Source organism: Mesorhizobium sp. M1409 (genome assembly GCF_040317535.1).
Taxonomy (GTDB): Bacteria; Pseudomonadota; Alphaproteobacteria; order Rhizobiales; family Rhizobiaceae; genus Mesorhizobium.
The window spans coordinates 1-55,087 of sequence record NZ_JAMYKV010000048.1 but is presented as its reverse complement, the minus strand read 5'-3'; the positions used below and the strand labels follow the sequence as shown (position 1 = coordinate 55,087).

The window sequence follows — 55,087 nt, the reverse complement described above, 5'->3', positions numbered from 1 at the left end:
TGGGCAAGCCTTATTCGATGGATCTTCGCGAACGGGTTGTTGCGTCAGTTGAGCAGGGTGGCCTGTCGCGGCGGCAGGCGGCAGTGCGCTTTGAGGTTGGGATCAGCACCGTCATCAGATGGGTGAGCCGGTTGCGCGAAACGAACAGTCTTGCGCCCGGCAAGATGGGTGGGCACAGGCCGAAGAAGATTGCCGGAGAGCATCGGGAGTGGCTGCTGCTGCGCTGCCGGGCCGCCGATTTTACGCTACGCGGACTTGTGGCCGAACTGGCCGAGCGCGGCCTTGCGGTCGATTACCGCTCGGTGTGGGAGTTCGTCCACGCCGAGAAGCTCAGTCACAAAAAAAGACGCTGATCGCGGCTGAGCAGGATCGCCCGGATGTGGCGCGCCGGCGGGCACAGTGGGCAAAGTATCAGGACCGCATCGATGCTTCCCGTCTGGTGTTCATCGACGAGACATGGACCAAAACCAACATGGCCCCGCTCAGGGGATGGGCGCCGCGCGGCGAGAGGATCAAAGCCAAGGTGCCACACGGCCATTGGAAGACAATGACCTTCCTGGCGGCGTTGCGCCATGACCGTGTCGATGCACCATGGCTCATCGACGGACCGATCAACGGCGAGCGTTTCCAGCTCTATGTCGACAAGGTTCTCGTCCCCACCCTCAAGCCAGGCGACATCGTCGTCATGGACAATCTCGGCTCACACAAGGGCAAGGCCGTGCGCCGCGCCATTCGCTCAGCCGGCGCCAGGCTGTTCTTGCTGCCGAAATACTCGCCCGACCTCAATCCTATCGAGAAGCTCTTCGCCAAGCTCAAGCACTGGCTGCGCAAGGCTGCCAAGCGAACAGTCGAAACCGTCTGTGACGCCATCGGCCAAATCCTCGGCACCGTCACGTCAACCGAATGCCGAAATTACTTCACAGAGGCAGGCTATGCCCAACCTAAATTCATCCCGCTCTAGGGGCCGGATTGTTCACGGTCGACGGTTGAAGATGCAGGCTCCTCAGCCGGCATGCGGCTCAGGAAGATGCCGGTGCATCGCAGAGCCATGCCGAAGACAAGCAAGCGCCCCACCCTGTAGAGAGAACCAAACGGTTAGAGCAGATGTAACTGGGCTTCCCGAGCGGGCTTAGAGCGGACGCAGTAGAATTCCTCAAGGCGGCCTATAAACTCACTCTGCCCCCCATAGCTAGGGTGACGAACCGCAGTTGCCTCAAGGCCGAGGTCCGCCAAAGCTGCTTGGGCATCGCGTCCAATGGCAACAAGATGTTTCGGCCGTAAGGTGTCGATCAGCGCTTCCAAAATGGGCTTGCACGCCAGTCGCTCGCTACGGGTATGACACCGATTTGTCATCGGCTCATTGGGGCCATGCGGATGAAACGGAAAGACGTTCCAGAGAAAGATCGGTTGTTCGATTGAACGCAGCATCTGCCACACAACGGTAGCGGTGCGCTCGGCCACGGGGGGGCCTTTGGTCGCTCTCATAAGTGGTTCGGTACCGAGAAGTTCTGCGTGCCAATCAAGATGCGCTTCGTCAGTTAATGCCAGGCCTGTTCGGCGGCCACCCCGATAGCCAAGATCTCGAGCAATCCAGAAGGACTGAACCCCCCTCTCGATTGCTGCATTTAAGACGGCTTGCAGGTTCCGACGGCGGACGGCTGGCGCATCTTTGGCGTCACACTCTGGGCACGCGTCGGCGTAGGGATTGAACGCGTTGGCAAAATGGTAGGACGCGAGTTCTTCGACAAAGTCAGCTGGTTTCATGGCGCAAGCTCCTCCACCATCATATCACGTTTGTCTAGATCAAGGATGAGGCGCCCACGTCGATACTGGCGCAAAAAGCGATAGGCGGCGTTTCCTTTCAGGATCGCTTCTTCCCAAAGCCACAGCGGGCACTGCTCCGCTTCAAAACCTTGGACGAAACTCCTCACGGTCTTCAGGAGGTTGAAATCAACCTCATCGCGTCCCTCGAAGAACTGATGTTCCTTGGCTCTCGCGAAAACGTAGGCCGCAACACCTTCTTCGAGAATAATCGCGCGGGCACCGTCCTCACCGTCATCGACTTTGGTCTTGCTCTTTCGTTTGAGCTTCAATAGAGCCCGAGTTACCGGCGACCAACCGAGGACGGCTGCATAGGCATAGTGAAAAGCGTCGTGAAAGCGATAGAAGTCTTCCACGACACTATTATCAGTTAGGCGGTCCCCGATATTGACGCCGTTGCAACGCTGATAGACGTATTGTTTGGAGCCAGAATTGCGCTCGAAAATCTCAATCGCGAGCTTTCGAGGCAGCTGCTCCTCAGAGGGGAATTCCAGATCAAACAGCGGAGGCGGAATGCGGTCCGTTGGCCAGCGATCCTGCGCCTTCCGCAGATTGTGAACCGCCGCGTCTCCCAAGGTCACGCCTGCCTCGTTGGCCGCGTGCACCAAATTGCGGAAAATGATCTTGAGCTTTTGTGCAAAAGCGGTTGGGTCAACGTATGATAGGGCTTCACCGTCGCTATTGGTAAGATTGCCTACCGAATTAGCCAGTTTCAGAAGCGTTCGTGCGAATTCCGTCGTGGGCGCTGCAAGGTTAAGCGTCTGTTGCGGTTGCAGATTGACGAAGCGAAGCGCCTCGGCGGAGCCGGATTCGAATTCCTCCGCAATATCAGCTAGCCGGATATTGGCATGGGCTGCAATAACCGCGAGGTACCAAAGCGCATCACCGAACTCCTCGATGACACCGCTTTCGTACGAGTCGTAGGCCTTGGAGTCTCGCTGCTTCTTTTTCACCTCGCTAAGGAGACTGCCGGTTTCACCAAACAGTCCGAGGATTGGCAGGCTCAAATTTCTGGATTTCAGGCCTGTTCGATCCGTCTTGACCGCTAAATCTTGATATTCGTTTAGTGATAGAGTTGATCCATCCATCGCGAATCCCCCGCCAGACCAGATTGCCAGATGATCGCAGCGTAAGGAATCACAGAGGCGGAACTTCGGCGGGCTGTTGCTTGTCGGTAACAGGCAGTTCGGGGCGGTACGCTCGGTTGATCAGAGAACCGCAGTTGCGCTGAAGCGCCAAACGCTTCAGCGTCACCAATGCCCAGGCTCATCGACATACCCGCGCTCGGGCAACGTCTCCAGCCAACCCCCTATAGCGGCTCGCTGTCCGTCGGAAAATTGGCATTTGTGGTATGGCCCTTTTTTGATCAGAAAACGCACGTGCTCCGGGATAATTGGAGCCGATTTCCCGAAATAAGCGAAGTCGGTCGCAAGCATGACCTTTTCCGTCTTACCGGTATCGCGTTCCCTGTTTCCGACACTCAGACTGCCATCGTCTTCGCTATGGAAAGAGTCGATCTGCTGGAATGTGCCGTCGTTCCCGGTGTGGTAGATGTTGTCGCCATAGCGATGCATCATGTTGCCGTTCATGTTTGGCTTTTTGCGCGCGAAGCGCGGATCTGACCAATAGCCGTCGAAGGAGGTGATTTCCGATATTCGCATCCAGTAGACGAGGCGGTCAGTAGCCTGCAGGTCCGTCGAGCCTGTTCCGATTATGAGGTCGCCTGCGCTCGCAAATTTTCGAATCATCGGCTTGCAATTTGCTAGCGTACATACGCCCCAGAAGGGGTTCGGCGCAAAGCCAAGGTCATGTTCGACGACGTAGGAGTAGATTCGGGTCACGGCTCAGCACTTATTGCGTTTGATGCGAGGTTTTGACCTTTGCTCCCCGCCCGGCTGTTCCCAGACATCCGTCTCGCCCTTAAGCGTCGGGGTCAAGACTTTGGAATCGCTGTCAACTGTGGCGGCGTATTTTCCGATCGATTCGGGGACACGGCCTGGACCATCCTCGTCCGCGCGCAACCAAATTGCCACGACCCGAATGCCGGCGCCGGCAAAGGCCATCGTCCGAGCATCAATGGTACCGCCGTCTTCTGGCGCGGCCGGAAGCCCGATGACGCCGATGTCAGTGTGCGGGTCGATCGAGGAAACAGCGTACGGAACATCGTATCGTGGATTGTATCCTGCCGCTTGCAGGATCGCCTCGATTTTTGCGCGGTCGTCGTTATTGAGGTGTTCGTTGAAAACGTAAGCGTCTGCCATTCACGATCCTCCTAAGGCTTTAAAGCCATGCTCGCAATGACGCCGGATATCGCAGCAACCGCGACGCCGCCAGCAAGTGTCAGTATACCGAGTGCGTAGGAAATGCGTCGCTCGATTTGATCCATCCTTTTGTTGATCGAGTTGAGCGATGCGGTCTCGGTCGGGAGTAACCCCATCAGAGTCGTGTCGATCCCGCGAAATCCGGGTTTTTTCCGGGCATATTGTTCCGTCGCGCCATCGAGACGCGCAAACCAGATCAGGAAAGCGTCTTGGTCGCACCGCACCGTCACTGTCTGCGGCCCCGCGTTAAAAATAGCGAACAGAAGCTTTCCCTTGTAGCCCGGATCGACATGAAATCCGCTTACATTCACAAGACCGCTATTTTTTAGCGTACTCTTCATGTTGATGAAGCCGAGGATATCATGCGGGAGTGTTACGAACTCTCGCGTGGTCAAATAGGCGAACTGCCCGGGCGGTATCACGATAGGCGCCTTGTGCTCTAAGCGTTCAACCAGGCCCGGCTTGCGGGTGTCTCGACCTTCGGGGCTGATGAAAGCCTCGTCACCGATCCGCAGAGTATAGGCCGCGCAATCGACCCGCTGCGGGTCGAATGGCGCAATCCAGCCGCCGCCATGTTCAGCGATGAGGTCACCCGATAGAAACATCTACGTCTCCTGTGCGTAAACCTGCCTGCGCGCAAGCTGTCGTCGACGATCGTCTACGAGAGCGTCGAGATCAAAGCCAGCCGCTTTCGCGCTGCACACGATCCACTCTGAAAGCGCGGCGTTTGCGGCAAGGGCGATCGCACGGAATTCCTCGAGATGATCAATCTTCTCGCATGCGTCGGCGAAACGTCCAGCGTGGTCGGTAAAGTCGAGGTCGGAGATCGCATCCCCGATCAATCCTCCTGTTCCTACGTCCGGCAACGCTTGGTTCAGCGCATTTGCAGCGCTCAGCGCAACTAGAAACGCGTCGACAAGTGTTTCCCTTCTGGTTTTGACTTCGGCATCACCCCGAGCAAACCGCCCTGCGTATTTCGCGAAATGCAAACCGTAATGCTTCAGCCGATCCAGGCGCGACATCGACAATATGTCGAAATGATTGTGCAAATCGTGCTCATGCTGTGCTCGCTGTCGCGTCCGCATCGAAATGCGGGGTTCCTTCGGGCTTGCTTGTCGATTCTTATCTGTGATCGGCGCCATCGTTGAAGCCCGCCTCCGCCTGCTCAAGTTGCTCATATGCCAGGATGCCAGCCATCAGCATGGCCTGGATCGGCTCGATTTCCGCGGAGACCGCTTTAGTCACTTCGCCAGCGTCATTTTCAAAGCGCTTGGCAAGCCGACGAGCCTTTTCCTCTTCTCCCTCGATACATCCGATAACGATGCGTTGGCCGAGAAAGTCGACTTCGATCTGTCCGATACCCTCAAAGGCCGGGAGCTTTGCGTCGTTCATAGAATCAATCCTTTTTTTATTGCAGCGCTCGCAGATTTCGTCCAGGGGCGCAGATTTATCGAGCGCCAACCAGATGTTGCACACTGCTGCGGCTCGACGAGGCAGTCAGGGCAGTTGGATCGTCGCAAGCTGTTATCAGATCGAAAACCTCGCCACGTTGCAGGTCTGGATCGAGGCACGCATGCGTGGACTGGATTGTCAGCGTCCCAATGTCAAAACCCGTTTCATTGGCGATGAACTGCAGCAGGCGGCCGAGGCCAATGAGATTACCAAGCGTGCGCTGGACGTAGTAGTGGTTGCGATAGACGGCCATCATGCTGAGCCGCCACATATGTCCCTCGCGCTCGGGCTTCAGCTCGATGAAGCTCAAGCATTGCCGGTTCATTTTCTTGCGCAGATCGCGAGCCGGATCGAAGAGTGCGATCTCTGTCACGTTGCCGAAGAACTTCGCTTCTCCGCTTCTCATCGCCCGGAGCGTATCGATATTCGCGGAAAGCTGATTGACGGTTCCCGCACCCTTGCCACTACCGGTCGGCCAGGCGACCATACGCTGAAAATAGCGACCCCACTCGCCCTGACGATGCATGCGGCGCTCGTAGATCTGCATGTAGCGCTTCGTCAGCGCATCGATGCCGTCGCCTCTATCAAGGGCGGCGGGGAAGATCGTATTTGCGACCGTGCTGACGCCGCATTTGTCATGATCGCGCAGGAACGCGTCGACCTGACACACAATCTCGTCCTCCCCCGGCGAAAATCCGGTCGGATCTTCGATATGGAGCATAAGCCCGTGTTGATCACCGTCGGCCTTAAGCCGGAGGGCAGCTCTAACCCATGCGGAGACGGGAGTGGGTGCGGGCGTCATGGGATTATACATCGTCGGATGCTCCATCTTGGATGACGAAGGCGCCGGCAAAGCGGCGGGTGAGGTAGGTTTCGGATAACCAGGCGTAGCCTGCCCATCCCCATCCCAGTCCCCAGGAGTTGCGGACCAGAAAATGCGATACGCCATTAACGTAGCCGTGTCCGGCTAGGACGACCGCATGCGCCAGTGCAGGATCGATCGGAATATGATCCTCCGCCATCAGCGCCTCCGGTCCGATGAACCGTGCCGCCCGGTAAAACGCGGGCGAAATGAACAATGCGATGACGACAGGTGAGCCCGAATCGATCTCAGAGCGCCAGCGATCAGCATCGCTGCTGCGTTGGCCGGTATCGCAGCGGACGACGACTGGCCGTTGGCCGGGCGGCTGATAGGGATTGGGGCAAACGTCGCGACCTTGGTAAGGCCAGAACACCTCATCCGGTTGACCGTCATTCAAGATCGCCACACAGGTCGCTTCAATCGTCGAACCTTGGTCCGGCTGCAACCCGTCACGTCGCGTTGCGTGGTAATAGAGCCATTCAGGAGACAACTGGCTTGGGTGCTTATGCGCCGCACGGTGGGTCGCACTCGCCGCGAAAGACAGGCAGGTTGGGCGCCGGCCTTGATCGCGGGCCGGCTCAAGCCTATTTCTCAGATCAGCGACGACATTCAACATCAGCGCGCACCGCCCGCGTGTTTGAACGAGGGGCGAAACAGTCCTGCATCGTGCGAATAGACAGGCCTGTAGTCGAACGACCAGCGTTTGGGATCGTCCTCCGGAGCCCACTGTCGGCGCTCCCACAAAGTATAGACACCGTGCACGGTCGCGTCGGACGCACGCGCGAGCACATGTCGGATCGTCGGAGCCCCAACGACCCCTTCGGCAACCTGTTCGCGACCATCTTTGAGTATCGCGAAACCAGCCATTTCCAGTTCGTCGAAATTCCAGACGCACCCGGCGTTACTGTCTTCTCGCAGCTTGACCACGAACAAGTCGTCCCGACCGGCTTCGATCACCGTACCCTCGTCTCGCTCCGTCAGGTGCCACACATCGATGTTTTGCGTGGACCCAATTGGATAGTCGGGCACGAGTGCACGCTTGATCGTCGCTGGTTGCGCTATAACAAGCTGCTTCCGGATTCCGGTTGCAATGACCCTGTTGCGCACTAGCGCGTAGAGTGTCGCGCGATAGCTTGCGCCAACGCGCAATGCCATTTGGTAGACGATGTTAGCATTCTGAAGATGCTGCGGCGTCCAATGGTGACGCTGCATGAGTGCCGTAATCAGCCAGTCAGGCACGAGGAAGTATGACGCGAAAGCATCGGCTTCTTGCTCGGCGGGTGGAAGGTTGATGTAGTCCCGAGCATGATCCGGCGACCGGCGCAGAATACTATCATCGTCCGCATGGGGATCATGGTTCAGCACATGGTGTCCAAGCTCGTGGGCCGCGGTGAAGCGCTGTTGGCCAAGCGGACGACGCGTCGTCAGAATGATCCCTGGATTGCCCCCCTCGCGCAGATAAGCCCCCAAGAGCGGTTCAAGCTTCCGGAAAAGCAAGGGGACATTCTGTCTGTAAATCGAGCCGAATACGTCCACGCGATGCCCTCGCGCGGCGCCTTGATCCAGGCCGAGGTCGCGCTGAAGGCGCAGCGCTGCCCGCATGCCCTTCAGGACTGCGTCGCGCGTGGGCGCCCTAGCCATTCTTGGTCACCTTCGAACGGGAGCGCAGGAATTCCGCAAAGCTTGCCAGCTCACCTCTGTCGTTCTCTGACAGATCGCTCACGGTGCGTGCCAGGAATGCGACGTCTTCGGGCACGTGCTGCTCGGATTCGCCGGTAAACCAGGACGTGGGCCGCTCGTAGAGAGCGGCTAGGCTTTTCATTTCAAGGGCGCCGACACCCCTCTTGCCTGCCTCCATTTCCGAAATTGCCGAGCGCCGGACGTTCAGATGGTTCGCCGCTTCTTCTTGTGTGATGCCCACATATTCACGCGCGTCCTTGAGGCGCTTGCCGAGCTGAACGGCCTCGGGGTTTGGACCGGCAAATCCAACAGGGGTCCGTGCCATATTACACCTCCTCGCTTTCATGCTGGCTCACTCTCCACGCCTCACGACATGTCTCCATGACGGTCACTACGCAGTGTTCGACACTACGGAAGCCACCAGCTGGCATTACGTCGTCCGGAAGATTGAGTGCGAACTCTTCCTCGATACGCAAAACAACCCGGACCATCACCAGCGAGTCAACCGCAGGCTCCCATGCCGCGCGTGGAGCAGGACGGTCATTGATAGCCGTACTGATTTCATTTCGGATTGCGTCTTCAAACGCTCTAGCAGGGAACATGATGATACCTCGCATGTCCATTTATCCGACTCCAATCTAGCACATGTCTGAAAAACAGACAACATGGCGGTGCACAACGCGGCTGATTTAAGTTTCCTCCGACCCTACAGCCCCGCGGCGATGGCAGCTTTTCTAGTTTGGGAAATTCAAAGCAGATTGACCGCTTGCGGCCCAGCCTGCGAACCTGGGTGTTGGAGCTGAAAGATCGGCTCGGCTTCAAGCGAGCGGCCGTAGCTGCGCGGCGACAATCAAGGTGAGGTGCGCCAGGCCAAGCTGGCGAGTTCCAGCCGGTGCGAGTCGGGCCCGGGTAAGGAATAGCGCCCGCCCGGTAGGTGAGTGTTGCGGCGTGGGAGGTGACGACCACGGCGAAGCGTCCACAGCAATTATGCGGGGTGTGGGAGTGAGCCACGATAGTGATAAGATTGCAGGGGCCGAGACGTTCTCATCCGTCGAAGGCAATATGTGCGGAGCCGATAAGCGGGGCACCGCGGCCCTGCCGGGGTCTAGGGCCACATCACGTATGAAAGGAACGCGTCGGAACCTGGGAGATCTCCTGCCCGGCAGGGCGGCGTCAAGCCGCACCGGTCCGCATCGGGAAGGCGAGGAGCCGTAGCCGACGATGAACGGACAGGAGAAGTCTGACTCCGGCATAGTAGCCGTGAAGCCGACGAACAAAGCCGGACAACCGGCAGCGGAGTTGGTGGAGCCAAGGCCGGGGACGAAGGGGAACGCGGAACAGCAACGCATGCACCGGACACAGAGTCGGGCTCGCATGTCCCAGTCGTTGGACCGCGTACGGAAAGCCGCAAGGCTGAGGAAGAAGGAACGGTTCACCGCGCTCTTCCACCATATCAATGTCGACACGCTTCGGACGGCGTTCTACGCTCAGGCGCAAGGATAGAGAAACTGTTGCGTGTGGCCCTGCACTGGTCGAGGAAGAAGAAGTCGTCGTCACCGATCAGGTTGAGCTTACGGCAGAGGTCGAGCAGCTCGGCGTCCTTGAGGTCGAGGAGCGTGTCCTCTCGAAGGACTTGTCGTCGAGAATCTGAGGGACGACGTTGATGCCGAACCGTCGCACCTTGTCACGCAGTTCCACCACGGCCGCGTTCCAAACGTAGTTGATGGCTGCGTCGAACAGACCGCTGACGACGGCGACACACATTTTGACGATCCGCTCATCGCGCAGGTGCGGAGGGATCTTCTTGATCAGGCGTGGGAGCTGGGACCAAGCATGGGCGATCTGGTCGTCCTCGGCGAGCACATTGCGGGGGACTCCCAACGCGGCGGTAAGTTGGGCTAGCATGGGCCAGGAGAGAGGGGTCACGTCGGGCAGTGTGACGGCGGGCAGGTCGGTCTTTGGCTTAACTAGGACGTTGCTCATACCTACTCCTTGCATCGACGAGACCATCTCGCCCCATCGGTAGTCTTTAGCCGAAACAGAGTGAGGTCAGCCGGCGCGTGCGGCTTTTGTGCGATTACGTCCACCTGCCGCTCTTTTAACGCTACGCACGGAGACGGCTTTGGGAGCCACGACGTCGCCGAGCCGCTCTATATGGAGGGGCGCGCGTGAGGGAAGGCGAACGACGAGTTCGAGTTGCCCCCCGATCGCCTCGACGTAGCTTTTAAGAGTAGACAAGTACATGTCGGCTTGTTTCTCGATCTTCGAGACCGAAGGCTGCTTGATCTTGAGGACCGAAGCGATTTCGGCCTGGGCCTTTCCAGCGGCACGCCGCAAATCGCCGAGACTCTCGACTTCTCCCCTCAACTCTTCGAAACGCGCGTCGACCCGCTCCCGACGATCCTCGGGGAGCGCAGCGATTAGGTCGTCAAGCTTGCGTCCCATCACTTCTTCTCCTTCTTCGCCGCCGCCAAACGGTCGAGATGCCCTTGATAGCGCTTGTCCGCCTTGGCGATCAGACTTTTGTAGAAGCGCTTCTCACTCACGCCCGACTTATCGCCGGCGACGAGCAGGATCGCCTTCCGCTTCCGGTCGAATGCGAACGCAACCCGCCAGACACCATCATCAGCGTCGAAGCGAAGTTCTTTCATGTTCGCGAACGACGAGCCATTCAAGGTATCCGCATGCGGTCGCCCCAGCTGGGGCCCGAACACACCGAGCAGCTTAGCCGAGGCCAATAGCTCATCTTGGACTGTCTGGTGCAACGCCTCGAACTCCCCGTCGAACTCATCGCCAAAAACGACTTCCCAAGTCATATATAGCTCCTAGGCTATGTGGTCAACATCATCAAGCTGCCGAACGATAGTCTGCGGCTGAAACAAGGTACGCGCGGTCGACGGTAATCCGGCCGCCGTTGATACAACTGGCAATTCGCGACCTGTCTGCGCTATCGAGCGGCATCGTCACCGGCGTTCCGAAGGGCATGGCCGGCGCGTAGCTGTCGCTTGCTCAGAATTGCCGGCTTGTCGTGAAGGACATGACCGCCAGCAAGCGTTCCATCGCGCCGGCAGCGCTCACCGTCGCCAAATGGAAACCGGTGCCGGCCAGGTCCACGTGTCTGGCGGGGAAAGTTGCCATGGCTTGGAGGTGAAGCCGGCGAGGCGCTTCCGCTGGTCCATGCAAGCGGAGGATCGCGCCGCGCCGTGCATCGCATCTCTCGTCCCGCTGCGCTGCTGAGATCTCTCCTGTCAGGCGGTCTAGGTTTCGCGCTTCGGGCCGAGCAGGAGCACTATGAGGGCAGCGACGAACGTGGCAACAGCACTGTAGGCAATGGCGCTGGTAATCCCCGCATTCTCCACCAATAGTCCGCCGAAAATCGCGCCGGCTGCGATTGCCACTTGGAATACTGTGACCAGCAGCACACCGGCGCTTTGGGCCTGCTCGGGAGCGGCCCTCCGTACCATCCACGTCTGCAATCCCACTGGCACCGCGCCGAAGGCAAACCCCCACGCGGCAACAGCAATCGCCGAGGCCAAGGCCGATGCTCCCGCCGTCAGCAGCGAAACAGCGGCTATTGCTATGAGCAGCGGTGCAAGGGCCGCGACTGCCTTGAGACTGTACTCGGCCAGAAGCCCGCCGGCCAAATTGCCGAAGAATCCGCCGATGCCAAAAGCCAGCAACACAAGCGAGATCGTCTCGACATCCAGCGCGGGAATCTTCTCAAGGAAGGCGCGGATATAGGTGATTCCGGCGAAGTGGCCGGAAGCGACCAGCAGGACAACCAAGAGCGCAACCTTGACCATCGGAATCTTGGCCACATCCAGCAGGCTGCGGAAGCTAGCCACTCCAATCGGAGGCAGTCTCGGAATGGTTATGAGTTGCACGAGCAGTGTAGCGGCGCCGCCGGCTGCGGCGAGCATGAAGGCGCTTCGCCATCCCCAGATATCGCCGACATAAGCGCCGATTGGAGCTGCGCAGACGGTAGCCACGGAAACGCCGGTGAGGATGATCGACATAGCGCGCGGCAGGAGGTGGCTTGGAACGAGCCGCATCGCCAGTGCTGCCGACATCGACCAGAAGCCTCCGAGCGCTATGCCGAGCACGACGCGTGCAGTCAGGAGAACCGCCAGCGACCACGCGCCGGCCGCCAGAACGTCCGACAGGATCAGCAGCAGCGTCATCGCCCACATGACGATCCTGCGGTCCAGGCGCTTTGTGATGATGGCCACCGTCGGCGCCGAGATCGCCCCGACGATAGCGGTCGCCGTCATCGCCTGTCCAGCCGCTCCCTCGGTGATACCGAGATCATGCGCGAGCGGCGTGAGCAGGCTGACAGGCAGAAACTCTGCCGTCACCAGCCCGAACGTGCCCAAGGAAAGCGAAATGACCGCACCCCATGCGGGACCAGACGGTTGGACGGGCTTTTCTGGGTCGTGCAGAACAGCGTCCATGACGCCTGCCGCGGATTGGGTCATGAACGAAGTCTCCACTCTGGACGCAATGCAACATGATGTTGGCTGCCTTGACCCAATTTAAAAACACAAGCGCATTTCCCGGCGGCGTTGCACGGAGGAGGGGATGTTCATTGCTTCGCGATATTTTGTGACTGTGCGGCGCGCAACATCGACGCCGGTTTCCTTCAGCCGGACAGCGATGTCCTCATCGGAAAGCACGTCGCCGTGAGATTCTGCGGCAATCATCGCCTTGATCCGATGGCGGACAGCTTCGGCCGAGTGCGCATCGCCGCCTTGGCAGGACGCGATGGCGACGGTGAAAAAATACCTCAGTTCAAAGACACCGCGCGGGGTAAGCATGTATTTGTTCGAGGTCACCCGGCTTACCGTCGACTCGTGCACGCCGATCGCATCAGCGACGGTTCTGAGATTGAGAGGCCGCAGGTGGGCGACGCCATGTTCCAAAAAGGCACCCTGCTGGCGCACGATTTCAGCCGCAACCTTAACAATGGTCTTGGCGCGCTGATCGAGGCTGCGGATTAGCCAGTTCGCGTTTTGCAAGCACTCGTCGAGAAATGCTTGATCCTTCGAATTTTGGACAGTTTGACGCGAGACTTCGGCATAGTAGGTTTGGTTGATCAGCAGCTTGGGCAGTGTGGCCGGATCAAGTTCGATCTGCCACCCGCCTTCCGGCGAGGGCGTGACCCAGACGTCGGGTATGATTGATTCAGACGCACCGGATTGGAATCGATTTCCAGGCTTGGGATCGAGCGCCCGAATCTCATGCATCATGTCGAGAAGGTCTTCTTCATCGACGCCGCAATGCTGCTTCAGTGCCTGAAAATCGCGTCGCGCAAGCATTTCAAGATGGGCAACCAAAGCTGCCATTGCCGGGTCGAGCCGGTCTCGCTGGCGCAACTGGATCTCGAGGCATTCTCTGAGAGTTCGCGCAAAAATTCCCGGTGGATCAAATTGCTGCAAGGTTCCGAGAACCCGTTCCACATCAGCCTCACGGACATTCAGGCTCCCGGCCAGCTCCAAAAGGTTTGCCCGAAGATAGCCAGTGTCTTCCAGATCGGCGGCAAGCTGGCCAGCGATCAGCCGCTCCTGTGGTGTGAACGCAGTGAGGGCGATCTGACGAGCGACATGGTCGTGCAATGTTTCGGCGAGGGTGGCAAACTCGTCGAGGGAAGGGCCATTGCCGGACGGGTTGTTGGTCGTGTTGCGAAGTGATTTCCATTGCCCGAGCCGTTCAGGCGAACCTGCCCCGGTCGGTCCGTCAACGGCGTTTGCCCCAGGGCCGACAGGCTGATCCGCTCCCGAAATCGAAACGTCGTCAAAAGGCCCGCCATCGCTTGATGCAGATTCCAAGAGCGGGTTCTTCTCAATTTCCCGCTCCACGAACTGATGCAGTTCAGTATGCGCCAGTTGCAGCAAGCGAATCGACTCAATGAGTTGAGGCGATGCCACCATGGATTGCTTCTGGCGTTGAAGCAGGCTTGCTGAGGATTGCATGGTGAGCGCGATAATCCTGTCGAGGAGCCTCTTGGGGCCGGCACTGGCACCAGTGAGACGTTTTCTAGGTCAAGCGGCGGCTTTCAGCGTTTCGAGAACGTTTTGCGGGGATGAGACGCCATACGGGTCGGCCTCGCAGTTGTCGGAGAAACCTTCCTCCTCGAACCAGTGCTCCACCACGCCTTTGTTGATCAGGGCGGCGTAGCGCCAAGAGCGCATCCCGAAGCCGAGATTGTCCTTGGCGACCAGCATGCCCATTTTGCGTGTGAACTCGCCTGAGCCATCGGGGATGAGCTCGACCTGCTTCAGGCCCAAGGACTTCCCCCACGCATTCATGACGAAGGCGTCGTTGACAGAGAGGCAGTAAATCGCGTCAATTCCCTCCTTCTCAAACTCATCATAGAGCTCTTCGAACTGGGGCAATTGGTAGGTCGAGCAGGTTGGTGTGAAGGCGCCAGGCAGCGAGAACAAGATGACCCGCTTGCCGGCAAAGTAGTCGTCAGATGTCTTTTCTTCCCAGCGATATGGATTTGGCCCCTGGACTGACTCATCGCGAACACGCGTGAGAAAGGTGACGAAGGGAACCTTCTTTTGAACGGTCATCAACTTGCTCCTCAGGAAAAAACTGGCGCGCTGGATTCTGGCAGAGGCTGGCGCAATTCCGAGCAAAGGCTCGTATGCTCGGGCACGGAATGAGGGCCTCGGCGACTCGCAACTTCCTTTTCCATCCCGACGTATGGGAACGTCTTGGCGGCTGGTCTTGGCCACGCGAACGCAATCGATCTGAGCGAGCTGGAGGCCGTCGAGCCGCTTGGGCGATCTTCCCACGGCTATGGCGTCGGAAGCGGCATCGATCACTCGCGCTCGTGCCCGGGAAAAAGTGATAGCGGCCGGAAGTAGCCAATATCGGAAGCATGTCGAGGCCTCAAATGTGACTTCACGCAAGAGACCCGCGTCACTGAACTGGTTCAGGGTATTGTCGATATTTGGCAGCGACCCGCCGACCTTGGCTTGGGTGACCATTTGATGGGGCTCTTGGGCACTCACACGCTGAACAGAACCGGTAGACGGCATTTGCGCGAGCGGCCCATGTTGGCGTGCCGGCATCGGACCAGCCATGCGCAAAGCGGCCACCGAGAACGGCCTTCCGGAGGAGACGATGTCCCGATGTTCAGCGGGAACGGGCACCGTCTCCTCAGGCCACTGTCTAGAGCTTCGCGCGTCGGGCATGGTGCAAGTCGCTTTCATCGTAATTTGATGGTGCTCTAACCAGGAGCAGCAAGCGGCGTGCCATTTCAAATAGAGGTGCTGTTGGACCGCCCCCTTCTTCTCGGAGGCCGTGTCTTAGAAGACCGGGAGCGCGCTATGCCGCCTCGTCACATAGGCAACAACGATGCTGTATGGTGTGGATATTCGGCGCTTCAGCCCCGGCTGGGCAAAGAAGAACCGGAAGCCGAGCCGATGCACCACCTGAGGCTGGCGGGCACTCCAGTCGTAGCGTGTGCCGCTAGCGTTCATGGGTGCGCAGCACGGCTATCGCGAACACGCGCCTCTCGCAGCAACATGAGCGCGCGCTCTTGGGCAAGCGCCTTGGCGCCGTGAGGATCGAATTCCCCAATCGTGTCTGTTTGCCGCCCTCTTATGTTCGAAACTGGACCAGAATGTCGCAGGCCCGACCTAAAGGTCGCCCGAGGCGTTCTGTCCGACACTGTTCCGTCGCCTTTGTTGGCCCGCGACACCGGCTTATTTCGCCTAGTTCTTCTCTGGCCTCAGGCTAAGCCGCTGAGAAGCTGCCACGATTTTTCTGCTGCGGCCAAATTGGCACGAGATTTGAAGCACCTTCGTTGCGGGCCGGGAGCCGCCGACCGACTTTCATTTCGTGGATGACACGAATGGAACGAAGAAAGAAAAGCAAAATGTCAAATCTGCGTCGGATAGCGTCTATGGGCAGGGGGGCCTCGGCGAAAGCCCTTACCCAACAGCTCGCCGCCCTTGTCGACGCTTGCGCAGGAAATCTTGGCCGGCGGCGAGTCAAAGGCCCACCACACGGACTTTATCCTGACCTCGAAGGTACAGGATAATGTTCTGCATCTCGCCGCGCGATGTGCCTAGACAGTTACGCGTTAGCCGATCTTGATAATCGGTCTGCCTCCGGACGACGTCGTCTACATGCCGTCTTAGGTCTTCGCTGCCGCAGCGTCCGCCGGTCACCTTCCGCCCTTCCATCGCTACCGAGTGAAGTGCCATCATGCCCGAACAACCTTTGCCGACGCTGCCGATGTGGCGCGTCGATCACATTGAGCCCTCGCCCGAGATGTTGGCGCTGCGGGCCAACGGTCCGATCCACCGCGTGCGCTTCCCGTCCGGGCACGAAGGCTGGTGGGTCACAGGCTATGACGAGGCCAAGGCGGTGTTGTCCGACGCGGCGTTCCGGCCCGCGGGAATGCCGCCGGCCGCATTCACCCCGGATTCGGTGATTCTCGGTTCGCCAGGATGGCTGGTCTCGCACGAGGGGGGCGAGCATACGCGGCTACGCACGATCGTGGCGCCGGCCTTCAGCAACGGCAGGGTGAAGCAGCTCGCGCAGCAGGTCGAGGCGATCGCCGCGCAGTTGTTTGAGACGCTGGCGGCCCAGCCCCAGCCCGCCGATCTGCGGCGCCACCTCTCCTTTCCGCTTCCAGCCATGGTCATTGGCGCGCTGATGGGCGTGCTCTACGAGGATCACGCCTTTTTCGCCGGGCTGTCCGACGAGGTGATGACGCACCAGCATGAAAGCGGCCCGCGAAGCGCGTCGCGCTTGGCCTGGGAAGAACTCCGCGCCTACATTCGCGGCAAGATGCGGGACAAGCGCCAGGATCCGGGCGACAACGTGCTGACGGATCTGGTCGCGGCGATCGACCAGGGCACGGCGACCGAGGAAGAGGCGATCGGCTTGGCGGCGGGAATGCTGGTGGCGGGGCACGAGAGCACCGTCGCGCAGATCGAATTCGGCCTGCTGGCCATGTTCCGCCATCCGCAACAGCGCGAACGCTTGGTCGGCGATCCATCCCTGGTGGACAAGGCGGTGGAGGAAATCCTGCGCATGTACCCGCCGGGCGCGGGTTGGGACGGCATCATGCGCTATCCGAGGACCGACGTGACCATCGCGGGCGTGCATATTCCCGCGGAGAGCAAGGTGCTGGTCGGCCTGCCGGCGACGTCGTTCGATGCGCGCCATTTCGACGACCCGGAAATCTTCGACATCGGACGCGCCGAAAACCCGCACCTGGCGTTCTCCTACGGGCCGCACTACTGCATCGGCGCGGCGCTGGCCAGGCTGGAACTCAAGGTGGTGTTCGGTTCGATCTTCCAGCGCTTTCCCGCGCTGCGCTTGGCAGTGGCGCCCGAAGAACTGAAGTTGCGCAAGGAGATCATCACTGGCGGGTTCGAGGAGTTCCCGGTGCTCTGGTGATGCGCGGACGCCGCCGGGAATCGCGATCTTCTCCGCAATTGCCGGCGCGCCTGGCGCGCGCCGGTCAGATCAGCCAGCCAACAGGTAACCAAGATGGACGTGCAAGAAACCACGGCAGCATGCCGGGACGCCTTCGCCGAACTGGCGTCGCCAGCGTGCATCCACGACCCGTATCCGTTCATGCGGTGGTTGCGCGAGCACGATCCGGTGCATCGCGCGGCGTCGGGCCTCTTTCTGTTGAGCCGCCACGCCGACATCTACTGGGCGCTCAAGGCCACGGGCGATGCTTTTCGGGGACCGGCGCCGGGCGAACTGGCGCGCTATTTCCCGCGTGCGGCGACCAGCCTGTCACTCAATCTGCTGGCGTCCACGCTAGCGATGAAGGAACCACCGACGCATACGCGTCTGCGCCGGCTGATCTCGCGCGATTTCACCATGGGCCAGATCGACAACCTGAGGCCGACCATCGCTCGCATCGTCGCAGCGCGCCTGGACGGCATGGCGCCCGCGCTGGAGCGCGGGGAGGCGGTGGACCTGCACCGGGAATTCGCGCTGGCCTTGCCCATGCTGGTTTTCGGCGAACTGTTCGGCATGCCCCAGGAAGACATGTTGAGGCTCGTCGCCGGCATCAGCGCCATTCTGGAAGGCTTGAGCCCGCACGCCAGTGATCCCCAGTTCGCCGCGGCGGACGCGGCCAGCGCCAGGGTGCAGGCCTACTTCGGCGACCTCATACAGCGCAAGCGCACCGATTCCCGCCACGACATCGTGTCAATGCTGGTCGGCGCACACGACGACGATGCCGACATGCTGTCGGATGCGGAGTTGATCAGCATGCTGTGGGGCATGCTGCTGGGCGGCTTCGCCACCACTGCTGCGGCCATAGACCATGCGGTCCTGGCGATGCTGGCGTATCCCGAACAGCGGCACTGGCTGCAGGGAGATGCCGTGGGGGTGAAGGCGTTCGTCGAAGAAGTCCTGCGCTGCGACGCGCCCGCCATGTTCAGCTCCATTCCGCGTATCGCCCAGCGCGACATCGAACTGGGCGGCGTGGTGATCCCGAAGGACGCGGACGTGCGCGTGCTGATCGCGGCCGGCAATCGCGACCCGGACGCCTTCGCTGATCCCGACCGCTTCGATCCCGCGCGGTTCTACGGCACCAGTCCTGGCATGTCGATCGACGGGAAGATCATGCTGAGCTTCGGCCACGGCATCCACTTCTGCCTCGGTGCGCAACTGGCCCGGGTGCAGTTGGCCGAGAGCCTGCCGCGGATCCAGGCGCGCTTCCCCACGCTGGCATTGGCCGAGCAGCCGACCCGGGAGCCCTCCGCGTTCCTTAGGACGTTCGGCGCGCTGCCGGTGCGGCTGCATGCGCAGGGGGGCTGAGATGCGCGTCGTGGTCGACCAGGATCTGTGCGGAACCACCGGGCAGTGCGTGCTGACGCTGCCGGGCACCTTTCGCCAGCGCGAACCGGACGGCGTGGCCGAAGTGTGCGTGGCGACGGTCCCGCAGGCGCTGCACGCCGCCGTGCGGCGCGCGGCCCGCCCGTGCCCGGTCGCCGCCCTTCGGGGCATCGGCAGCGCCGCGGGCGCTGGCGAGCGCGCCCGCGCCGACCCTGCGCCTTCTCCGGCGGAGGCCGAGCGGCATGCCGCGAAAGACCAACGCAATCCAGGAGGACACGATGGACGGTTTGAAGGCAAGGTGGCCGTGGTGACCGGCGCCGGCGCCGGCATCGGCAAGGCATGCGCCCTCGCCATCGCGCGCGGGGGCGGCAGAGTGGTGGTGGCCGATATTGATGGCTCGGCGGCCATCGCCTGCACCGCGCAGATCGCGGCTGAAGCGGGCCACGCGCTGGCCCTGGCCATGGACATCGCCGATGAGCAGGCGGTGGCAGCGCTGTTCGAGACGGCGGAGCGGCACTTCGGCGGGGTCGACCTGCTGGTGAACAATGCGAGCGCCATGCATTTGACCCTGCGCGACCGCGCGATCCTCGAGCTGGACCTGGCGGTCTGGGATCAGACCATGGCGACCAATCTGCGCGGCACGCTGCTCTGCTGCCGGCAGGCCATCCCACGGATGATCGCCCGCGGCGGTGGCGCGATCGTCAACATGTCGTCGTGCCAGGGGCTCAGCGGTGACACCGCGCAGACGTCCTACGCCGCGTCGAAGGCGGCGATGAACATGCTGTCGGCGTCGCTCGCCACCCAGTACGGTCATGCGCAGATCCGCTGCAACGCGGTTGCGCCGGGTCTCGTCATGACCGAGCGTCTCCTCACCAAGCTGGACGAGTGCATGCAACGGCATCTGCGCCGGCACCAGCTCCTGCCGCGCGTCGGCCGCCCCGAGGACGTGGCCGCGCTCGTGGCGTTCCTGCTCTCCGACGATGCTGCGTTCATCACCGGCCAGGTCGTGTGCATCGACGGCGGCATGCTGGCGCATGTGCCGACATACGCCGACGGTGGCAACAGCTGCGCCGCGCGCCCTGCCGGCGACACCGAATCGGCGACGGCGGCGCGCTGCTGATGGACATACTGCTCAACCCACTCAACCGTCGGCACCGGCTGCGATCCGACATCCCGGTCATGCCCGGCGCTTTCCCCCTGGTCGGGCATCTTCCCGCCATTGTCTGCGACCTGCCGCGCCTGCTGCAACGCGCAGAACGGACGCTGGGCAGCCACTTCTGGCTGGATTTCGGCCCTGCCGGACATCTGATGACCTGTGTGGATCCGGACGCATTCTCTCTGCTCAAGCACAAGGACGTGTCCTCGGCGCTGATCGAAGAGATCGCGCCCGAATTGCTTGGCGGAACGTTGGTTGCCCTGGACGGCGGCGCGCACCGGCAGGCGCGCGATGCCATCAAGGCAGCGTTCTTGCCCAAGGGGCTGAGCCAGGCCGGGATCGGCGACCTGTTCGCGCCGGTCATCCAGGCGCGGGTGCAGGCGTGGCGCGCCCGCGGCGAGGTAACGATCCTGCGCGAGACCGGCGACCTGATGCTGAAGCTCATCTTCAGCCTCATGGGAATCCCCGCGCAGGACCTGCCGGGATGGCATCGCAAGTACCGGCAATTGCTGCAGTTGATCATCGCGCCACCGGTTGACCTGCCCGGATTGCCTTTGCGGCGCGGCCGCTCCGCCCGCGACTGGATCGACGCGCAGTTGCGCCGGTTCGTCCGCGATGCACGCGCGCATGCCGCGCGCACCGGGTTCATCAACGACATGGTGAGCGCCTTCGACCGCAGCGACGATGCGCTTTCCGATGACGTCCTGGTCGCCAATATCCGCTTGCTGCTGCTTGCCGGTCACGACACCACTGCCTCGACGATGGCCTGGATGGTGATCGAGATGGCGCGGCAGCCTGTGCTGTGGGACGCCCTGGTCGAGGAGGCGCAACGCGTGGGCGCGGTGCCGACCCGGCACGCGGACCTGGCGGAGTGTCCGGTCGCCGAGGCGCTGTTCCGGGAGACGCTGCGCCTGCATCCGGCGACCACGCTCCTGCCGCGTCGCGCCCTGCAGGAATTGCAACTCGGCCAACGGCGCATTCCCGCGGGCACCCATCTGTGCATCCCGCTGCTGCATTTCTCGACCTCGGCGCTGCTGCACGAGGCGCCTGATCAGTTCCGCCTGGCGCGGTGGCTGCAACGCACGGAGCCGATCCGGCCGGTGGACATGCTGCAGTTCGGTACCGGCCCACACGTCTGCATCGGCTACCACCTGGTATGGCTGGAAATGGTGCAGTTCTGCATCGCCTTGGCGCTGGCCATGCACAAGGCCGGGGTGCGGCCGCGGTTGCTGAGCGGCGTCGAAAAAGGCCGGCGCTATTACCCGACCGCACATCCGTCCATGGCAATCCGCATAGGCTTCTCATGAGCTGGCATCGCATGCCCCGTGTGGCGAGGCAGCGGCGCCGGCGAGGCGCGGCATTGCTGCACTCGGCGCACGCGCTCGGTGCGACGCCGGCAACACCGCGGCGGCTTGGCGCTCGCCGTGGCCATCTCGTGTCAGGTACAAGGACATGAAAAACATGCAGACCGGTTCCACGCTACACGACGACCGAGCTGGCGTTTCCGCCCTCGGCGGATTGGGTGCGCAGGCGCGCGGCGCATCCGGCAGGCTGCTGCCGGAGATCTGGATGCAGGACGGCGCAAAGCGGGTCGAACAGGCGCTGGCGCGTCTTCTCTGCGCCGAAGACGACGGTGAGACAGAGCTGATGGCGGCGATGCGCTACGCCACCTTGCATGGCGGGAAGCGCACCCGCGCCTTGCTCTGTCTGGCTGCCGGCGCACTGGCCGACACGCCGGCGCACATGCTCGACGACGTCGGCGCCGCCATCGAGATGATGCACGCCTGTACCCTGGTCCACGACGACCTGCCCGCGATGGACGACGACGTGCTTCGCCGCGGCCTTCCGACCGTGCACGTCAAGTTCGGCGAAGCCACTGCGATCCTGGTTGGCGATGCGCTGCAGGCGCACGCCTTCCTGACCCTGGCGAGCCTGGATGCGCCGGGCGACAACCGTATCGCGCTCGTGCGCGAACTGGCGCAGGCGGTGTCCGCCGAGGGTGCCGCAGGCGGGCAGGCCATGGATCTGTCGCTGGTCGGAAAGCACGCCGAGCTGGACAGGATCGTGGCGATGCACCGGATGAAGAGCGGAGCGCTAGTGCGCGCGTCCGTTCGCATGGGTGCGCTATGCGCCATCGCGGAGGATGCCGCGCACGCTGCGCTGTACTGTGCGCTCGATCGCTACACCGCCTGTTTCGGCCTGGCGTTGCAGGTGGTCGACGACATTCTCGACGCGACAGCGGATACCGCGACGCTGGGCAAGACCCCCGGTAAGGACGCGGCGGCGCAGAAGCCGACCTGCGCGTCCATCATGGGGCTGCAGGCAGCGCGCCAGTTCGCGCTGGATTTGTTGCGCGACGCCGGGGAGGCCATCGTCCCGCTGGGGCCGCGTGCGGAACAGTTGGCGCAGATGCTGCAGCGGGCCAACGTGTATCTGTCCGCGCCATACGCATGAGCGCGTCCGTCCGCATGGACTCGCCCCTGTCTGCTGCGATCGGCCGGCGGGCGGTGCATGCTGCACTGTGTCCGAACCGGCGGCGACGTGCGCGGCGTCTGCCCGATCCTGGTTCTCGTCAACCGTCTGCAGAAGGAACATCCCGCGTGAACGCGCTGTCCGAACAGATCCTTTCCGAATTGCGCCACCTGCTGAGCGAGATGAGCGACGGCGGCAGCGTCGGCCCGTCCGTCTACGACACGGCGCGAGCTCTGCAGTTCCACGGCAACGTCACCGGTCGGCAGGACGCATACGCGTGGCTCATCGCGCAGCAACAGGCCGATGGCGGATGGGGAAGCGCGGACTTCCCGCTGTTCCGCCATGCGCCCACGTGGGCGGCGTTGCTGACATTGCAGCGTGCCGATCCTCTTCCCGACGCTGCCGACGCAGTCCAGGCTGCAACCCGGTTCCTCGAGCGCCAGCCCGATCCCTACGCGCATGCGGTGCCGGAAGACGCGCCTATCGGCGCGGAGCTGATCCTGCCGCAGTTGTGCGGCGAGGCCGCATCCTTGCTGGGCGGCGTGGCGTTTCCGCGCCACCCGGCGCTGTTGCCGTTGCGGCAAGCGTGCCTGGCCAAGCTGGGGGCGGTGGCGACGTTGCCGAGCGGCCATCCGTTGCTGCACTCCTGGGAAGCCTGGGGGACGTCGCCGACCACCGCATGCCCGGATGACGACGGCAGCATCGGCATCAGTCCGGCGGCCACCGCCGCGTGGCGTGCGCACGCCGTGACACAGGGGAGCACGCCGCAGGTCGAGCGCGCCGACGCGTATCTGCAGGCGGCATCGCGGGCGACGCGCAGCGGCATCGAAGGCGTCGTTCCCAACGTCTGGCCGATCAATGTGTTCGAGCCATGCTGGTCGCTGTACACCCTGCATCTGGCCGGGCTATTCGCGCATCCCGCGCTCGCCGAGGCGGTGCAAGTGATCGTCGCGCATCTCGACGCCCGCCTGGGCGTGCGCGGTCTGGGCCCCGCCTTGCACTTCGTGGCCGACGCGGACGACACCGCCGTTGCGTTGTGCGTCCTGCGCCTTGCAGGCCGCGACCCGGCGGTCGATGCGTTGCGCCATTTCGAAATCGGCGAGCTGTTCGTCACCTTCCCCGGCGAGCGCAATGCCTCGGTGTCGACCAACATCCATGCCCTGCATGCATTGCGAATGTTGGGAAAGCCGGCCGCCGGCACCAGCGCCTACGTCGAGGCCAATCGCAACCCGCACGGTCTATGGGACAACGAAAAATGGCACGTTTCGTGGCTGTATCCCACCGCGCATGCGGTCGCTGCGCTGGCGCAAGGCAAACCCCAGTGGCGCGACGAGCGCGCGCTGGCGGCGCTGCTGCGGGCGCAGCGCGACGACGGCGGCTGGGGCGCCGGTCGCGCGTCCACATTCGAGGAAACCGCCTATGCGCTGTTCGCGTTGCACGTGATGGACGGGAGCGAAGAGCCGACAGCGCGCCGGCGCATCGCGCAGGCGGTGGCGCGTGCGCTGGAGTGGATGCTCGCCCGCCATGCGGCGCGTGCATTGCCGCAGACGCCGCTGTGGATCGGCAAGGAACTGTATTGCCCCACCCGGGTAGTGCGCGTGGCCGAACTCGCCGGGTTGTGGCTGGCGCTTCGTTGGGGGCGGCGCGTCCTGGCCGAGGGAGCAGGAGCGGCGCCATGATCCAGACCGAACGCGCGCTGCAGCAGGTGCTGGAGTGGGGGCGTTCCCTGACCGGGTTCGCCGACGAGCATGCCGTGGAAGCGGTCAGGGGCGGCCAGTACATCCTGCAGCGCATCCACCCGAGCCTGCGCGACACCTGCGCCCGCACCGGCCGCGATCCGCAGGACGAAGCGCTGATCGTGGCGTTCTATCGCGAACTGGCGCTGCTGTTCTGGCTCGACGATTGCAACGACCTTGGCCTGATCGCGCCGGAGCAGCTCGCCGCGGTGGAGCAGGCGCTGGGGCAGGGCGTGCCGTGCGCGCTCCCCGGATTCGAGGGCTGCGCTGTGCTGCGCGCTTCGCTGGCGGCGCTCGCCTACGATCGTCGCGACTATGCTCAGCTTCTCGACGATACCCGGTGCTACTGCGCGGCGCTGCGCGCCGGACACGCGCAGGCGGCAGGGGCGGAACGCTGGTCCTACGCCGAGTACCTGCACAACGGCATCGATTCGATCGCCTACACGAACGTGTTCTGTTGCCTGTCGTTGCTGTGGGGGCTGGACATGGCGACCTTGCGCGCACGTCCGGCGTTTCGCCAGGTCCTGCGGCTCATCTCCGCGATAGGGCGCTTGCAGAACGATCTGCATGGACGCGACAAGGACAGGTCGGCCGGCGAGGCCGACAATGCGGCAATCCTGCTGCTGCAGCGCTATCCGGCTATGCCTGTGCTGGAGTTCCTCAACGACGAGCTGGCCGGCCATACGCGCATGCTGCACCAGGTGATGGCGAAAGAACGCTTTCCCGCGCCGTGGGGACCGTTGATCGAGGCCATGGCGGCCATCCGCGCGCAGTACTACCAGACCTCAACCAGCCGCTACCGCAGCGACGCTGCGGGGGGAGGCCAGCGTGCGCCGGCCTGAACGCGCGGGAGGCGGCGGCGTGCGCACGCTGCCGTCGGTCCGATCCGACGCAACGCCGTCGCCCGATGCGACGGATGGGGCGAGCATGAGCGACACCAAGCTGAGCCGGCGCAAGGACGACCATCTGGACATCGTGCTGGATCGGCGAACGGCGCCGGCCACGGTCGCCGCCGGCTGGGAGTACATCCGTTTCGAACACTGCGCATTGCCCGAGTTGGACCTGACGCAGATCGACCTGCGCGCCTCGCTGCTGGGCAAGACCATGCGCGCGCCGCTGCTGATCAGCTCCATGACCGGCGGCATGCCACGCGCCGAGGCCATCAACCGGCATCTGAGCGAGGCAGCGCAAGCCTTGGGGATCGCCATGTGCGTCGGTTCGCAGCGCGTGAGCCTGCAATCCCGCAACTCCCAGGGGCTGACGCGCGCGCTACGCCGCCTGGCCCCAGACATTCCCTTGCTGGCCAATATCGGCGCCGCGCAACTGCGCGAGGCCGACGGCCTGGACGTGGCGCGCCGGGCGGTGGATGCGCTGGAGGCCGATGGACTCATCGTCCATCTCAATCCGCTGCAGGAAGCGGTACAGCCGGAGGGCGACCGCGACTGGCGCGGCGTCCTGGCGCAGATCGCTCGCGCCGCGCGCAGCGTGGGCGTGCCGATCGTGGCCAAGGAAGTGGGGTCGGGCCTGTCCGCCTCGGTGGCCTGTGCGCTCGTCGAGGCGGGCGTGGCGGTGATCGATGTCGCCGGCGCCGGCGGCACCAGTTGGGCCGCGGTGGAGGGCGAGCGCGCCCGCGATGCCGCCGACCGTGCAGTGGCGATGGCGTTCGCCGATTGGGGGATTCCGACCCCGGCCAGCGTGCAGGCGGTACGTCGGGCGCTGCCAAAGGTGAAGCTGATCGCGTCGGGCGGGATCCGCGACGGCGTCGACGTGGCCAAGGCCCTCCGCCTGGGCGCGGACATCGCCGGGCAGGCGGCCGGCGTGCTGCGCGCGGCTACGATATCCACCGAGGCGGTGGTCGCGCATTTCGAGATCGTCATCCGCCAGTTGGCCGTCGCCTGCTTCTGCACCGGCTCGGCTGATCTGGCGGCGTTGCGTCAGGCGCGCTTGTTGCCCTCGGCACATCTGCCCGCCGGTTGATGCCGGCATCGCCCGCACGTGGCGGCGGGCCCCTAGAACTGGAGAAGCGAAAAAGTGTGCTACGACATCATCATCATCGGCGGAGCCATCGTCGGCTCCTCGGTCGCCTATTATCTGCGCGAGGAAGGGTTTTCGGGCTCGATTGCACTTGTCGAGCGCGACCCGCAATTTTCCCGCGCCGCGACCACGCTGTCCTGCGCCTCCATCCGCCAGCAATTCTCGATCCCTGAAAACATCCGGCTGTCGCAATTCACGCTGAAACTGTTCCGGCGGCTCAAGGAAGAGTTTGGCGCGGACGCCGATATCGGCTTTCGCGAAGGCGGTTATCTCATCCTTGCTGGCGAAAACGGGCTGCCGATCCTGCGGGCCAACCACGAGGCGCAGATGGCCGAGGGCGCCGACATCGTGCTCGAGGATGCCGAGGCGCTGGTCCGCCGCTTTCCGTGGCTGTCAGTCGAGGGCATCTCCGCCGGCGCCTATGGCCGCAGCGGCGAAGGCTGGTTCGACGCGCATGCGATGCTGATGCTGTTCCGCAAGGCACTGCGGACGAAGAACATCGATTTCATCACAGCGTCGGTGACCGGTATCGAACGGCAGGGGAAGCGCGTCGCCGGTGTGACCCTCGACAATGGCGAGCGGCTCGAGGCCGGCACCGTCGTTAACGCCGCCGGGCCGAATGCCGGCAAGGTGGCAGCAATGGCCGGGCTGGCGCTGCCGGTGGAGCCGCGCAAGCGCAATGTCTTCGTCTTCGAGGCGCGCGAAAAATATGACGACATGCCGCTGCTGGTCGACCCGAGCGGCATCTATGTCCGGCCGGAGGGCTCGGTCTACATCACCGGCGGCGCCGAGCCGGAAGAGGGCGAAGGACCGGCCGACCCCGCCGACTTCGACCCCGACTGGCCGCTGTTCGAAGAGGTGATCTGGCCGGTGCTGGCGACCCGCATTCCGGCCTCGAGGCGATCAAGCCGACGCGCGCCTGGGTCGGCCATTACGACTACAATACGCTCGACCAGAACGCGGTGATCGGCCCGCACCCGGAGGTCGGCAATTTCCTCTTCGCCAACGGTTTTTCCGGCCACGGCTTGCAGCAGGCTCCGGCGGTCGGCAAGGCGCTGGCCGAACTGATCGTGCATGGCGGCTATCGCACGGTGGATTGCTCGGCGTTTGGGTATAGCCGGATCGCTGACGGGCGGGCGTTTCGGGAATTGAATGTGATTTGAGCAGGAAGGGCGGGTGCGCCGCGACGGCCCTTTTGATGCTGGAGGGACAGAGGGGCGCGAAGGAACGCGACAGGCGGTCGATGGCCCAAAGCTGGCGAAAACAGCCGGCCAGGGCCTGCCGCGAACGGAATGATTTTGTGATGATCGTGGCGCTCGATCCGCCGCATTCCGGACGATCAGCGACTTCCGCAAGCGGCATTTGAAGGCGCTCGTGGCGCTGTTCGTGCAGGTTCTGAAGCTGTGTGCGACGACAGGACTGGTCAAAATCGGCCATGTCGCGCTGGATGGCAAGAAGATCAAGGCGAACGCGTCGAAACACAAGGCGATGAGTTATGAGCGCATGAAGAAGCGCGAGCTGGAATTGAAAGCCGAGGTCGCTCGCATGCTGACGGCGGCCGAGGCCGCGGATGCCGAGGAGGACGTGACTTCGGCAAGGACAAGCGCGGCGACGAGATGCCGGATTGGGCCGGCGACAAGCAGAACCGGCTCGCCAAGATCCAGCAGGCGATGGCGTCGCTGGAAGCCGAGGCCAAGCTGGCGGCGCAAGAAGAGCGCCGGATCGAGCCCGAAAAAGAAGAGCAGCGCCAGGCCGCAGGCCGCAAGAAGCCTGGCAAACCGGCGGCAGCCCCATCAGAGGAGCCCGGCCATAGCAGCTGTTCTCGAGGAACGCCGTTTGCTGTGCGGGGCTAAAGCCTGAGAGATCCTCGAAGAAGGATTGATCCGTTTGCACATCATTTTTTTTATATATGATACGCGAACAGATTTAAAAGTTTTGACTTGCTCGCTGGATGAGGTACCTTTGCGTATCATCGCGCATTGGAATAGATCGTATAGGTATCATGATGGACTCTGAATCGGAAATTCTGCGCGAAATCGGTGGGCTTTTCAGGCAGGCGAGGCTGGCCGCTGCCATGACGCAGGAGCAGGTCGCTGACTTGGCGGGTATATCCCGTCCCCGCTATCGCGACATCGAAAAGGGGGCCGCAGCGGCACGTGCGACGACGCTCATGAATATCGCTCGCGCGCTCGGTCTGGAAATGATGCTGGTTCCGCAAGTCATGGTGCCGGCTGTCCAGGCTCTATTGCGTCCGCATGATGATGACGATCGACCCGCCTTTGTTTCTCAACCTGACGATGACGATCATGGCTCCAGTCTTTCGCGCACCTAAGACGATCCCGTCGCTGGACGTGCTCTTGAACGCACTGAAGATCGGCACAATCGTTAGGACGCCGGGCGATTTCAATGCATTCAACTTCGATGAGCCCTACCGCGCGACGGGCGGCTTTCCGGTTTTCAGCCTGTCGTTCCGGGCAGCGACAGGAGGATTGCGGAAAGATCCGAAGCCTCTGGCGGGCGCCTTGCCCGCTTTCTTCGCGAACCTCCTGCCGGAGGAGAAATTGCGCGAGGCGATGGAAAAGCACCACGAAGGCAATGTGCGGCCAGGCAATGATTTCGATCTTTTAGCGGCGCTGGGCGCCGATCTGCCTGGAGCCGTACGGGCGTTGCCCAGTGACGGCGCGATAGCGGTTTCGCAGGATGCTTCAAAGGATAAGCCCAAGGCACGGTTCTCACTTGCCGGCGTGCAGATGAAGCTGTCGGTCATGAAGAACACTGGAAAAGGCGGCGGCCTTACCTTGCCGATGGACGACGAGCAGGGCCGGTACATCGCCAAGTTCCCTTCGACGGCGTTTCCGGGCGTTTCCGAGAACGAATTCGCCAACCTCGCGCTGGCTGCAGCAATCGGCATGGAGGTTCCTGAATCCGAACTGGTCGAGAAGTCCGATTTTGAGGGCGTTCCCGAAGAATTCAACACGCTGTCGGAGGGCAAGGTTCTTCTCGTCAAACGCTTCGATCGCGGCGCCGATGGCGAGAGGATACACATCGAGGATTTCGCTCAGGTCTTCGGTGTCTTTCCCTCGCGCAAATATGAGGGGGCCGCTTATCACGACATAGCCTTGGCCCTTGGCGTGGCCGTCTCGCCTACGGCGGCTCTCGAATTCGTCCGCCGCCTGGCGCTGACGGTCATCACTGGCAATGGCGACATGCACCTGAAGAAGTGGTCTTTGATTTATCCCGGTAACGGCGACAAGCCGGTGCTTGCACCAATCTACGACGTTCTGTCGACCGTGCCATATATTCCCGCCGCCGCCATGGCGCTTTCGCTTGGAGGGGAGCGCTCGTTCAAGGCGCTAGCAGCACTGCGATGGAAAGCATTTGCGAACCGTGCAAGGCTTCCGGAGCCGGCAGTCCTGAAGGCAGTGGTCGAGACCGTCGAACTCGTCAACGAGCACTGGTGGCATCTGCCTGAGCGCGACGTTGTCGCAGCGAAAGTGCTCGAGCGGATCGACGAACATGTGAAGGCGATGACGCCGATACTGAACTCCTGCGCCGATAAGTGAGCCGAGTCCCCTTGGGTTGGTGATATGGCGGAATTATCCGCCCGCGGCCCCGGATGGATGGCCGTGGATCAATGGTATGCCAGGTGGCGCGCAAGATTCCGCGCAGTGTCGATGAGGACACGCGAGAACCAAGCACGTCAGCTCGCCGGAACAGAAGAGTTCGCAGCATCCCGCAATTAACGCTAGAGGGTCGAGATGCTGTTCGCCCACCTCAACACAACGATGCGATTCGAACGAATGCGGTGACTGAGGATCGCGATCCGACGCTTTGTGTCGCCATTGTCGGGTCCGCTACACGGCTCGTTCCGACGATCCTTCTTTGGCCTCAAGCTAAATCCCTGAAAAGCAACCATGAAATTATTCTTCGGTTCGATCAGCCAAATTGGCACGAGTCTTGAGATCCTTCGGTGCGAGGCGGCGACAGCTGCCCGACCGGCATTCATGTGGCGGCAGCCGCGATGAATGGAACGAAGGAAGGAAAGCTACATGTCAGGTTTGCGTCAGATCGCCTTTTACGGCAAGGGCGGCATCGGCAAGTCCACCACCTCTCAAAATACGCTCGCCGCCCTTGTCGACCTCGGGCAGAGAATCCTCATCGTCGGCTGCGACCCCAAAGCCGACTCCACCCGCCTGATCCTCAACGCGAAGGCGCAGGATACGGTCCTGCACCTCGCGGCAGAGGAAGGTTCGGTGGAAGATCTGGAACTCGCGGACGTGCTCAAGGTCGGCTACAAAGGCATCAAATGCGTGGAGTCGGGCGGCCCTGAGCCGGGTGTCGGCTGCGCCGGCCGCGGCGTGATCACCTCGATCAACTTCCTCGAGGAGAACGGTGCCTACGACGATGTCGACTATGTCTCCTACGACGTGCTCGGGGATGTGGTGTGCGGCGGTTTCGCGATGCCGATCCGCGAGAACAAGGCCCAGGAAATCTATATCGTCATGTCCGGCGAGATGATGGCGCTCTATGCCGCCAACAACATCGCCAAGGGCATCCTGAAATACGCCCATTCGGGCGGCGTGCGGCTCGGCGGCCTGATCTGCAACGAGCGCCAAACGGACCGCGAGCTCGACCTCGCCGAAGCGCTGGCTTCCAGGCTCAATTCCAAGCTCATCCACTTCGTGCCGCGCGACAACATCGTCCAGCACGCCGAACTCAGGAAGATGTCTGTCATCCAGTATGCGCCGGACTCCAAGCAGGCCGGGGAATACCGGGCGCTGGCCGAGAAGATCCATGCCAATTCGGGCCAGGGCACCATCCCCACCCCGATCACCATGGAGGAGCTCGAGGACATGCTGCTCGACTTCGGCATCATGAAGACGGATGAGCAGATGCTTGCCGAGCTTCAGGTCAAGGAAGCGGCGAAGGCGGCCGCACAGTAACCACCGCTACTGACTGGGGGCGCGGCCTTGACCTGGCGCGCCTTTCAAAGAACGGCGCCTCGTTGGTGAGGCGTCACCCTGAACCTTGAAAGGGGTCCCATGAGCCTGGAATACGAGAATGACGGCGCCCTCCATGCGAAGCTTATCGAGGAGGTGCTGTCGCAATATCCTGACAAGGCGGCGAAGCGCCGCAAAAAGCACCTGAGCGTCGCAAAGAGCGGCGACGAGGCTGGCGAGGAAAGCGAGGTCCTTTCCGAATGCGAGGTCAAATCGAACATCAAGTCCATCCCCGGAGTGATGACGATTCGCGGCTGCGCCTATGCCGGCTCGAAAGGCGTGGTCTGGGGTCCTGTCAAGGATATGGTCCATATCTCGCACGGCCCGGTCGGCTGCGGGCAATATTCCTGGTCGCAACGCCGCAACTACTACGTCGGCACGACCGGCATCGACACGTTCGTCACGATGCAGTTCACCTCCGATTTCCAGGAGAAGGACATTGTTTTCGGCGGCGACAAGAAGCTGGAACGGATTATCGACGAGATCGAGGAACTGTTTCCGCTGAACAAGGGCATGACTGTACAATCCGAATGCCCGATCGGCCTGATTGGCGACGACACCGAAGCTGTGTCCCGCAACAAGGCAAAGGAGCACGAAAAGACGATCGTGCCGGTGCGCTGCGAGGGCTTCCGCGGCGTCTCGCAATCACTCGGCCACCACATCGCCAACGACGCGATCCGCGACTGGGTTTTCGAGAAGAAGGACGTCGAGTTCGAGGCCGGCCCGTACGATGTGAATGTCATCGGCGACTACAATATCGGCGGCGACGCCTGGGCTTCGCGCATCCTGCTCGAGGAGATGGGCCTGCGCGTGGTCGGCAACTGGTCGGGCGACGCTACGCTGGCCGAAATAGAGCGAGCGCCGAAGGCCAAGCTCAATCTCATCCATTGCTACAGGTCGATGAACTACATCTGCCGGCATATGGAGGAAAAGTATGGCATCGCCTGGATGGAGTACAATTTCTTCGGCCCCTCCCAGACGGAAGCCTCTCTGCGCAAGATAGCCAAGCATTTCGGACCGGAAATCGAGGCCAAGGCCGAGGCGGTCATCGCCAAATACCGGCCCCTGGTCGATGCCGTCATCACCAAGTACCGGCCGCGCCTCGAAGGCAGGACGGTGATGCTCTATGTCGGCGGGCTGCGCCCCCGTCACGTCGTCACGGCATATGAGGACCTGGGCATGGTTATCGTCGGCACTGGCTACGAATTTGGCCATAACGACGACTATCAGCGCACCGGCCACTACGTGAAGAAGGGCACGCTGATCTATGACGACGTGACTGGTTACGAGCTGGAGAAATTCATCGAGGGGATCCGTCCTGATCTCGTTGGCTCCGGCATCAAAGAAAAGTACCCGGTCCAGAAGATGGGCATACCGTTCCGTCAAATGCATTCCTGGGATTATTCCGGCCCGTATCACGGCTACGACGGCTTCGCCATCTTCGCCCGCGACATGGATCTGGCCATCAACAACCCGGTCTGGAACCTCTACGACGCTCCCTGGAAGAAAAAAGCCGAGCCGTCGGCGGCGATCGCAGCCGAATGAAAACCTGGCCTCCCGGAAGCCGGGAGGCCGTTGAACGCCTGTGGCGCTTTGTCCGCGGGAGACCTGAAACGTTTCGACGTCCCTGTGCCGCCGTATGGCGGGCCAGATGGAAAGAGGTAACCACCCATGCCGCAGTCGGCTGAAAAAGTTCTCGACCACGCTCCCCTGTTCCGCGAGCCGGAATACAGGCAGATGCTCGCCGAGAAGAGGCTGAATTTCGAATGTCCGCACCCGGACCAGGTCGTTACCGACCAACGCGAATTCACCAAGACGTGGGAATACCGCGAAAAGAACCTTGCTCGCGAAGCGCTTGTCGTGAACCCCGCCAAGGCCTGCCAGCCGCTCGGCGCGGTATTCGCGGCCGCGGGCTTCGAGCGAACCATGTCCTTCGTCCACGGCAGCCAGGGCTGCGTGGCCTATTACCGCTCGCACCTGTCGCGCCATTTCAAAGAACCTGCTTCGGCAGTTTCCTCCTCGATGACCGAGGACGCGGCAGTGTTCGGCGGTCTGAAGAACATGGTCGACGGGCTCGCCAACACGTACCAACTCTACGACCCGAAGATGATCGCCGTCTCGACCACTTGTATGGCCGAGGTCATTGGCGACGACCTGCACAGCTTCATCGAGAACGCCAAGGACGAAGGCTCGGTCCCGCGCGACTTCGACGTGCCCTTCGCCCACACGCCGGCCTTCGTCGGTAGTCATGTCGACGGCTATGACGTAACGGTCAAGGGCATTTTGGAGCACTTCTGGAAAGGCGAGGAGCGAACCGAAGCCGAGGGAACCATCAACATCATTCCGGGTTTCGACGGCTTTTGCGTTGGCAACAACCGGGAGCTCAAGCGCCTGCTCGATCTGATAGGCGTGTCCTATACCTTCATCCAAGACGCCTCTGACCAGTTCGACACGCCGTCGGACGGCGAATACCGCATGTACGACGGCGGCACGAAGATCGAAGACGTGAGGAAGGCACTCAACGCCGAGGCGACACTCTCGCTACAGCATTACAACACCCGAAAAACACTGGAGTATTGCGAGGGGGTAGGGCAGGCGACTGCCTCGTTCCATTACCCGCTCGGAGTCCAGGCGACCGACGAGTTCCTGATGGAGGTCTCCGCGATTTCCGGCAAGCAAATCCCCGAGGCAATCCGCCTGGAGCGCGGCCGACTTGTTGACGCCATGGCGGACAGCCAATCCTGGCTGCACGGTAAGAAATACGCCATCTACGGGGATCCGGACTTTGTCTACGCCATGGCCCGCTTCATCATGGAGACGGGCGGCGAGCCGACCCATTGCCTCGCCACCAACGGCACCTCGGCATGGGAAGCGGACTTGAAGGAACTGCTTGCATCATCACCCTTCGGCAAGAATGCTCAAGTCTGGGCGGGCAAGGACCTCTGGGCGATGCGCTCGCTGCTCTTCACGGAGCCGGTGGACCTGCTGATCGGCAACTCCTATGGCAAGTATCTGGAGCGCGACACCGGCACGCCGCTGATCCGGCTGACGTTTCCGATCTTCGACCGCCACCATCACCATCGGTTTGCGCTTATGGGCTACCAAGGCGGGTTGCGCGTCCTGACGACGATCCTCGACAAGATCTTCGACAAGCTCGATCGCGAGACAAGCGAGACGGGCGTGACGGACTATTCGTATGACCTCACCCGCTAAGCGTGGCGGCCGGCTCTTCGGTGAGGCCGGTCGTCTTCCCGAGGGACTTTGGAGACCGACGCAATGTCCTCGCTCAGAGCCAAAATCCAGGATGTCTTCAACGAGCCCGCCTGCGAGCAGAACCGCGGCAAGGATGCCAAGGCGCGCAAGGAGGGCTGTTCGAAGCCACTGACCCCCGGGGCGGCGGCCGGCGGCTGTGCCTTCGATGGCGCCAAGATCGTGCTGCAGCCGATCACCGACGTCGCGCACCTGATCCATGCGCCGCTCGCCTGCGAGGGCAATTCCTGGGACAACCGCGGTGCGGCTTCGTCCGGGCCAACGCTGTGGCGCACGAGCTTCACGACCGACCTCACCGAACTCGATGTTGTGATGGGGCAGGGCGAGCGGAAGCTTTTCAAAGCGATCCGCGAAATCAAGGAAGCGTATGGGCCGCCGGCGATCTTCGTCTATCCGACCTGTGTGACGGCGCTGATCGGCGACGACATCGAGGCCGTTTGTACGCGCGCGGCGGAAAAGTTCGGCCTACCGGTGGTGCCGGTCAATGCGCCGGGCTTCGTAGGCTCCAAGAATCTCGGCAACAAGCTTGCCGGCGAGGCGTTGCTCGAGCATGTCATCGGCACGGTAGAACCGGATGACGCCGGGCCCTATGACATCAATATCCTTGGCGAATTCAACCTCTCGGGCGAATTCTGGCTGGTGAAACCGCTCCTTGACCGGCTCGGCATCCGGGTGCGCGCCTGCATTCCTGGTGACGCGCGTTACTTCGACATTGCCTGCGCGCACCGCGCCCGGGCGGCTATGATGGTGTGCTCGACCGCGCTCATCAATCTCGCCCGCAAGATGGAGCAGCGCTGGGATATTCCCTTCTTCGAGGGCTCCTTCTACGGCATCACCGACACCTCGGAAGCGCTCCGACAGATATCTCAGCTGCTCGTGAAGAAGGGTGCCGATCCGGAGATCCTCGGCCGCACGGAGGCCTTGATTGCAGAGGAGGAGGCGATTGCGTGGAAGAAGCTCGCGGCCTACCGGCCGAGGCTCGAAGGCAAGCGCGTGCTGCTCAACACCGGCGGTGTGAAGTCCTGGTCGGTCGTCCATGCACTGATGGAGATCGGCATCGAGATCGTCGGCACCTCGGTCAAGAAATCCACAGTCGAAGACAAGGAGCGCGTCAAACAGATGCTCAAGGACGACAACCACATGTTCGAGCAGATGGCACCGCGCGAGCTTTACGCCATGCTCTCAGAACATAAGGCCGATATCATGCTGTCGGGCGGGCGCACGCAATTCATCGCGCTGAAGGCCAAGACACCCTGGCTCGATATCAACCAGGAGCGCCAACACCCTTACGCCGGCTATGACGGCATGGTGGAACTCGTACGCCAGATCGACCTCGCCATTCATAACCCGATCTGGTGCCAGGTGCGGGAGCCGGCACCATGGGATTGCCAGCCTGCGATGAAGGACGAAGTGCCGAGCACAAAGAGCGAGACCCCGACCGTCCAGGCTTTCAAGAAATTCGCCGGCACGATGACCGACGATTTCAGCGAGTGTTGAGGAAGCGATGGTCCGCATCCTTCCCCAGAGCAAAGCGGCGGCGGTCAATCCGCTGAAGTCATCGCAGCCGTTGGGTGCCGCCTTCGCCTTCCTTGGGGTCGACGGCGCGATGCCGTTGTTCCACGGCAGCCAGGGGTGCACCAGCTTTGCGCTCGTGCTGTTCGTGCGGCATTTCAAGGAAGCCATCCCGTTGCAGACGACGGCGATGGACGAGGTGGCGACGATCCTTGGCGGGGCAGACCATCTGGAAGAGGCGATCCTCAACCTCAAGGCCCGCACAAAGCCAACGCTGATCGGGGTCTGCACGACGGCGCTGGTGGAAACCCGGGGCGAAGACTGCGCAGGAGATATCTCCAATATCAGGCTGAAGCGCACGGAAGAACTCGCGGGTACGGAGGTGGTACTAGCCAACACGCCGGATTTCGACGGCGCGATCGAAGAGGGCTGGGCCAAGGCGGTCACCGCGATGATCGAAAGGATTACGCGGCCCGGCGAGCAGGCGCGCCAGTCGAAGAAGATCGTGATCCTGCCTGGCTGGAACCTCACTGTGGCTGATATCGAGCATTTGCGTGAGATGGTTGAAAGCTTTGGACTGAAGCCCGTGATTCTGCCGGACGTCTCCGGCTCGCTCGACGGTACGGTGCCCGACCGCTGGGTCACGACCACCTATGGCGGCACCAGTGTCGAGGATATCCGTGAGCTTGGCACGGCCGAGCAATGCATCGTCATCGGTGAGCATATGCGCCGCCCGGCCGAGCTGCTGCAGAGGTTGACCGGCGTGCCTTACGTGCTGTTCCGATCGCTGACTGGATTGAAGGACGCCGACCGGTTCGTCTCGCTGCTGTCCGCGGTTTCGGGCGCGGCGGCGCCGGCTGAGGTGCGCCGTCGCCGGGCGCAGTTGCAGGACGCGTTGCTCGACGGACATTTCCACTTTGGAGGCAAGAAAATTGCGATCGCTGCTGAACCAGACCAACTCTACCAACTCGCGAGCTTCTTCATCGGCATGGGCTCCGAAATCGCGGCGGCGGTCACCACGACCGACATGTCGAAAATTTTGGAGGAAGTACCGGCGCAGTCGGTTCAGATCGGCGATCTCGGCGATTTGGAAGCTCTTGGCGCCGACGCTGATCTTCTCGTCACTCATTCCCACGGCCGCCAGGCGGCGCAGCGCCTCGGCATTCCGCTCATGCGGGTCGGCTTCCCGATCTTCGACCGGCTCGGCAGGCAGCACAAGCTCACAATCCTCTACCAGGGGACCCGCGACCTGATCTTCGAGGTTGCCAACATTTTTGAATCCAACCGGCACGCGCCGACGCCTGAGGCGCTTGATCCACTCCGTAAGCGAGAAAAGCCAGATGAGCTCCGTTCGTCGCCTCTCGCTCGTCACTGACGAGGTTCACGCACCGAGGCCGGAACGCCAAGCCGGCGCATTGCGCGTGGCGATCGCCACGCAGGATATGAAGAACCTCAACGCCCATTTCGGTTCGGCCAGGCGCTTTGCTGTCTACGACGTGACGCGCGAGGAGTGGAATCTCGTCGAGGCCGTGGCCTTCGATGACATTTCCGACGAGAGCGGGAAGCACCGAACTGAGGGCGATGACCGCATCACCCCGAAGGTGGAGGCGCTGAAGGGATGTCATCTCCTGTTTTGTCTGGCGATCGGCGGACCTTCGGCAGCCAAGGTTGTTTCGGCAAAAATTCATCCGATCAAAGTGCCGCAGCCCCAAACCATCCAAGAGGTGCTGTTGCGCACGCAGTTGATGCTCAGGACGTGTCCTCCCCCTTGGCTGCGCAAGGTGCTCGCGCAGGCAGGTGTCGCCGTACACAAACCGTCCTTCGAGGACGAGGACTGAAATGAGGAGTGGGCGAAATGTCTGACGCCGTGGTTAGCCCTGCTGTCGCCGAAGACGAGGCGGCCCTTGCCACCTCGTTCGTCAAATGCCTCGTGCGGCTGGTCCGGGCTCATGATTCCCACGGGTCTTGGGAAGGCAAATCGGACGCCGAGCTGCTGGGCGACTTCATCGTCACCAGGGAACAGCGCCGTGCGATCCCGATCATCGGCGATCCCGATCCGGACGTGCTGTGGAGGCTCGAGATGTTTTACACCGCCGTCGGGCTTGCGATCGAGGAGCGCTCCGGCCGGATGGCATCGCCGATGATGGAGATGAGCCATGAGGGCTTTGGGCGCGTGCTTCTCACGGCCGGGCGGTTGGTCGTTCTGTCGAAGACCCTGCGCGACGTCCACCGGTTCGGCTTCGAGACGTTCTGGAAACTCGCCGCGGCCGGTACCAAACTGGCGGGCGATGCGACCGCAGCCATTGAGGCTCATCCCGAGGTGGCGCGGGCGTGATGAAACCGATTTTCGATCAACGGGATCGTGTCAGGCCTTGAGGACATGCGATGGCCAGCCCTCTCAATCGAGGCGGTCGAGGCCGATGTGGTTCTTGGGGTAGCGCTGATGAAGCCACTGGTCCTGATCTGTTCGCAGGATCCGGAGTTCTATCTGGTCCACAGCCACATTCTGGAGGTGGATGGCTTCACGATTCAACTGGCCGGCGGCGTGGAGGAGGCGCTTGCATTGGCCAGTGAACGGGAGCCGAAGGCCGTGGTGCTGGACTGCCAGCCAACAATCGCGACAGGCTCCACAATCTGCGCCCGGCTCAAGGGGGAGCCCCGGACCGGCGGCCTGCCCGTAATTGCGCTGATCGCGCCCGGCGCCGAGAACCAGCACCTCGATCTCTTGAAGGCTGGTATTGACGAGAGCTTTGTGCGGCCCTTCGCGCCGGCCAAGCTGCTTGACTGTCTACGGATGAAGCTGGCGCTGCCAAAGCCGGGTTCGAACGGGATTGAAAACGGCGGCTGGATCTCCTGTGGCGACCTTGAGATAAGGCTCGATGCCCACCGCGTTCGGGGTAATGGCCACGAAGTCCACCTTGGGCCGATCGAGTTCAACCTGCTGCGGCTTTTGCTTGAGACTCCCGGCAAGGTCTTCACCAGAGACGAGCTGATCAGCGCGGCCTGGCCGCCCAATATCCATGTCGGTGTACGCACCGTGGATGTCCATATCAGCCGGCTCAGAAGGGCTCTGAAGGCGGCCTCCCCCTCCAGCGTCATTCGTACCGTCAGGTCGGCCGGCTACTCGCTCGAGTGGCCGGACGGCTGAATAGATAACCGATGTGGTGCCACTCCGCATTTCCGCCGTCCTGAGGGCAAGTCTTGCGGCTTCGAAACGCGCCGGCAGGTACGACATATTCAGAAAGAAGCAGTCAAATGGCTTTCAGAAGCGTACTCAGTGTGACGGGAGCTGACCACTCCGATCAGGATGTCAGAACAGCTGCCAGCTTGTGTGCCGAAGTCGGCGCGTTTCTTTCCGTACTGGTGATGTCGCCTCCGCCGCTCATTGTGCCGTCTCCACTGCTCGGCGATGACATCCCCGAGTGGCCTGGACAACGCGCACAGGCCATCGCCAGACTGAACAAACGGTTTAGGCAGATCGAAAGATTTTCACAGGACATAGCCAGGCTGGAAAAGATATCCAGGGAAATTCACAAACTGCTGAGAGCCACGTGGCGGTGCTATGATGTCGATACTGCCAACTGCGATCAGGCCAGCGTCGGTGACGCGGTGCGACAGCGGGCGCTCTGCAACGACCTGACAATCGTCGGCCCCGCACTTCTCAACGACATTAACCTCGGACCCCTTGTTATCAACGGCAGCTTGTTCGAGACCGGAAAGCCGGTGCTTGTCGTGCCGGAGGGCGCTGAGGCGACTCTGTCGCCACAGCGCGTGCTGGTCGGCTGGGAGTCGCGAGCCGAGGCGTCCCGCGCGGTTCGGGAAGCGCTGGATCTGCTATCCGCCGCCGAGGAAGTTCGTGTCGCCCTCGTCGATCCTGTGGCGACCTGGACCGGAAGCGGCGCCGAGCCGGGAGCCGACATCGCTGCCTATCTCACTCGGCACGGTGCTCGGGTGTCGGTTGACCTGCTGCCGAGTGCCGGCAAACCGGTGGCCACGGTGCTCGCGCAGCACGCAATCGACACGTCTGCCGACATGATAGTCATGGGCGCTTACGGCAGCCGCCGGCTGCGCGAGCGGCTCTTCGGTGGCGTGACGAGATGGATAGTTGGGAAGCCGCCATTGCCGCTGTTTTTGGCTCGCTGACGGGTTCCGAAGCAGCACCGACGCTGTTCGAAGCTCTATTCACTGGGTCACTATCCTGATGCCAAGTCGGAGAAGGGCAACGTGCAAGCTTCGCGAAGCCAATCTGCACCGCGCCGCCCGAAAACTCCGCGCACGCCTCTAGTGGTTCTGCTCGCCCGAGCTTGGTCCGTGATGCTGAGACCAACGGCCGGGCAGAGGTATGGGCAGTCATCACTGCAGCCACGATTACGGCGCAGGTCGGCGTCAGGTCAAAGAGGGTCGTTCAGCGCGACCGAGTTCGGACCCGTAGCGGCATCGTATGCGTTCCATCACGATCTCCTCATTACTGGCCGGGAGGCTTAACAACGCAACGACCGTGCCGTGGCCGACGCCCTCAACTTCGAGTGGGAACGGTCGGGCTCCTGCCGCGGTCGGCGGGAATCGATCGCATAAATCACCTTGGCATGGTCTAAGAATTGCAGGCGGTTAGGGGTGCGGACGGCCGAATCTTCAGCGTTTTCAGTCGGTCCGTCCCGACCCGTGGCGACCGAGCGGTCTTTGGGGCTGGTCAACTTCCGACAACGCTCACATTCGCACCGGCGGTCCCTGCAGCGCCTGAGCACAGGGAACACAGAAAATATCGGCACAAAGCAGGAACTCGGAGAGTTCACCGGCCGGCACGCGCGGCATTCATCCTGGCCTCTTTCGCCGCGACATCATCATTGGTCTGAGGATGGCGGTATTGGCGAGCTACAGCTGGACCGGCTTCGTCGTGAAAAACTCCCATGTCGCCAGCCCAGGAATTCAATCGCAAGGCGGGCGAGGGGGCACAGGCCGCGCTCGGATGGAGCGGCCCCTCGCAATCGCAAAATGGCGAGATCGCTACCGCCTCCGGACCGGAACGGTAAGACGCTCAAGCCGGTGGCGTGAAGCGGACGATGATGACGAGCCCTGGCGGTAGCCAACGCAGTCATGATGTCCATCGGCTTCGTCCCTCGGCCCGAATGCATATTGAGTCGTCCGGGCCACGCTTTTTCTGCCGACGCGAAGCGCGTGATACTTGTCCAAAACCTGACAGCGGCAGAAAACACGTCGCGTTCAATACAACCGGCCATCTTGGCATTTGGAGGCTTTTCTAGCGATTCATGCGCTTACTGCCCGCTGAGCGCGTTGGCACGGCCTTTGCGAATTGAGATTCAGCAACACTGAGTGAAGGCTGACTGCACGCAGATGCGCAAGACGAGCGATGCTCTCCCTTCGTTGAACCCTCGTGCCCCGTCTCAAAGGGGGAACAAGCTTGCGCATAAGGTCATGCAACCTTTGGCAACAGCTTTGGAGAGCAAAATAATGTTGCGGATGGGGTCACCGGCTCCTCCGATCAAAGTGGAGGACTGGCTACGTGGCGAGCCCCTTGCGAACTTCCAGCCCGGCAAAGTCTATATCGTCGAATTTTGGGCAACTTGGTGCGAACTATGTGCGGCGGAGATGCTCGATCTGATGCGGCTACAGGAGAAATACAGGGACAGCGGACTTGAGGTCGTCGCAGTAGCGGCTAATGAAGACGCTCCAACGGCCGTTGAGGCTCGCACCAAGTTAAAAGCTTGGTTGACCGAAAAGTGCTCGCATCTGAACTATCGGATCGCGTTCGACTACACAGGCGAAATGAACAAGCTTTGGAGGAAACCCACCTTTTCTGTCGGGATTCCGATTTCGTTCGAGGTCGACCGAGACGGCCACATCGCCTTTATTGGTCATCCGGGGCAACTCGATGAGGTTTTGCCGAAAGCGCTCAACGGCAGCTGGCGCACCAGCGATAAAGCTAAAGCCGCCGATGCGGAGCGGATCGCCACAAGTGAACCCATGGCGCGCGAACAAGCGTCGAAGAAGCCGATCGACGACAGATTCTGGGCGGCGGTGAAGTTAGAAGATTGGAAGACGGCGCTCTGGGCGATCGAAGAGGGCATCGCCCTAATGCCGGACGACATCAATTTCCGCCTGGCTCATGCGCACCTGTTGCTTCACAAAATACAAGACATGTGGACCGGCTTGCCCGTGATGCGCCAATTGGTCCGCAACGCAATCGACAAGAACTCCCAGGATTGGATGGTTTCGGCGCTAGACCAGCTTTTCCATCCGGCCAATGACCATTCGCGCCTTCCCCCCGCTGAGCGCTTTGCGATGGGCAAGGAGCTGTCCGAACACATTCTGGCACTGAATCCCCCGCAAGGCGACAGCCCTAAGTTCCGGTCTTATCCCGCGGTTGCCCGGTACTATTACGAGAACGGCAACACCGATCGTGCGATCGAGTTGGTCGAACTGGCACTGCAGTCGCTGGACGGTCCGGAGCCTGTCCCGGACGAATTGAAAGAGGAGCATCTGCCGGATTTGCTGCTGGCCCTCGCTAACTACAGGGGTGGGAAGGTTTGTTACGGCGCTCTCTGTGCGGCTCCGCAAAACAATTTCCCGAAGGTGCCAAAGCGCGGTCGGCCGAGGAGAAAAAACAAAAAGGGTTGATTGGTCGAAATGGATTACTGGCCAATTCGTCCATTTCCTTGGCGTGGCCGCAGCAAGGAGGGTCCATGCAGCACTTGGTCGATCGTTTGCAGCAGGATCGAGGCGCGAATCTTCATGACCTCCGGCCGCATTGCGGCGGAAGTGATCTTCCACGCGAATCAGCGTGGAGGACTTCGCAGTCGAGGAGGTGTTCAAGGTCGGCCACGGGGACATCAATTGCGTGAAATCGGGCGGCCCGAGCCGGGCGTCGGCTGCGCAAGTGTGCCCGAAGTAGGCGTCCCCGAAAACAGACATCGTGCTTCGAGGAAGAGGACTGAAGTGAGGAGAAGGCGAAATGTCTGATGCCGCGGTCAGCCCTGCGGTCAACGAGGACGAGGCGGCCCTTGCCATGCCTTTTGTCAGATGCCTCGTGCGGCTGATCCGTGCTCAAGACTCCTGCGGCTCATGGAAAAGGCAAATCGGACTCCACGCGGCTGGCCGACTTCATCGTCACCACAAAACACGGCCGTGCGATCCCCATCATCGGCGATCCCGATCCGGACGTGCTGTGGAGGCTCGACACTTTTTACACGGCCGTCGGGCTTACAATCGAGGAGCGCTCCGGCCTGATGACATCGCCAACGATGGAGATGAAAACCAGGGGGGTTCGGACGATTGCTTTTCACGGCCGGGAGGTTGGTCGCTCTGTCGAGACTTCCACCGGTTCGGCTTCGAGATGTTCAGGAAGCTCGCGGAGGCCGATACGAAACTGCTCGACGATGCGACTGCAGCTATCGAAGCCTATCCCGACGTGGCACGGGCGTGAAGAAACCGATTTCGAGGAAGGATTTATGTCAAAGCTAGATGAGATGGGGAAGAAGGTCCGAAAGCTTCAGCTGCGCGCGGCAGTTGCCAAGATGAAATTGCGCGACCTTGCAGAGAATCTCCCGGGAAACTGGGCGGAGATAGAGGAAGTTGCCGAGGAAACGTCGGCCGTTTTTGCCGAGTTGGATGGTGCCAAGAGAGAGCTCGCTGCAATGAAGAAGTTACGATGACGAGCACATTCACCACCCGCGACGGCTCCGCATGGGTGCCGGAATATCTCACCGCTATAGACGGCATGACCTGCATCGGCTGCGGCCGCTGTTTCAAAGTCTGCTCGCGCGAGGTCATGCATCTTTACGGCGTCGATGACGCGGGTGAAATCCTCGGCGCCTGGGACGACGAGGACGACGATTTCGATGGCGAGCTCAATCGCATGATCATGGTCGTCGATCATGCCGGCCGCTGCATTGGCTGCGGAGCCTGCGCCCGCGTCTGCCCGAGGAACTGCCAGACCCATGTTGCGGCCGACCAGGTCGCAGCATGATCTGAGGAGACGAACCAGGAGAACGGCGTTGCCCTTTAGAACCTTTTGTCGTGTCCTGGGGCTGGTGCTGTGCAGCACCGCACTGACTGTCTACTTCGCTTCTCATTCCATCGGCACAGTAGTCGTCACGACGCTGACTTGTTCGCCGCTCCTTCAGCTGGCGTATTTCGCAAGCGTGCTCTTTCTGATCTCGCGGTCTGGCTGCGTTAGCCGAGCTGGCCAAAGGGCTGAGCATTTCGACAGTTGCAAGGAAGTTGGATCCGAGCCGCCAGACCTTGATGAGGTGACGAATGAATCCGCAGATTTGCTCCAGCGCGATCGAATGCGGGCCATATCGCTGCTGCTGCCCTGAGGCGCCATGACAAGGTCAGTGCTCAAGCTGGCGCCACTTTGGACCAACCATAAACATTGAGCAGATATTAGAAGGAATACTGTGCTTGAGAAGTCGATGGTGACCGCAATCCGGTCATTCTAGTTAATCCAGGAGATGCAGTTCTTGAATGCCATACGCATTGGGGTACTCTCGGTTGCAACTCTCAATGACGAACGAGGCGCTGGAAATAGTAATTGGACTCTGGCGCCGGATAATGCAGATGACGTCAAATCAAAGACGCCTCTAGAATGACTGGTGCATGGCTATTCAGCTCCATCGCGTGTTGCCGGAGAGAAAATGCTGCAAAAGTTCGAACGCTATCCGCTCACATTTGGGCCCATGCCCATCGAGAAGCTTGAAGTATTTCAATCTATGTCTGGCGCGCGTACCAACCTCTGTCGACATTAGTTTTGCTGGGTACTCCGAGCCTTGGCTCAATCCGGATTGCACCGAAATGGTCGAGCACGCGTACGGCAAAGGCCATGGCATCCGGAATTTTCACGACGCTTGTAGGAATTGAAGGAGCGGGATCTACAACGGTTGCGAGCGCTGCGCTGGAGGGTATTCGTGATCCATGTTTGCGATGATGGCGCCTAAATGAATAGGGGCCTTGTCAAAGACAAGTATCTCAATTTGATTCGTCAACTGGTCGACGCAGACATCTCCTCGATTCGCTTCGTAGTCTTGGGCGAGGGTCCATCCCGATAGCGTCGACATAATTCCTGCCGAAGCGCTAGTTCGCACGCGGCCGGTGAGTAGCCGGGGGGAAGCGTCGACCCTAAGATTGTTGAACCACGGCAGCCAGTCGTCGGAGCGCTGACTTGCGTGGACGAACGACAGTATCGGAATGTTCTTCTTCCAAACGGCGACGTTACCCTCTGCTCCATGGATTTTGAACGGGGCAACGTATTGGGAAATGCTGCGCGACGAATACGAAGATCTCTTTGAAGGGCCAGTCTTTTGCGAAATCGTCGATCGCATGAATGGAGCGGATGGTTTTCTGCTTCGTAGGATGTGCGAACTTGCCGATCCAAAGGCATCCGCAAGCTGATTGGATATGCCGGCGAACCGCCTGAGGGGGGGCGGCGCGAATGCCGATACTCTCGGCTGACGCGACCCGGTATCTTTATTCGAGGCAGGAAGCGCTGACGAACAGCCGCCAGCATTGGCACACATGGCGACATTCACCATACTTTGCGGTCCTCGCCCGACGCATAAGAACGGATCGGCACCCATCGTCTCGCGCACCAACGCAGCCAGCCCCTCCGCCCCCTTGCGGAAGTCCACCGGCTTTGTCGCCACCATGACCTTGACGGCGCCCGTCGGCCCGATCACGACGTTGCCTTCAGCGCACGGATCACCGCCGCAACCGTCTTGGCGTCTGCGTCGCGGCCAACCCGCATGGCGATGCCGTCGATCTCAAGCTCGATCAGGCCAGCATCTCGGGTCGCCTTCCGCTTCCGCGGCTGCGCTGAACGCGTCGGCGCGGGTTCCGGAGGCGTCACCACCGCCGGCACGAAGGCCGGGGATTCCTGCTGCACCGAAGCGGCCTGTTTGCGCGCTTCGCGCCGCCAGGCGAACACCTGCTGTGGCCTGAGACCATAACGCCGGGCGACTTCGGAAATGATTGCGTTCGGTTCCAGCGTCTCCGCGACGATCCGCGCCTTGTCATCCCGCGACCAGTGACGCCGGCCGCCAGCACCGTTGATCACCTCGAAACGCCGAGGCTGCCGCTCCGGGTCAAGCGTAAGGTCAAGTCCAGACACAAGCCTATCTCCGATCCCAATACAGGATCGGCAACCTCACAGATCGCGATCACTCCCGAAAGGTGGCCCCGAAACACCGCTTACCAACAGTCCGCGAATATCGTTTTCAATGGCGATCGCTCTTTGCCTGCAGCAGCTTGCGCGCCGTCAGCGGGGCCCGTCGTTTCTGGCTAGTCAGCGTTTCACATGCACAGGGCGGTACAGGTTGACCCGCATCATCTGCGCGATGCCACGTGCATCATTGCGATCGGTCTTGTTCGGCTGAGCCTTCAGGAAGGCTTTTACATGCCGCGTTTCGATGCAAATCACCGGCACGCCGGCCCTGGCGAGGACCTCGAATAGCCATTGCGATAAAGGTCCGGCTTCAAGGCCAACCCGCTCAAGGTTCCAAGCCGGATCTCGCAACACCGAGATTAGGCCATCGGGTGGCTGGGAACCTTCACCTCTCGGCAAATCTTGCCCGTTTCATCGACAATGCAGATGGCGGTCTCTTTCACCGAGACATCAAGGTCCGTATAATGCTTCATGCTGAGCTTCCTTTCTCGATGCTTGTGGCTGTTGCAAAACATGACCACGTTTACCATGCTCGAAGCGCAACACCTTCTCCTACCATCCACCGCCGTCTAAGGGTGAGGCTCAAGGCGGATACCCCATCTTGCATTGTGCCAGCCCGATATCCATTACCCAGCCATGCCTCGAGCGAACCCTGTGATCGGTGCGGCGCACGATCTCCTTGATGGGGATGCCTTCGCCGGCAAGTTTCAGGATTGCCGCGTTAGTCTCCTCGTGCCGCAGATAGCCTTCGTATTGCACCTTCTCCGCGTAGGTGAGAAAGTCGGGATTGATCGTCTTAGCGTCGATCGCAGTTTGGGTTATCCGCATCGACTTGCGAACGGGAGGAAAGCCGCGCTCGCATTCTCCAAGAGATGCAAGCGGTCGGCGATCTGAACCGCATTCGGAAATGCCTTGGCGGTGGCCTTCGCCGTAACGCCGCGATCAGTTCGACTTGTCGATACTCGTTAGACATAAATCCTATCCTCAAGCTTGTGCTTGAGCCTTCCTGCTTACGCTGAGTGTCCGGTCGAAAGTGTGGGCAGTTCAGAGATTGCCCCGAAGAGAGTGATGGCGGCGCCGGGTTCGCGGGTCGCGTTGGCGTCGGCGGCAAGCGCCTGCGCTTGACGAGGCGCAAACTCCTGGCCCTTGAGCGGCTCGGCGCCCGACACTCCGCCCTGGCCGGTAATACGAGAGGATCATGCGATTGGCAAGCTTGAGGGCGGTCTGCAGCGCTACTACCGGCAAGGTGGTGTCGGATGACCCGCAGCCGATCTTGACCTCTCTGGCTGTCGAATAGGGTTCGTCACGCCCTTTGGGAAAATCCACAAATTTTGTTTAATAATTATGAAAAAATTCTAAGATACTTAAAATTACAGTATACTTGCCTTAAAATTATAACACATATTCTTATCATTAAATGACTAGATGATCGGAGTAATCCTACTTATATTCCGTCGCTGATGGAGAGTCGCTATAAATCTTACCACATTAACTTATGAAAGGAAGTCATATGTTTACGGCCGAGGCTGGAGCAAGCGCCGTGCGCGCCACTCGTTTCGACAATGAATCGGATTCATTGGAGCCGATAGCGTTGTGCCGATCGGCCGCCAAGCTCTTGGAGGCCCGGCTAACAGGTAAACAAGACATCAATCCCCCGGTCGCGAATGACTTGCTCGAAAAGGGCAACCGGTGACAAGCATCGCGATGCGACTCGCAATAACGGCACTTGTCGTCGACTACCTGCCGCCACGCAACGTCTTCGACACGTTAGTAGGCCCACAGGGCCGCTTTGGCCGGAATGCGCCAGACCGCGGTGAAGTTAACATACCCCCACTGAAGACGCTTGAGATCGCCCATCCGGCGGCAGTTGGCGTGCATTTCGCTCAAAGCGCCCGCGAGAGCTACGCTCAGCGCACGGAACGAACAACTCAGGGGTTGAGCCGCGGCGATTGCGCTCCAATGACAACTGTACTCATCACTCATATACGGAGAAACTATCATGAACACCCTCGATCAGCAGACGCCTGCGGAGCAAGCCGCACGAAAGCGCATTAAGGATTCCCACGCCCTCGACGGAGACGCTGGTCGCTTGGCCCACTTCTATCGCGGATGGGCCAGTGCCTACGATCTGGATGTCGGCCGCGACGGGTACTGCGGGCCGATGATCATGGCAGAACTGGCGGGCGCCGTGCAGACGGCCTATTTGGCTGGGCCGCGAGCAGCCATCGCAATCCTGGACGCCGGTTGCGGAACGGGCCTCGTCGGCGTGGAACTGGAACGCCTCGGGTTCCGGTCGATCGACGGGTTCGACCTCTCCGAGGAGATGGCTGAAAAGGCCCGGCAAACGCGCGTCTATCGCCATGTCCGAGGCAACGTCGACCTCAACGGGCCGCTCTCCGACCACGCCAGCGCGAGCTATGACATCACGGTCTGCTGCGGCGTCTTCACGCTCGGGCATGTTCGACCGGATGGGCTGCGCGAACTGGCCCGCGTCACGCGCCCGAATGGATTCGTCATCGCAAGCACCCGCAAGAGCTATGCCGAAACCGCGTGCTTTGACGAGGAGGTGCGGCATCTGGAGGATGCGGGCATCCTTGTACCGACACAGCGTCTAAAGGACGGCAGATACGTCACGGAGGAGGGCGCGCACTATTGGGTTTTCCGGGTGCCCGAGAATGCCAATGCACCAACGGACCACCGGCCATGACAACATTGCCGCAAATCTCCCTGGCGAAGTTGGCGGCCAATGCAAGGCGACACGAAGGGTGCGAATTCCTGCGTATGCCTGCCATGACTTCGGGCTCTTCGACCTTTGTTGGCACGGCATCCCGAAACAGTGCAAATCGTTGTGCGGCTCGACGGTCAAGAAAGGTGTACTCATGCCCAAAGATCTCTTAGCTAAACTGGACGACAGGCTGCGCGCGAAACGGGAGAGCTTTGACAAGCTGCCGGTGATTGACATCGCGCCACTTCTCGATGGCAGCAATAAACAGAGGGTGGCGAAAGAAATGCGCTGGGCATTGTCGAACACCGGCTTCATGTACGTGAAGAACCATGGTATTCCGCAGAATTTCGTGGATTCGGTGTTCGAGGTGAGCCGTCGTTTCTTTGATCTGACCATGTCACAGAAGATGACATTGCATATTAGCAACTCCAATGTGGCCCTTCGCGGATACATTGAGCCGTTCGGGGAGAACACCGATCCGGGCAAGACGAAAGACCTGAAGGAATGCTTTGACATCGGGCCTGAACATTCGATGTTGGAAGTTCCGTTTTTCGGCCCCAACCAGTGGCCCTCAAGTCTGCCCGAGTTTCAGGAACTGACATACGGGTACCATGAAAAGATGGTGAACCTCGCGAAACAACTCTTGCAAGGCATTGCGCTCAGTCTGGACCTGTCGGAAAGCTATTTCGAAAGCCTCATGCGCAACCCGATCAGCATACAGCGTCTGCTTCATTATCCACCGCAAAGTGGCTACATTAGCGAAGAGATGATTGGTATTGGCGCCCACACGGATTACGGCAATCTGACCATCTTGGCGCAGGACGACGTGGGTGGTCTTCAGGTCATGAACCGCGATGGCGATTGGGTCGAGGGCGTTCCGATCCATGGCACATTCGTAATCAACATTGGCGATCTGATTCAGCGACTCACCAATGATGTCTACCTGGCGAATATGCACCGCGTGGTGAATATCTCGGGACGCGAGCGATACTCGATCCCCTTCTTTATCGACGCTGATTTCAATGCGATCATTGAACCATTGCCCTCATGTGTCACGGACAGCAACCCGCTTCACTACAAGCGGGTGACGTGCGGCGAGCACAAGTTCCGGCGTTTCGCAGCAAGTTACGCTCACTTGGCCAAAGCGTGATGAGAGTGGATATGCAACTCGCCCGACTGGCAGAGCTTGGCGAAGACGGCACCGACATGAATGAAGATCATCCCGCGCCAGTGGAAACTGATCCAGACTGAGCGCAAGAACTTCACTTGCCAAGAATGCGAGGCGATCACGCAGATGCCTGCACCCGGCCATGTGGCGTCGCGCGGCTTTGCCGGGCCGAACCTGTGGGCGATGATCCTGTTGGAGAGGTTCCTCAGCATTATCCGTTGAACCGGCGGAGAGCGCTGCGGGGGCCACCGATCTGAGCCTCTCTAGGCTGGCGGACCAGGACGGCGCCTGTACCGCGGTACTGAAGCCGGCGCACGCGCTAATCGAGGCGCATGTGTATAGCGCGACGATCTGGGGTTCTTCCGCATATTTGGTGCAGGGGCTGTTGTCAGGGGTACCTCCTTGGCCGATCTGATTAGGCGGCGGCCAGCAGCCTGCTTCTAAGCAGCGGATATCCCGAGCGCCCATACATCTGCCGCTTGATCGTCTTGAGGCGGTTGATCTGACCTTCGACGGGGCTCGTGCTCCAGGGCTGGGTGATTGCCGCCCGGACAGCCTCAATGTCACGGCCGATACCTGCTGCAAGGGAGGCCAGCTCGCTGTTGGCGGCATCGGCGATCCATTGCTCGAGGCCGGCATCATCGTTGCCGCGTATCACTGCGGCAAAACGGCGGGCGAGTTCGCCCGCGATCGAAAGCTCCGGCGCATTTTCATGGAGATGGTGGAGGAACCGCTTGGTCTGCTCATCGAGAGATGTCGGGTCTTCGCTCAGGAGCCATGCACAGTTCCGGCGCGATGGCGGCCGCCACCGTGAATTTGGTGGAGTGGTCGATGACCGCTCCTTGCGGGCGGCGGTCCATCTGTAGACGGTCCCCCTGCTGCCTTCAAAGCCGCGGCGCTTGATTTCGGTCCACAGCTGAGCCCGTTGCGCTGGCCTTGCTGCCAGCGCTGTTCGAGATAGTCCTGGAAAGAATCCAGGACCGAGCGCGTGGATGGCCGCCGGTGCTCGGGCTTACCGCCCGCGGCAAGCCAGCGCTCGACCGTCCTCACGCTGATGCCGATCCGCGGCGCGATCTGGCGCGGCGATAGGCCGGCCGTGCGCAAGTCAAAGATTTCGGCATAGAGTTCGCGGCGCTGGTTGCGCCGCGACCGGCGCAGGCCATCAAGTTTTGTGGAAGTCTCTTCCGATGGTTCCTGCCTGGCGTCGTCGATTCCGGCCATCTCGGCGATCATGGCCTTTCCGGCGGCACTGACCGCCTTGCGATGGCAGCCGACGGCCAGACGCAACGCTTCACCCAGGTTCTGCAGAAGATGCCAGCGATCGGCGGCCTGCGTTGCATCGGGAGCGCCGCGATGGGGCGCCCTCGGCATAAACGCCGGCACGATCGCGCGCGATGACCTCGATGCCAGGATGGCGTTCCAGCCATGATGCGACCGCGTCGGCGTTTCGATCCGGCAACAGATCGAGGACGCGGTTGCTCCCAGATCGCAGATGATCGTTCCGTAGCGGTGCCCCTTGCGCGGCCCAATCGTCGATGCCGACCACACGCGGCGCTTCCGGCGGCTCGAACCCGGCCGCGCGGATCATCCGCACCAGTGTGTCGCCACTCGCCGGCATGGCGAGCCTGTCCGACAGGCGTGAGCCCGGCTCGCCACCCACCGCAAAGCCGATGCCAGCTGGCTTTCGCCGAGCCGAACGTGCGTCAAGCCTTCGGTTGAACCGTCTCAGGAAACCTCTCGGTGAAGATCCGGCGCGGGCATTGTGGATTCGCGCATCGAAACCGTCGTGCGTGAAGCTGGATTTCGACAATCCGCCCCTGCCACGGCAGATCGGTCAACCGCCGCATGTAGTGACTGTGGACGTGGCGGGGTGGGCGACCGCAACATGGACAGCACGATTCCATCGCCTTCGGCCGGGCAACAAGCACAACCCTGTCAGCCTGCGGGAGAATTTGGACAATCGAAAGCTCGGGCGAAATCAGCGAGCGGAAGGCATGGAGCACGGGCAAATCACGGCGTCGACTGGGATCCCGACTCTATGAACTTATTCGCACCGTCCGTGAATCCCGCAACCTGCACCAAATATGCGGAAGAACCCTTGATTGTCGCCGCGCACATGTGCTTGCCGCCGAGCGTCCGAATGCTGACGCCACCACCGTGCCGATCCTGGCGAACGGCAAGACCAATACCGGTCGCAGCCAGGCCCCTATCCCAACTTCACGCTAGGTGAAACCGTGCCGTGGCTGCCCCCACCCTGAGCACCTCGGCACGGAATCGATGGCACGGGGTTTCTTCACACGGTGGCCGGATCCCACCGTCAAGCGACGGTCCCGCGCATGTCTATCCACAAACCTGTGTCGGGAACTGGACAAGAATGTCGGAAACTTAACGAAAAGGTCGCCAGGGGCGGCCATCGGTCTGGGGAAGTGGTGCAACTAGAACGGCACGCAACTTGCTCCGGTCACGGCGGACGGCCGCACTCCGCTAAGGAGGCTGGTGTGATTGACCAAAATGGCGGCGGTCGTTTATGGGCCAGAGGACGAGGATACCCTGCTTGTGGTTCGCGACTCCCGATCTGATTGGATTTTTCAATGGTTTCTCAGTATTACGATCTCCCGTCATTGGGCGCTCTCACGGCATTCGAGGCCTCGGCACGCCATCTCTCATTCAAGCTTGCGGCTTCCGAGCTGGGCGTGACATCGGGAGAAATCAGTCGGCAGATCGAAGCCATTGAGGACGACCTTGGTGTTCCGCTGTTTGTGAGGCGAGGAACCGGCGTCATGCTTACCAGCGCTGGCAAAGACATCTACAGCGTGCTGGCAAGCAGCCTTTCCAAAGCGTCCGATGTCGTCAGGACTATTAGACGCGATGGTTCCCGGAATGTCACGATGCCTCCAGCGATGCGTTCGCGTCGACGTGGTTGATGCCGTGCATGCCGCGCTATTGGTCACTGCATGCTGATATCACTGACTCGGATTGCGTGCTTTAGCGATTTTGCCGCGACGCTGTGGTCCGATGCCTATTCCCAAGACGTCATCGACAGCTATTTGTGCACGTTTACTACTGATACTCCGCGCCTTGGGGCAGTGTCGGCTCTGGGACACGCACGCCAACTGGCTCCGGAGCGGTTCATTGGTTCTGTTCCAAGGAGGATGATCCAGATGCTCCGCGTCTGGCCTCCTTTTCGAAGGTGCGGGGAGTTCAGCCGCGAGGACGTGCTTTTGGGCGGCCGCCGCTTTCTGGATTGGCTCCGCCATCATCATCCCGACCAAAGAGCTTCAAGCGTTGACGGCGGAGCACGTCTTCGCCGCCATTGAGCATCGGCTGTCGCTATCGGCGACCTCCGCCACCCGCGCGGCGGCGACTGGATCATCGTTCGAAAAAGGGAATGACTGACGAGGGCCGTTACAGAGGGCGGTATGTTCACCTCAGCCACTGAGTTGGCTCGCCCTACACTGAGCGTCCCAGGGTTGCTCGGACGGGCCGAGCCGGTCCCACCACAGGAGGACGAGCGGGGTAAGGCGCTCAAGGGCGCCACACAAGAATTGACGACCATACGATCAAACTCAAGCTGCCGAAGCCCGATGTCACGATCATTTCGGGGTTGTCGATTATCCCGCGCTAAACGTTCACTGTGTCTACGAAAAAGAACAGGTCGGACATCATTGCGCATTCGGTCGGCACAGGCATTTGAAATAGGTATGACAAATTGTCAATATTGCTTTGTAAATATGTTAAAGTATATTTAATGAAATTGAATATTAATCAAAATAGTTTAACCAATTTATACTTGCTTGCTAGGGAAAAAACCGACATATATACGCCAGTATTCACGTGTCTGGCTTATAGCCAAGTCCACCCATCGATAATCGCCAACTCCTGGCACCGGCTATCCGGTAGCCGAACCGCATGGTCGGACAGTCAAGCTCGGCAACACGGGAAGGAACAGCTTTTAGATCAGCCGCGGCCATTGCGCCGCCAATAACCATCTGCCCCTACACGGAAGAACGTCATGCATACCCTCGATCAACAGACCGAACTGAAGCAAGCCGCACGAAAGCGCATCAATGATTCCCGTGCCCTCGACGGCGATGTTGGTCGCTTGGCCCACTTCTTTCGCGGATGGGCGAGTTCCTATGACCTAGATGTTGGCCGCGAGGGGTATTGCGGGCCGACGCTCGTTGCGGGACTGGCGGGCACCATGCAGCCAACCTATTTGGCCAGCCAGCGACCAGCCATCACAATCCTGGACGCTGGCTGCGGAACGGGGGCTCTCGGCGTGCAACTGGAACGTCTCGGCTTCCACTCGGTCGATTGGTTCGATCTCTCGGAAGAAATGGTCGAAAAGGCCTCTACCGCCATGTCCAAGGCGATGTCGACCTTAACGGGCCGCTATCCGACCACCCCACTGCGACTTGTGACATTAAGGTCTGCTGCGGCGTCTTCACCCTCGGGCACGTCCGACCGGATGCGCTGCGCGAACTGGCTCGCGTCACGCGCCCCAACGGATTCATCATCGCAAGCACCCGCAAGAGCTATGCGGAGGCCACTTCCTTTGAAAATGAGGCGCGGCGTCTGCAAGCTGCGGGCGTACTTGTGACGGCACAGTGCCTAAGTGACGGCAAATACATCGCGGAGGAGGGCGCGCATTACTGGGTTTTCCAAGTGCCCGAGAAGGCCGGCGTACCGGCAGGACAGTGCAATTCTGATGGGAAATGACACAAGCGCCAAAAAGGACAGTGCTTGCAAACGGAGTTTTAGGTGACCAGAAATGAAACAACATCTTCCAGAGTCAAAAACCTTACTGAACGTCGTGAAGAGCTCGCTCGAACCATCGTATCGGATATTTTGCTTCCCGCATGGCGGTGGCAGTGTCCAAT

The 55,087-nt window shown here is 61.1% G+C and carries 53 protein-coding genes and 7 pseudogenes; 35 read left to right on the top strand and 25 right to left on the bottom strand.

Translation table 11 applies throughout. From position 1 onward, the window contains the following. A protein-coding gene (locus NKG99_RS28310; RefSeq protein ID WP_352872368.1) for an IS630 family transposase occupies positions 1-961 on the top strand; the annotation gives its coding sequence in 2 pieces (ribosomal slippage) (positions 1-339 and positions 339-961; 962 coding nt annotated over the 2 pieces). This gene is flagged as partial in the annotation. Between the two features lie 134 nt (positions 962-1,095). Here NKG99_RS28310 and NKG99_RS28305 read toward each other — a convergent pair. The 18 genes from NKG99_RS28305 to NKG99_RS28215 all read right to left on the bottom strand — a co-directional run bounded on the left by NKG99_RS28305 (position 1,096) and on the right by NKG99_RS28215 (position 14,708). Continuing rightward, positions 1,096-1,764, bottom strand: coding sequence for a uracil-DNA glycosylase (locus NKG99_RS28305; protein WP_352872366.1), 669 nt, complete (start codon positions 1,762-1,764; stop codon positions 1,096-1,098). Next, positions 1,761-2,909: a nucleoside triphosphate pyrophosphohydrolase family protein gene (locus NKG99_RS28300; protein ID WP_352872365.1), complete on the bottom strand. Its 1,149-nt coding sequence runs from the start codon at positions 2,907-2,909 to the stop codon at positions 1,761-1,763. The genes NKG99_RS28305 and NKG99_RS28300 overlap by 4 nt, the downstream gene beginning before the upstream one ends. Positions 2,910-3,071: 162 nt before the next feature. Next, entirely contained in the window at positions 3,072-3,662 is a 591-nt protein-coding gene (locus tag NKG99_RS28295; protein WP_352872364.1) for an Nmad2 family putative nucleotide modification protein, read from the bottom strand. Positions 3,663-3,665: 3 nt separating this feature from the next. Further along, positions 3,666-4,082: a hypothetical protein gene (locus tag NKG99_RS28290; RefSeq protein WP_352872363.1), complete on the bottom strand. Its 417-nt coding sequence runs from the start codon at positions 4,080-4,082 to the stop codon at positions 3,666-3,668. Between the two features lie 11 nt (positions 4,083-4,093). Further along, complete coding sequence (locus NKG99_RS28285) at positions 4,094-4,747, bottom strand: dCTP deaminase (protein WP_352872362.1); 654 nt, start codon at positions 4,745-4,747, stop codon at positions 4,094-4,096. Continuing rightward, positions 4,748-5,284, bottom strand: a complete 537-nt coding sequence (locus NKG99_RS28280) for a hypothetical protein (RefSeq protein WP_352872361.1) — start codon at positions 5,282-5,284, stop codon at positions 4,748-4,750. Beyond that, positions 5,265-5,534, bottom strand: a complete 270-nt coding sequence (locus NKG99_RS28275; RefSeq protein ID WP_352872360.1) for a cell division protein ZapA — start codon at positions 5,532-5,534, stop codon at positions 5,265-5,267. The genes NKG99_RS28280 and NKG99_RS28275 overlap by 20 nt, the downstream gene beginning before the upstream one ends. A 55-nt stretch (positions 5,535-5,589) precedes the next feature. Then, the gene (locus tag NKG99_RS28270) at positions 5,590-6,315 is read right to left on the bottom strand and encodes a hypothetical protein (RefSeq protein ID WP_352872358.1); all 726 of its coding nucleotides are present in this window, start codon (positions 6,313-6,315) and stop codon (positions 5,590-5,592) included. 85 nt (positions 6,316-6,400) lie between these two features. Beyond that, a complete protein-coding gene (locus NKG99_RS28265; RefSeq protein ID WP_352872357.1) occupies positions 6,401-7,072 on the bottom strand; it encodes a C1 family peptidase in 672 nt (223 codons plus the stop codon). Then, positions 7,072-8,097 carry an ImmA/IrrE family metallo-endopeptidase gene (locus NKG99_RS28260; RefSeq protein ID WP_352872355.1) on the bottom strand — a complete coding sequence of 342 codons (1,026 nt, stop codon included), beginning with the start codon at positions 8,095-8,097 and terminating at the stop codon, positions 7,072-7,074. The genes NKG99_RS28265 and NKG99_RS28260 overlap by 1 nt, the downstream gene beginning before the upstream one ends. Continuing rightward, positions 8,090-8,461 (bottom strand): helix-turn-helix domain-containing protein, encoded by a 372-nt coding sequence (locus tag NKG99_RS28255; RefSeq protein WP_352713227.1) that lies wholly within the window; start codon positions 8,459-8,461, stop codon positions 8,090-8,092. Before NKG99_RS28255 ends, NKG99_RS28260 begins: the two co-directional genes overlap by 8 nt. 1 nt (position 8,462) lies before the next feature. Then, the gene (locus tag NKG99_RS28250) at positions 8,463-8,759 is read right to left on the bottom strand and encodes a hypothetical protein (protein ID WP_352872353.1); all 297 of its coding nucleotides are present in this window, start codon (positions 8,757-8,759) and stop codon (positions 8,463-8,465) included. Between the two features lie 937 nt (positions 8,760-9,696). After that, positions 9,697-10,119 carry a hypothetical protein gene (locus tag NKG99_RS28245; protein ID WP_352872352.1) on the bottom strand — a complete coding sequence of 141 codons (423 nt, stop codon included), beginning with the start codon at positions 10,117-10,119 and terminating at the stop codon, positions 9,697-9,699. A 66-nt stretch (positions 10,120-10,185) separates the two neighbouring features. Then, a complete protein-coding gene (locus tag NKG99_RS28240) occupies positions 10,186-10,581 on the bottom strand; it encodes an XRE family transcriptional regulator (protein ID WP_352872351.1) in 396 nt (131 codons plus the stop codon). After that, positions 10,581-10,952, bottom strand: coding sequence for a type II toxin-antitoxin system RelE/ParE family toxin (locus NKG99_RS28235; protein ID WP_352872349.1), 372 nt, complete (start codon positions 10,950-10,952; stop codon positions 10,581-10,583). Before NKG99_RS28235 ends, NKG99_RS28240 begins: the two co-directional genes overlap by 1 nt. 441 nt (positions 10,953-11,393) lie before the next feature. Continuing rightward, a complete protein-coding gene (locus tag NKG99_RS28225; protein WP_352872347.1) occupies positions 11,394-12,611 on the bottom strand; it encodes an MFS transporter in 1,218 nt (405 codons plus the stop codon). A gap of 57 nt (positions 12,612-12,668) precedes the next feature. Beyond that, a complete protein-coding gene (gene rpoN / locus NKG99_RS28220; RefSeq protein ID WP_352872346.1) occupies positions 12,669-14,105 on the bottom strand; it encodes an RNA polymerase factor sigma-54 in 1,437 nt (478 codons plus the stop codon). A 69-nt stretch (positions 14,106-14,174) separates the two neighbouring features. Then, positions 14,175-14,708, bottom strand: a complete 534-nt coding sequence (locus NKG99_RS28215; protein ID WP_352872344.1) for a peroxiredoxin — start codon at positions 14,706-14,708, stop codon at positions 14,175-14,177. 1,645 nt (positions 14,709-16,353) lie between these two features. On the opposite strand from NKG99_RS28215, the gene NKG99_RS28210 reads away from it, so the two are divergent. The 27 genes and pseudogenes from NKG99_RS28210 (at position 16,354) to NKG99_RS28070 (ending at position 44,473) form a co-directional block, all read left to right on the top strand. After that, positions 16,354-17,556: a cytochrome P450 gene (locus NKG99_RS28210; RefSeq protein ID WP_352872342.1), complete on the top strand. Its 1,203-nt coding sequence runs from the start codon at positions 16,354-16,356 to the stop codon at positions 17,554-17,556. A 93-nt stretch (positions 17,557-17,649) separates the two neighbouring features. After that, positions 17,650-18,939: a cytochrome P450 gene (locus NKG99_RS28205; RefSeq protein ID WP_352872341.1), complete on the top strand. Its 1,290-nt coding sequence runs from the start codon at positions 17,650-17,652 to the stop codon at positions 18,937-18,939. A 1-nt stretch (position 18,940) separates the two neighbouring features. After that, positions 18,941-19,240, top strand: a pseudogene (locus tag NKG99_RS28200) (ferredoxin); the annotation flags it as partial. 15 nt (positions 19,241-19,255) lie between these two features. Then, entirely contained in the window at positions 19,256-20,077 is an 822-nt protein-coding gene (locus NKG99_RS28195; protein ID WP_352872374.1) for an SDR family oxidoreductase, read from the top strand. Beyond that, positions 20,077-21,420, top strand: a complete 1,344-nt coding sequence (locus NKG99_RS28190) for a cytochrome P450 (protein WP_352872340.1) — start codon at positions 20,077-20,079, stop codon at positions 21,418-21,420. Before NKG99_RS28195 ends, NKG99_RS28190 begins: the two co-directional genes overlap by 1 nt. A 154-nt stretch (positions 21,421-21,574) precedes the next feature. After that, complete coding sequence (locus NKG99_RS28185) at positions 21,575-22,567, top strand: polyprenyl synthetase family protein (RefSeq protein WP_352872372.1); 993 nt, start codon at positions 21,575-21,577, stop codon at positions 22,565-22,567. A 146-nt stretch (positions 22,568-22,713) separates the two neighbouring features. Further along, complete coding sequence (locus NKG99_RS28180; RefSeq protein ID WP_352872338.1) at positions 22,714-24,264, top strand: hypothetical protein; 1,551 nt, start codon at positions 22,714-22,716, stop codon at positions 24,262-24,264. Next, on the top strand, positions 24,261-25,163 hold the full coding sequence (locus tag NKG99_RS28175) for a terpene synthase family protein (RefSeq protein ID WP_352872336.1): 903 nt from the start codon (positions 24,261-24,263) through the stop codon (positions 25,161-25,163). The genes NKG99_RS28180 and NKG99_RS28175 overlap by 4 nt, the downstream gene beginning before the upstream one ends. An 85-nt stretch (positions 25,164-25,248) precedes the next feature. Continuing rightward, the gene (gene fni, locus NKG99_RS28170; RefSeq protein ID WP_352872335.1) at positions 25,249-26,298 is read left to right on the top strand and encodes a type 2 isopentenyl-diphosphate Delta-isomerase; all 1,050 of its coding nucleotides are present in this window, start codon (positions 25,249-25,251) and stop codon (positions 26,296-26,298) included. 54 nt (positions 26,299-26,352) lie between these two features. Further along, a pseudogene (locus tag NKG99_RS28165) lies at positions 26,353-27,518 on the top strand (NAD(P)/FAD-dependent oxidoreductase). 453 nt (positions 27,519-27,971) lie between these two features. Next, positions 27,972-28,208, top strand: coding sequence for a hypothetical protein (locus tag NKG99_RS36020; protein WP_502913094.1), 237 nt, complete (start codon positions 27,972-27,974; stop codon positions 28,206-28,208). A 152-nt stretch (positions 28,209-28,360) separates the two neighbouring features. Beyond that, complete coding sequence (locus tag NKG99_RS28155; RefSeq protein ID WP_352825324.1) at positions 28,361-28,687, top strand: helix-turn-helix domain-containing protein; 327 nt, start codon at positions 28,361-28,363, stop codon at positions 28,685-28,687. Further along, the gene (locus NKG99_RS28150; protein ID WP_352872333.1) at positions 28,662-29,918 is read left to right on the top strand and encodes a type II toxin-antitoxin system HipA family toxin; all 1,257 of its coding nucleotides are present in this window, start codon (positions 28,662-28,664) and stop codon (positions 29,916-29,918) included. Before NKG99_RS28155 ends, NKG99_RS28150 begins: the two co-directional genes overlap by 26 nt. Positions 29,919-30,404: 486 nt before the next feature. Then, positions 30,405-31,298 carry a nitrogenase iron protein gene (gene nifH / locus NKG99_RS28145; protein WP_023801970.1) on the top strand — a complete coding sequence of 298 codons (894 nt, stop codon included), beginning with the start codon at positions 30,405-30,407 and terminating at the stop codon, positions 31,296-31,298. A 99-nt stretch (positions 31,299-31,397) separates the two neighbouring features. Then, entirely contained in the window at positions 31,398-32,900 is a 1,503-nt protein-coding gene (gene nifD, locus NKG99_RS28140; RefSeq protein ID WP_352711414.1) for a nitrogenase molybdenum-iron protein alpha chain, read from the top strand. 126 nt (positions 32,901-33,026) lie between these two features. Next, positions 33,027-34,568, top strand: coding sequence for a nitrogenase molybdenum-iron protein subunit beta (gene nifK, locus NKG99_RS28135; RefSeq protein WP_352872331.1), 1,542 nt, complete (start codon positions 33,027-33,029; stop codon positions 34,566-34,568). A gap of 63 nt (positions 34,569-34,631) precedes the next feature. After that, positions 34,632-36,122, top strand: a complete 1,491-nt coding sequence (gene nifE, locus NKG99_RS28130; RefSeq protein WP_352872329.1) for a nitrogenase iron-molybdenum cofactor biosynthesis protein NifE — start codon at positions 34,632-34,634, stop codon at positions 36,120-36,122. 7 nt (positions 36,123-36,129) lie between these two features. Next, positions 36,130-37,512, top strand: coding sequence for a nitrogenase iron-molybdenum cofactor biosynthesis protein NifN (gene nifN / locus NKG99_RS28125; RefSeq protein ID WP_352872327.1), 1,383 nt, complete (start codon positions 36,130-36,132; stop codon positions 37,510-37,512). After that, the gene (nifX, locus tag NKG99_RS28120) at positions 37,478-37,975 is read left to right on the top strand and encodes a nitrogen fixation protein NifX (protein WP_352872325.1); all 498 of its coding nucleotides are present in this window, start codon (positions 37,478-37,480) and stop codon (positions 37,973-37,975) included. Before nifN ends, nifX begins: the two co-directional genes overlap by 35 nt. Positions 37,976-37,992: 17 nt before the next feature. Then, complete coding sequence (locus tag NKG99_RS28115; protein WP_352872323.1) at positions 37,993-38,472, top strand: NifX-associated nitrogen fixation protein; 480 nt, start codon at positions 37,993-37,995, stop codon at positions 38,470-38,472. A 108-nt stretch (positions 38,473-38,580) separates the two neighbouring features. Then, positions 38,581-39,285 carry a response regulator transcription factor gene (locus tag NKG99_RS28110; protein ID WP_352823563.1) on the top strand — a complete coding sequence of 235 codons (705 nt, stop codon included), beginning with the start codon at positions 38,581-38,583 and terminating at the stop codon, positions 39,283-39,285. Between the two features lie 107 nt (positions 39,286-39,392). Next, entirely contained in the window at positions 39,393-40,280 is an 888-nt protein-coding gene (locus NKG99_RS28105) for a universal stress protein (RefSeq protein WP_352872321.1), read from the top strand. Between the two features lie 1,290 nt (positions 40,281-41,570). Continuing rightward, the gene (locus NKG99_RS28095) at positions 41,571-42,773 is read left to right on the top strand and encodes a TlpA disulfide reductase family protein (protein WP_352872319.1); all 1,203 of its coding nucleotides are present in this window, start codon (positions 41,571-41,573) and stop codon (positions 42,771-42,773) included. 334 nt (positions 42,774-43,107) lie between these two features. Beyond that, positions 43,108-43,578, top strand: a pseudogene (locus NKG99_RS28085) (NifX-associated nitrogen fixation protein). Next, positions 43,532-43,807: a CCE_0567 family metalloprotein gene (locus NKG99_RS28080; RefSeq protein ID WP_502913712.1), complete on the top strand. Its 276-nt coding sequence runs from the start codon at positions 43,532-43,534 to the stop codon at positions 43,805-43,807. Before NKG99_RS28085 ends, NKG99_RS28080 begins: the two are co-directional and overlap by 47 nt. Next, on the top strand, positions 43,804-44,121 hold the full coding sequence (gene fdxB / locus NKG99_RS28075; protein ID WP_352872318.1) for a ferredoxin III, nif-specific: 318 nt from the start codon (positions 43,804-43,806) through the stop codon (positions 44,119-44,121). The genes NKG99_RS28080 and fdxB overlap by 4 nt, the downstream gene beginning before the upstream one ends. After that, complete coding sequence (locus NKG99_RS28070) at positions 44,030-44,473, top strand: exopolysaccharide production repressor protein (RefSeq protein WP_352872316.1); 444 nt, start codon at positions 44,030-44,032, stop codon at positions 44,471-44,473. Before fdxB ends, NKG99_RS28070 begins: the two co-directional genes overlap by 92 nt. Before the next feature lie 1,239 nt (positions 44,474-45,712). On the opposite strand, the pseudogene tnpB reads toward NKG99_RS28070, so the two are convergent. From tnpB to NKG99_RS28050, 4 genes and pseudogenes are all read right to left on the bottom strand, one after another. Next, positions 45,713-45,829 (bottom strand): annotated as a pseudogene (gene tnpB, locus NKG99_RS28065) (IS66 family insertion sequence element accessory protein TnpB); the annotation flags it as partial. After that, on the bottom strand, positions 45,826-46,260 hold the full coding sequence (tnpA, locus tag NKG99_RS28060) for an IS66-like element accessory protein TnpA (protein ID WP_352825303.1): 435 nt from the start codon (positions 46,258-46,260) through the stop codon (positions 45,826-45,828). The pseudogene tnpB and the gene tnpA, both read right to left, overlap by 4 nt. Positions 46,261-46,344: 84 nt before the next feature. Next, positions 46,345-46,787: pseudogene (locus NKG99_RS28055) on the bottom strand (IS110 family transposase); the annotation flags it as partial. A gap of 109 nt (positions 46,788-46,896) precedes the next feature. After that, positions 46,897-47,142: a hypothetical protein gene (locus tag NKG99_RS28050; protein ID WP_352825304.1), complete on the bottom strand. Its 246-nt coding sequence runs from the start codon at positions 47,140-47,142 to the stop codon at positions 46,897-46,899. A gap of 682 nt (positions 47,143-47,824) precedes the next feature. Between NKG99_RS28050 and NKG99_RS28045 the strand changes: the two genes are divergently transcribed. The 4 genes and pseudogenes from NKG99_RS28045 to NKG99_RS28030 form a co-directional block, all read left to right on the top strand. Then, a complete protein-coding gene (locus NKG99_RS28045) occupies positions 47,825-48,007 on the top strand; it encodes a hypothetical protein (protein ID WP_352872314.1) in 183 nt (60 codons plus the stop codon). 306 nt (positions 48,008-48,313) lie between these two features. After that, positions 48,314-49,021 (top strand): class I SAM-dependent DNA methyltransferase, encoded by a 708-nt coding sequence (locus NKG99_RS28040; RefSeq protein WP_352825307.1) that lies wholly within the window; start codon positions 48,314-48,316, stop codon positions 49,019-49,021. Beyond that, the gene (locus NKG99_RS28035; protein ID WP_352872312.1) at positions 48,996-50,189 is read left to right on the top strand and encodes an isopenicillin N synthase family dioxygenase; all 1,194 of its coding nucleotides are present in this window, start codon (positions 48,996-48,998) and stop codon (positions 50,187-50,189) included. Before NKG99_RS28040 ends, NKG99_RS28035 begins: the two co-directional genes overlap by 26 nt. Positions 50,190-50,209: 20 nt before the next feature. Beyond that, positions 50,210-50,553: pseudogene (locus NKG99_RS28030) on the top strand (IS66 family transposase); the annotation flags it as partial. Between the two features lie 69 nt (positions 50,554-50,622). Here NKG99_RS28030 and NKG99_RS28025 read toward each other — a convergent pair. From NKG99_RS28025 to NKG99_RS28015, 3 genes are all read right to left on the bottom strand, one after another. Continuing rightward, entirely contained in the window at positions 50,623-50,979 is a 357-nt protein-coding gene (locus NKG99_RS28025) for a transposase (RefSeq protein WP_352825326.1), read from the bottom strand. After that, on the bottom strand, positions 50,976-51,755 hold the full coding sequence (locus tag NKG99_RS28020; RefSeq protein ID WP_352825310.1) for a helix-turn-helix domain-containing protein: 780 nt from the start codon (positions 51,753-51,755) through the stop codon (positions 50,976-50,978). Before NKG99_RS28020 ends, NKG99_RS28025 begins: the two co-directional genes overlap by 4 nt. Before the next feature lie 155 nt (positions 51,756-51,910). Continuing rightward, positions 51,911-52,111 carry a transposase family protein gene (locus NKG99_RS28015; protein WP_353018213.1) on the bottom strand — a complete coding sequence of 67 codons (201 nt, stop codon included), beginning with the start codon at positions 52,109-52,111 and terminating at the stop codon, positions 51,911-51,913. A 687-nt stretch (positions 52,112-52,798) separates the two neighbouring features. Between NKG99_RS28015 and NKG99_RS28010 the strand changes: the two genes are divergently transcribed. The 3 genes and pseudogenes from NKG99_RS28010 to NKG99_RS28000 all read left to right on the top strand — a co-directional run bounded on the left by NKG99_RS28010 (position 52,799) and on the right by NKG99_RS28000 (position 54,926). Further along, a complete protein-coding gene (locus NKG99_RS28010; RefSeq protein WP_352872310.1) occupies positions 52,799-53,131 on the top strand; it encodes a LysR family transcriptional regulator in 333 nt (110 codons plus the stop codon). A gap of 1,088 nt (positions 53,132-54,219) precedes the next feature. After that, a pseudogene (locus NKG99_RS28005) lies at positions 54,220-54,516 on the top strand (class I SAM-dependent methyltransferase); the annotation flags it as partial. A 5-nt stretch (positions 54,517-54,521) separates the two neighbouring features. Beyond that, the gene (locus tag NKG99_RS28000) at positions 54,522-54,926 is read left to right on the top strand and encodes a methyltransferase domain-containing protein (protein ID WP_352825329.1); all 405 of its coding nucleotides are present in this window, start codon (positions 54,522-54,524) and stop codon (positions 54,924-54,926) included. The last annotated feature ends 161 nt before the right edge of the window (positions 54,927-55,087 follow it).

Bases quoted from the DNA above. Each gene is read 5' to 3' on its own strand.
- NKG99_RS28305 (WP_352872366.1), bottom strand. From the start codon at position 1,764: ATGAAACCAGCTGACTTTGTCGAAGAACTCGCGTCCTACCATTTTGCC.
- NKG99_RS28300 (WP_352872365.1), bottom strand. From the start codon at position 2,909: ATGGATGGATCAACTCTATCACTAAACGAATATCAAGATTTAGCGGTC.
- NKG99_RS28290 (WP_352872363.1), bottom strand. From the start codon at position 4,082: ATGGCAGACGCTTACGTTTTCAACGAACACCTCAATAACGACGACCGC.
- NKG99_RS28285 (WP_352872362.1), bottom strand. From the start codon at position 4,747: ATGTTTCTATCGGGTGACCTCATCGCTGAACATGGCGGCGGCTGGATT.
- NKG99_RS28280 (WP_352872361.1), bottom strand. From the start codon at position 5,284: ATGGCGCCGATCACAGATAAGAATCGACAAGCAAGCCCGAAGGAACCC.
- NKG99_RS28275 (WP_352872360.1), bottom strand. From the start codon at position 5,534: ATGAACGACGCAAAGCTCCCGGCCTTTGAGGGTATCGGACAGATCGAA.
- NKG99_RS28270 (WP_352872358.1), bottom strand. From the start codon at position 6,315: ATGCTCCATATCGAAGATCCGACCGGATTTTCGCCGGGGGAGGACGAG.
- NKG99_RS28265 (WP_352872357.1), bottom strand. From the start codon at position 7,072: ATGTTGAATGTCGTCGCTGATCTGAGAAATAGGCTTGAGCCGGCCCGC.
- NKG99_RS28260 (WP_352872355.1), bottom strand. From the start codon at position 8,097: ATGGCTAGGGCGCCCACGCGCGACGCAGTCCTGAAGGGCATGCGGGCA.
- NKG99_RS28255 (WP_352713227.1), bottom strand. From the start codon at position 8,461: ATGGCACGGACCCCTGTTGGATTTGCCGGTCCAAACCCCGAGGCCGTT.
- NKG99_RS28250 (WP_352872353.1), bottom strand. From the start codon at position 8,759: ATGGACATGCGAGGTATCATCATGTTCCCTGCTAGAGCGTTTGAAGAC.
- NKG99_RS28245 (WP_352872352.1), bottom strand. From the start codon at position 10,119: ATGAGCAACGTCCTAGTTAAGCCAAAGACCGACCTGCCCGCCGTCACA.
- NKG99_RS28240 (WP_352872351.1), bottom strand. From the start codon at position 10,581: ATGGGACGCAAGCTTGACGACCTAATCGCTGCGCTCCCCGAGGATCGT.
- NKG99_RS28235 (WP_352872349.1), bottom strand. From the start codon at position 10,952: ATGACTTGGGAAGTCGTTTTTGGCGATGAGTTCGACGGGGAGTTCGAG.
- NKG99_RS28225 (WP_352872347.1), bottom strand. From the start codon at position 12,611: ATGACCCAATCCGCGGCAGGCGTCATGGACGCTGTTCTGCACGACCCA.
- rpoN (WP_352872346.1), bottom strand. From the start codon at position 14,105: ATGCAATCCTCAGCAAGCCTGCTTCAACGCCAGAAGCAATCCATGGTG.
- NKG99_RS28215 (WP_352872344.1), bottom strand. From the start codon at position 14,708: ATGACCGTTCAAAAGAAGGTTCCCTTCGTCACCTTTCTCACGCGTGTT.
- NKG99_RS28210 (WP_352872342.1), top strand. From the start codon at position 16,354: ATGCCCGAACAACCTTTGCCGACGCTGCCGATGTGGCGCGTCGATCAC.
- NKG99_RS28205 (WP_352872341.1), top strand. From the start codon at position 17,650: ATGGACGTGCAAGAAACCACGGCAGCATGCCGGGACGCCTTCGCCGAA.
- NKG99_RS28190 (WP_352872340.1), top strand. From the start codon at position 20,077: ATGGACATACTGCTCAACCCACTCAACCGTCGGCACCGGCTGCGATCC.
- NKG99_RS28185 (WP_352872372.1), top strand. From the start codon at position 21,575: ATGCAGACCGGTTCCACGCTACACGACGACCGAGCTGGCGTTTCCGCC.
- NKG99_RS28175 (WP_352872336.1), top strand. From the start codon at position 24,261: ATGATCCAGACCGAACGCGCGCTGCAGCAGGTGCTGGAGTGGGGGCGT.
- fni (WP_352872335.1), top strand. From the start codon at position 25,249: ATGAGCGACACCAAGCTGAGCCGGCGCAAGGACGACCATCTGGACATC.
- NKG99_RS36020 (WP_502913094.1), top strand. From the start codon at position 27,972: ATGCCGGATTGGGCCGGCGACAAGCAGAACCGGCTCGCCAAGATCCAG.
- NKG99_RS28155 (WP_352825324.1), top strand. From the start codon at position 28,361: ATGGACTCTGAATCGGAAATTCTGCGCGAAATCGGTGGGCTTTTCAGG.
- NKG99_RS28150 (WP_352872333.1), top strand. From the start codon at position 28,662: ATGGCTCCAGTCTTTCGCGCACCTAAGACGATCCCGTCGCTGGACGTG.
- nifH (WP_023801970.1), top strand. From the start codon at position 30,405: ATGTCAGGTTTGCGTCAGATCGCCTTTTACGGCAAGGGCGGCATCGGC.
- nifD (WP_352711414.1), top strand. From the start codon at position 31,398: ATGAGCCTGGAATACGAGAATGACGGCGCCCTCCATGCGAAGCTTATC.
- nifK (WP_352872331.1), top strand. From the start codon at position 33,027: ATGCCGCAGTCGGCTGAAAAAGTTCTCGACCACGCTCCCCTGTTCCGC.
- nifE (WP_352872329.1), top strand. From the start codon at position 34,632: ATGTCCTCGCTCAGAGCCAAAATCCAGGATGTCTTCAACGAGCCCGCC.
- nifN (WP_352872327.1), top strand. From the start codon at position 36,130: ATGGTCCGCATCCTTCCCCAGAGCAAAGCGGCGGCGGTCAATCCGCTG.
- nifX (WP_352872325.1), top strand. From the start codon at position 37,478: ATGAGCTCCGTTCGTCGCCTCTCGCTCGTCACTGACGAGGTTCACGCA.
- NKG99_RS28115 (WP_352872323.1), top strand. From the start codon at position 37,993: ATGTCTGACGCCGTGGTTAGCCCTGCTGTCGCCGAAGACGAGGCGGCC.
- NKG99_RS28110 (WP_352823563.1), top strand. From the start codon at position 38,581: ATGAAGCCACTGGTCCTGATCTGTTCGCAGGATCCGGAGTTCTATCTG.
- NKG99_RS28105 (WP_352872321.1), top strand. From the start codon at position 39,393: ATGGCTTTCAGAAGCGTACTCAGTGTGACGGGAGCTGACCACTCCGAT.
- NKG99_RS28095 (WP_352872319.1), top strand. From the start codon at position 41,571: ATGCAACCTTTGGCAACAGCTTTGGAGAGCAAAATAATGTTGCGGATG.
- NKG99_RS28080 (WP_502913712.1), top strand. From the start codon at position 43,532: ATGCGACTGCAGCTATCGAAGCCTATCCCGACGTGGCACGGGCGTGAA.
- fdxB (WP_352872318.1), top strand. From the start codon at position 43,804: ATGACGAGCACATTCACCACCCGCGACGGCTCCGCATGGGTGCCGGAA.
- NKG99_RS28070 (WP_352872316.1), top strand. From the start codon at position 44,030: ATGCCGGCCGCTGCATTGGCTGCGGAGCCTGCGCCCGCGTCTGCCCGA.
- NKG99_RS28050 (WP_352825304.1), bottom strand. From the start codon at position 47,142: ATGCGGATAACCCAAACTGCGATCGACGCTAAGACGATCAATCCCGAC.
- NKG99_RS28045 (WP_352872314.1), top strand. From the start codon at position 47,825: ATGTTTACGGCCGAGGCTGGAGCAAGCGCCGTGCGCGCCACTCGTTTC.
- NKG99_RS28040 (WP_352825307.1), top strand. From the start codon at position 48,314: ATGAACACCCTCGATCAGCAGACGCCTGCGGAGCAAGCCGCACGAAAG.
- NKG99_RS28035 (WP_352872312.1), top strand. From the start codon at position 48,996: ATGCACCAACGGACCACCGGCCATGACAACATTGCCGCAAATCTCCCT.
- NKG99_RS28015 (WP_353018213.1), bottom strand. From the start codon at position 52,111: ATGGAATCGTGCTGTCCATGTTGCGGTCGCCCACCCCGCCACGTCCAC.
- NKG99_RS28010 (WP_352872310.1), top strand. From the start codon at position 52,799: ATGGTTTCTCAGTATTACGATCTCCCGTCATTGGGCGCTCTCACGGCA.